This is a genomic window from Serratia montpellierensis (assembly GCF_020858655.1).
GTDB classification, from domain to species: Bacteria; Pseudomonadota; Gammaproteobacteria; order Enterobacterales; family Enterobacteriaceae; genus Serratia; species Serratia montpellierensis.
This window is the reverse complement of record NZ_VOSN01000013.1, coordinates 809,377-867,047: the sequence shown is the minus strand read 5'-3', so window position 1 is coordinate 867,047 and position 57,671 is coordinate 809,377. Positions and strand designations below refer to the sequence as shown.

General features: G+C 56.6%; 46 protein-coding genes (1 of these 46 running past the window's edge). 43 read left to right on the top strand and 3 right to left on the bottom strand.

All coding sequences use genetic code 11. The features are described from left to right. The 4 genes from fhuB to FUU19_RS15865 form a co-directional block, all read left to right on the top strand. A protein-coding gene (gene fhuB / locus FUU19_RS15880; protein WP_230507204.1) for a Fe(3+)-hydroxamate ABC transporter permease FhuB crosses the window boundary here: on the top strand, positions 1-801 show its end. 1,185 nt of this gene lie to the left of the window's left edge; 801 of the gene's 1,986 nt are visible here — the last part of the coding sequence; its start codon lies beyond the left edge, outside the window; its stop codon occupies positions 799-801. Between the two features lie 11 nt (positions 802-812). Next, on the top strand, positions 813-2,447 hold the full coding sequence (locus FUU19_RS15875; protein ID WP_230490764.1) for a cyclic peptide export ABC transporter: 1,635 nt from the start codon (positions 813-815) through the stop codon (positions 2,445-2,447). A 162-nt stretch (positions 2,448-2,609) separates the two neighbouring features. Next, complete coding sequence (locus FUU19_RS15870) at positions 2,610-3,242, top strand: ECs1377 family protein (protein WP_141967904.1); 633 nt, start codon at positions 2,610-2,612, stop codon at positions 3,240-3,242. A 272-nt stretch (positions 3,243-3,514) separates the two neighbouring features. Next, positions 3,515-4,477 carry a hypothetical protein gene (locus FUU19_RS15865; RefSeq protein ID WP_230490765.1) on the top strand — a complete coding sequence of 321 codons (963 nt, stop codon included), beginning with the start codon at positions 3,515-3,517 and terminating at the stop codon, positions 4,475-4,477. A gap of 50 nt (positions 4,478-4,527) precedes the next feature. Here FUU19_RS15865 and FUU19_RS15860 read toward each other — a convergent pair whose 3' ends face one another. Then, a complete protein-coding gene (locus FUU19_RS15860; protein WP_230490766.1) occupies positions 4,528-4,962 on the bottom strand; it encodes a DoxX family protein in 435 nt (144 codons plus the stop codon). Between the two features lie 1,679 nt (positions 4,963-6,641). On the opposite strand from FUU19_RS15860, the gene FUU19_RS15855 reads away from it, so the two are divergent. The 18 genes from FUU19_RS15855 to FUU19_RS15770 all read left to right on the top strand — a co-directional run bounded on the left by FUU19_RS15855 (position 6,642) and on the right by FUU19_RS15770 (position 30,416). After that, entirely contained in the window at positions 6,642-7,607 is a 966-nt protein-coding gene (locus tag FUU19_RS15855) for a type VI secretion system protein TssA (protein WP_197833471.1), read from the top strand. 24 nt (positions 7,608-7,631) lie between these two features. Then, a complete protein-coding gene (tssB, locus tag FUU19_RS15850; RefSeq protein ID WP_230490767.1) occupies positions 7,632-8,189 on the top strand; it encodes a type VI secretion system contractile sheath small subunit in 558 nt (185 codons plus the stop codon). Continuing rightward, positions 8,186-9,712 (top strand): type VI secretion system contractile sheath large subunit, encoded by a 1,527-nt coding sequence (gene tssC, locus FUU19_RS15845; RefSeq protein WP_019456177.1) that lies wholly within the window; start codon positions 8,186-8,188, stop codon positions 9,710-9,712. Before tssB ends, tssC begins: the two co-directional genes overlap by 4 nt. A gap of 231 nt (positions 9,713-9,943) precedes the next feature. Next, positions 9,944-10,468: an Hcp family type VI secretion system effector gene (locus tag FUU19_RS15840; protein WP_004935369.1), complete on the top strand. Its 525-nt coding sequence runs from the start codon at positions 9,944-9,946 to the stop codon at positions 10,466-10,468. 81 nt (positions 10,469-10,549) lie between these two features. Then, positions 10,550-10,996 (top strand): type VI secretion system baseplate subunit TssE, encoded by a 447-nt coding sequence (locus FUU19_RS15835; RefSeq protein WP_141967910.1) that lies wholly within the window; start codon positions 10,550-10,552, stop codon positions 10,994-10,996. A gap of 11 nt (positions 10,997-11,007) precedes the next feature. Further along, positions 11,008-12,849: a type VI secretion system baseplate subunit TssF gene (gene tssF, locus FUU19_RS15830; RefSeq protein WP_197833480.1), complete on the top strand. Its 1,842-nt coding sequence runs from the start codon at positions 11,008-11,010 to the stop codon at positions 12,847-12,849. Next, on the top strand, positions 12,842-13,870 hold the full coding sequence (gene tssG / locus FUU19_RS15825; protein ID WP_230490768.1) for a type VI secretion system baseplate subunit TssG: 1,029 nt from the start codon (positions 12,842-12,844) through the stop codon (positions 13,868-13,870). Before tssF ends, tssG begins: the two co-directional genes overlap by 8 nt. A gap of 16 nt (positions 13,871-13,886) precedes the next feature. Continuing rightward, positions 13,887-16,472 (top strand): type VI secretion system ATPase TssH, encoded by a 2,586-nt coding sequence (gene tssH / locus FUU19_RS15820; RefSeq protein ID WP_141967916.1) that lies wholly within the window; start codon positions 13,887-13,889, stop codon positions 16,470-16,472. Between the two features lie 64 nt (positions 16,473-16,536). Continuing rightward, the gene (gene vgrG / locus FUU19_RS15815) at positions 16,537-18,777 is read left to right on the top strand and encodes a type VI secretion system tip protein VgrG (RefSeq protein ID WP_230507202.1); all 2,241 of its coding nucleotides are present in this window, start codon (positions 16,537-16,539) and stop codon (positions 18,775-18,777) included. A 12-nt stretch (positions 18,778-18,789) separates the two neighbouring features. Next, the gene (locus tag FUU19_RS15810) at positions 18,790-21,015 is read left to right on the top strand and encodes a DUF2169 family type VI secretion system accessory protein (RefSeq protein ID WP_230490770.1); all 2,226 of its coding nucleotides are present in this window, start codon (positions 18,790-18,792) and stop codon (positions 21,013-21,015) included. Then, a complete protein-coding gene (locus FUU19_RS15805) occupies positions 21,005-22,159 on the top strand; it encodes a pentapeptide repeat-containing protein (protein WP_230490771.1) in 1,155 nt (384 codons plus the stop codon). Before FUU19_RS15810 ends, FUU19_RS15805 begins: the two co-directional genes overlap by 11 nt. Then, entirely contained in the window at positions 22,152-22,766 is a 615-nt protein-coding gene (locus tag FUU19_RS15800; protein WP_141967920.1) for a DUF3540 domain-containing protein, read from the top strand. The genes FUU19_RS15805 and FUU19_RS15800 overlap by 8 nt, the downstream gene beginning before the upstream one ends. Before the next feature lie 6 nt (positions 22,767-22,772). Further along, positions 22,773-23,138: a PAAR-like domain-containing protein gene (locus FUU19_RS15795; protein WP_141967922.1), complete on the top strand. Its 366-nt coding sequence runs from the start codon at positions 22,773-22,775 to the stop codon at positions 23,136-23,138. A 9-nt stretch (positions 23,139-23,147) separates the two neighbouring features. Then, entirely contained in the window at positions 23,148-23,654 is a 507-nt protein-coding gene (locus FUU19_RS15790) for a type VI secretion lipoprotein TssJ (RefSeq protein WP_230490772.1), read from the top strand. A gap of 1 nt (position 23,655) precedes the next feature. Next, a complete protein-coding gene (gene tssK, locus FUU19_RS15785; protein ID WP_230490773.1) occupies positions 23,656-25,014 on the top strand; it encodes a type VI secretion system baseplate subunit TssK in 1,359 nt (452 codons plus the stop codon). Continuing rightward, positions 25,011-26,522, top strand: a complete 1,512-nt coding sequence (gene icmH / locus FUU19_RS15780) for a type IVB secretion system protein IcmH/DotU (RefSeq protein WP_230507200.1) — start codon at positions 25,011-25,013, stop codon at positions 26,520-26,522. Before tssK ends, icmH begins: the two co-directional genes overlap by 4 nt. 35 nt (positions 26,523-26,557) lie before the next feature. Beyond that, positions 26,558-30,037 (top strand): type VI secretion system membrane subunit TssM, encoded by a 3,480-nt coding sequence (tssM, locus tag FUU19_RS15775; protein WP_141967930.1) that lies wholly within the window; start codon positions 26,558-26,560, stop codon positions 30,035-30,037. A 25-nt stretch (positions 30,038-30,062) separates the two neighbouring features. After that, positions 30,063-30,416, top strand: coding sequence for a DUF6277 family protein (locus tag FUU19_RS15770; RefSeq protein ID WP_004935323.1), 354 nt, complete (start codon positions 30,063-30,065; stop codon positions 30,414-30,416). 263 nt (positions 30,417-30,679) lie between these two features. Here FUU19_RS15770 and FUU19_RS15765 read toward each other — a convergent pair whose 3' ends face one another. After that, positions 30,680-30,907, bottom strand: coding sequence for a hypothetical protein (locus FUU19_RS15765; protein WP_019453435.1), 228 nt, complete (start codon positions 30,905-30,907; stop codon positions 30,680-30,682). A gap of 237 nt (positions 30,908-31,144) precedes the next feature. Between FUU19_RS15765 and FUU19_RS15760 the strand changes: the two genes are divergently transcribed. The 18 genes from FUU19_RS15760 to FUU19_RS15675 all read left to right on the top strand — a co-directional run bounded on the left by FUU19_RS15760 (position 31,145) and on the right by FUU19_RS15675 (position 54,547). Next, positions 31,145-31,435, top strand: a complete 291-nt coding sequence (locus FUU19_RS15760) for a hypothetical protein (protein ID WP_141967932.1) — start codon at positions 31,145-31,147, stop codon at positions 31,433-31,435. A 704-nt stretch (positions 31,436-32,139) separates the two neighbouring features. Continuing rightward, a complete protein-coding gene (locus FUU19_RS15755) occupies positions 32,140-32,715 on the top strand; it encodes a helix-turn-helix transcriptional regulator (protein ID WP_070914592.1) in 576 nt (191 codons plus the stop codon). 106 nt (positions 32,716-32,821) lie between these two features. Beyond that, the gene (locus FUU19_RS15750; RefSeq protein ID WP_070914593.1) at positions 32,822-33,691 is read left to right on the top strand and encodes a hypothetical protein; all 870 of its coding nucleotides are present in this window, start codon (positions 32,822-32,824) and stop codon (positions 33,689-33,691) included. 34 nt (positions 33,692-33,725) lie between these two features. After that, positions 33,726-39,512: a non-ribosomal peptide synthetase gene (locus FUU19_RS15745; RefSeq protein ID WP_230490775.1), complete on the top strand. Its 5,787-nt coding sequence runs from the start codon at positions 33,726-33,728 to the stop codon at positions 39,510-39,512. A 1-nt stretch (position 39,513) separates the two neighbouring features. Then, on the top strand, positions 39,514-40,341 hold the full coding sequence (locus FUU19_RS15740; protein ID WP_141967940.1) for a Cof-type HAD-IIB family hydrolase: 828 nt from the start codon (positions 39,514-39,516) through the stop codon (positions 40,339-40,341). A 106-nt stretch (positions 40,342-40,447) separates the two neighbouring features. Continuing rightward, positions 40,448-40,681, top strand: a complete 234-nt coding sequence (locus tag FUU19_RS15735; protein ID WP_141967942.1) for a hypothetical protein — start codon at positions 40,448-40,450, stop codon at positions 40,679-40,681. Positions 40,682-40,759: 78 nt separating this feature from the next. Then, positions 40,760-41,158, top strand: coding sequence for a hypothetical protein (locus FUU19_RS15730; RefSeq protein ID WP_141967944.1), 399 nt, complete (start codon positions 40,760-40,762; stop codon positions 41,156-41,158). 71 nt (positions 41,159-41,229) lie between these two features. Beyond that, a complete protein-coding gene (locus tag FUU19_RS15725) occupies positions 41,230-42,708 on the top strand; it encodes a PhoPQ-activated protein PqaA family protein (protein ID WP_230490776.1) in 1,479 nt (492 codons plus the stop codon). A gap of 648 nt (positions 42,709-43,356) precedes the next feature. Next, positions 43,357-43,896 (top strand): fimbrial protein, encoded by a 540-nt coding sequence (locus FUU19_RS15720; protein ID WP_141967948.1) that lies wholly within the window; start codon positions 43,357-43,359, stop codon positions 43,894-43,896. 56 nt (positions 43,897-43,952) lie between these two features. After that, on the top strand, positions 43,953-44,636 hold the full coding sequence (locus tag FUU19_RS15715) for a fimbrial biogenesis chaperone (RefSeq protein ID WP_141967950.1): 684 nt from the start codon (positions 43,953-43,955) through the stop codon (positions 44,634-44,636). Between the two features lie 55 nt (positions 44,637-44,691). After that, positions 44,692-47,274, top strand: coding sequence for a fimbria/pilus outer membrane usher protein (locus FUU19_RS15710; protein ID WP_230490777.1), 2,583 nt, complete (start codon positions 44,692-44,694; stop codon positions 47,272-47,274). A 43-nt stretch (positions 47,275-47,317) separates the two neighbouring features. After that, positions 47,318-48,259, top strand: a complete 942-nt coding sequence (locus FUU19_RS15705) for a fimbrial protein (protein WP_197833501.1) — start codon at positions 47,318-47,320, stop codon at positions 48,257-48,259. Between the two features lie 135 nt (positions 48,260-48,394). Next, on the top strand, positions 48,395-48,754 hold the full coding sequence (locus tag FUU19_RS15700) for a hypothetical protein (protein ID WP_141967957.1): 360 nt from the start codon (positions 48,395-48,397) through the stop codon (positions 48,752-48,754). Positions 48,755-48,828: 74 nt separating this feature from the next. Continuing rightward, positions 48,829-50,124, top strand: a complete 1,296-nt coding sequence (locus FUU19_RS15695; RefSeq protein WP_197833503.1) for an HlyD family secretion protein — start codon at positions 48,829-48,831, stop codon at positions 50,122-50,124. Continuing rightward, a complete protein-coding gene (locus tag FUU19_RS15690; protein WP_141967961.1) occupies positions 50,111-52,228 on the top strand; it encodes a peptidase domain-containing ABC transporter in 2,118 nt (705 codons plus the stop codon). The genes FUU19_RS15695 and FUU19_RS15690 overlap by 14 nt, the downstream gene beginning before the upstream one ends. A 94-nt stretch (positions 52,229-52,322) precedes the next feature. Continuing rightward, the gene (locus FUU19_RS15685) at positions 52,323-52,523 is read left to right on the top strand and encodes a hypothetical protein (RefSeq protein WP_016927170.1); all 201 of its coding nucleotides are present in this window, start codon (positions 52,323-52,325) and stop codon (positions 52,521-52,523) included. A 77-nt stretch (positions 52,524-52,600) separates the two neighbouring features. After that, a complete protein-coding gene (gspS, locus tag FUU19_RS15680; protein WP_141967963.1) occupies positions 52,601-52,999 on the top strand; it encodes a type II secretion system pilot lipoprotein GspS in 399 nt (132 codons plus the stop codon). A gap of 114 nt (positions 53,000-53,113) precedes the next feature. Next, positions 53,114-54,547, top strand: a complete 1,434-nt coding sequence (locus FUU19_RS15675; RefSeq protein ID WP_141967965.1) for an EmmdR/YeeO family multidrug/toxin efflux MATE transporter — start codon at positions 53,114-53,116, stop codon at positions 54,545-54,547. 56 nt (positions 54,548-54,603) lie between these two features. Here the strand turns inward: FUU19_RS15675 and FUU19_RS15670 are convergent, their stop codons facing one another. Beyond that, positions 54,604-54,867 carry a FaeA/PapI family transcriptional regulator gene (locus tag FUU19_RS15670; RefSeq protein WP_141967967.1) on the bottom strand — a complete coding sequence of 88 codons (264 nt, stop codon included), beginning with the start codon at positions 54,865-54,867 and terminating at the stop codon, positions 54,604-54,606. A gap of 775 nt (positions 54,868-55,642) precedes the next feature. On the opposite strand from FUU19_RS15670, the gene FUU19_RS15665 reads away from it, so the two are divergent. The 3 genes from FUU19_RS15665 to FUU19_RS15655 all read left to right on the top strand — a co-directional run. Next, positions 55,643-56,167 (top strand): fimbrial protein, encoded by a 525-nt coding sequence (locus FUU19_RS15665; RefSeq protein ID WP_060420481.1) that lies wholly within the window; start codon positions 55,643-55,645, stop codon positions 56,165-56,167. A 128-nt stretch (positions 56,168-56,295) separates the two neighbouring features. Next, positions 56,296-56,799: a fimbrial protein gene (locus FUU19_RS15660; RefSeq protein ID WP_230490934.1), complete on the top strand. Its 504-nt coding sequence runs from the start codon at positions 56,296-56,298 to the stop codon at positions 56,797-56,799. A 56-nt stretch (positions 56,800-56,855) separates the two neighbouring features. Continuing rightward, positions 56,856-57,671, top strand: an 816-nt coding sequence (locus FUU19_RS15655) for a FimD/PapC N-terminal domain-containing protein (RefSeq protein WP_230507191.1), incomplete at its 3' end; no start/stop codon positions are given.

Below are 57,671 nucleotides of genomic sequence, written 5' to 3'. Positions count from 1 at the left end.
AGCGCCGGTGCGCTGCTGGCGGGGGCCGGCGTGTTGATGCAGCGGGTGAGCGGGAACCCGCTCGCCAGCCCAGAAGTGCTGGGTATTGGCGGTGGCGCGGCCATGGGCGTTACGGCCTTTGTGTTTTTGCTTCCCGCTGGCGGCAGTGGCTGGCTGTTGGTGAGTAGCCTGGGGGGCGCGTTGATAAGCCTGTTGCTGACGTTGTGGAACAGCCGTCGAAGTGACTTTAATCCGCAGCGGGTATTGCTCAATGGTTTGGCGCTGAATGCGCTATGCCAGGCAGCGGTCAGCATCGTGATGCTCAACAATCTTGCCGCAAGTGCGGTGTTGTTGCCGCTGATGACGGGCAGTACCTATTACGTCGGCGCGTCGTTGGCCGAAGGCGTGTTTGTCATCACGCTGGTTCTCCTGGCGCTGATGCCGCTGTTCCGCCGCTGGCTGGTGCTGTTGCCTATGGGCAACGTCGCCGGCGCGCTCGGTGTGCCCTTGCCGCGCGCACGTTTCAGCGTGCTGGCTATGGCGGCCGTCATGACCGGGCTGGCGACGTTACTGGTCGGCCCGGTGTCTTTCATCGGCCTACTGGGGCCGCATCTGGCGCGCAAGATGGGCGCGAAAGGGCCGCTGATGCAGCTCTACACCGCCGCGCTGTTGTCATCCGCCATCATGACCGTTGCCGACTGGCTGGGGCGCAATGCGCTCTACCCGCGCCAGCTGCCGGTCGGGTTGGTGGCGTCGCTGATCGGTGTCCCTCTGCTGGTATGGCCGTTAATTCGTAATAAGACAGCCCGGTCAAAACCATAAAAAGTGTGAGTATGAGCAAGGAATTCGGCATGTCGGTATTAATGATGTTGTTTCGTATGGTGCACGGTTGGCTACTGCTCGCCGTGGTCGCCGGTGTCGTCAGCGGGCTGTGCAATGCCTCTTTGCTGGCGATGATCAATCATGGTCTGACGCAATCCAATGAGGCGTCATGGCTGAGTCCGGGAGGCGATTTTGCGTTACTGACGCTGTTGATGCTGGCGACGCGCGTGGTTTCTCAAACCACGTTTATGGCGCTGGGACAAAAGGTGAAGGCGCGCTTGCGCAGCGAGCTGGTGCAAGACGTCAGCGAAACGCGCTGGCTGCTGTTGGAGAAAGCGGGGATGGCAAGAACGCTGTCGGTGCTGACACAGGATCTCGATACGCTGGTGGTGTTTTTCGTCAATCTGCCCAATCTGCTGATTTTCGGCGCCGTTATCGTTGGCTGCCTGGTTTACCTTGGCAGCCTGTCATTGAGCGTACTGGCGCTGGCATTGGCGGTGATTGTCTGCGGCAGCCTGGGCTACCGCGCCGCGCACGGCCCCGCGATGCGTTTGTTGCGCCGATCGCGTCAGCGCGAAGATACGCTGATTCAGCAATGCAAAAAATTGTTTGACGGTGCGAGGGAGTTTCGGCTGAACGCGGTGCGCCGTCGTCAATTCGTCAGCGGTGAACTGGCGCAGAATATTGACGCGGTTCGCCGAGAGAGAACCCGCGGTTACGTGTTGTACGGTTTGGCGAGCAGTTGGGGAAGCGCGCTGTTTTTCGCTTTCATCGGCCTGGTGTTGTTCAGCTTGCGTGACGGGCTGGCTTTGGACGAACGGGCGCTTACCGGCTATATCATGGTGTTTCTGTATATGATTGTGCCGGTCGAAGGGCTGTTATCCGCGCTGCCCACACTAGCCGGCGCGCGGGTGGCCATGCAGCGGGTACAGTCGCTGCGCGCGCAACTCAGGCCCGAAGTTCCACAGCGCCATTTTACGCCACCCCCTTTTGCTTCGTTGGCGTTGGATAATGTCCGTTACCAATATCAGAACGAAGAAGGGGAGCATTTCACCCTTGGCCCGCTGAATATGCACATTGCGCCCGGTGAACTCATTTTTATCGTCGGTGGCAACGGCAGCGGCAAGACGACGTTGGCGAATCTGCTGGTGGGAATTTACCCGCCTGATAACGGCGCGATTTTGCTTAACGGCGAGCCGGTCAGCGACGATCTTCTGGAAATATACCGTCGGCATTTTTCGGTGGTGTTCAACGACTTCTTTCTTTTTGACGATGTGGCGTTCGTCACTGAGCGCACGCAAAAGCAGGTCGAACATCTGCTGCGCCTGCTGAAGTTAAGCCATAAAGTCAGTTTTGCCCACGGCCGTTTTTCAACAATCGCGCTCTCTCAGGGGCAGCGAAAACGGCTGGCTTTACTGCAGGCGTGGTTGGAAGAGCGCCCGGTTTATCTGTTTGATGAGTGGGCCGCCGATCAGGATCCTGAGTTTAAGGCGGTGTTTTACCTTGAACTCTTGCCGATGCTGAAGGCCGAAGGCAAAACGGTCATCGCGATTACTCACGACGATCGCTATTTCTACCTGGCGGATCGCATCATCAAGCTGGAATCGGGGCAGGTGGTCCCATCGACGCGCGGCGTGCCGTCATGATGCTCATCGTTTTCACCCAGCACGATATTTGGCTTTTTTCCCTCATGCTTGATGATTCGCCCCGGCTTTCCTCAGGAAAGTGAATGCGGTGATAGTGTACTGTTGCCCGCAGGTAAGGTAATTTGCTGATGGCAATGATGACTGACGCGGGGGCCAACGGGCATGAACGAAAAAATCGACTATCACATCGAGAAATACCATTTCGCGCCGCTGGATGAGGCCCCGCGGCTCGCGCACCAGTGGAGCGAGGTGCTGAACGAGTGCCGCGAGACGCAGGCCGGGGCGGAGGAGCGTCTGCGCATTGCGCTGCTCAACGTGGACTACGTAACCAGTTTCGAATTGCCTTTCCGGTTATTGCTGGTCAGGGCGCCGCAGCTGATCGCCGGAATTCGGGATGAGCTGCCGCTCAGCCAGAAGAATGTGGTGTTCAACGGCAAGCGTTTCGGCTGCGTCTACAGCTTGAAAAGCGATTTGAGCGGCGTGCCGGAGGCCTTTCAGTACAGCATGTCGACCCGTATTCACCGAACATCTGCGTCGGGCGTGGATGCGCTGCCTTACCGGGAAATCGCCAAAACGCTCAAGGCACCGCGGGAGCGGCTTAAGCTGGCGCTGGAGCAAGGGCTGCGGATCACGGCGCTGGACGGTCTGTTCTGGTTCGGCATCCAGCGCATTGCCGCCGAGGTGCGCAGGCTAAGAAAATCCGGCATGGCGATCGTGACGGCGGAAACGGAGATCTTCGACACCCTGACCGGCACGACGCGCAAGGTTCCTGTGTACCGCCTGGCCGAGAGCTAATGATCGATAGCCGGCGGTTCAGACTATGAAGCTTGATTCCCGCCGGGCTTTGCCGGGCCCTTCTACGGTTCTTTTTTACCCACATCTTCTCGCCGCTCGGCAAGCAAACCGACGTGACATATTCCTCAAACCTGAACCGTGTTCGTTCTGTCGCAGCACAACGCAAACGACGGGCCTCCGCCGATAGCCGGTGCCACGATGGTGTTTCCGGTCGGCGGCACCTTTGCCGCCCGCCTTTGGCTAACATCGATGAGGGTTTGAAGGAGAAGAGTATGTTGAAACGTTTTGCACTGCTGTGCTGGTGCCTGATCGGCGCCAACGCGTTGGCAGCGGGCCCCAACGCCAATATCAAGTATTACGGCTATGACTGGCTGGATTTTTATGAAACCGCCACGCCGTCTTTCAGCGCCACAGAAGCGCTTAAGGCGATTACCGACACCGGCTTCAGTATGACCAATCTGAATGTGGTGCACACGATGGCAAGCCTTAATCTGCCCGTTTGTGCCGGGGAGACCTGCGCCGTGAATATTCAGGCTGGATCGGGGGCGGTATCGGGATCGCCGTTTATCGATATCTGCCCTGGGGCGGTCTCGAACAGCAGCTGTCAGGCAGCAGGTTCCTGGAACGCTATCTGGACGGTGGTCAAGAAGATCGCCGAAGCTAAATATAAGCCCGGCGCCATTTATTTTATCGATGAACCGTTCGACGTTCCTGCCCTACAGACCGCAGGGAAATATGACGCTTACCAATACTCCAGCTATGTTTGCACCCTGCGGCAGGCCATGCAGCAGTATGGGATCGCGATCCCTGTCTACACCATCTTGTCCTACCGGCATGCCAACAACCCCGAATGGATCCGTGAAATACAGCAGGGCGCACCCGCGACCGCGTGCCCGACCAACGTAAAAAGCACGCCCGATTGGGTTGGGGTGGATAACTACAACTGGTCGGTGGCGGATATGTGGAGTACCTACAATCGCCTGGCGCCAATAAGCGCAGCCGGACAAAAGTGGGTGTTGGTACCGCCTTCTACGGCGTCGTTAGGAATGAACGACCAGCAATTGCATGCGCAAATTCAACTGTATTGGGATTTCATTAATCAATATCCGACTGCGCCCGTGGTTTATATCATGAACTGGCGGTTTGATCGCGAGGTCACCGAGAACCGCGCGGCCTTCCCCGAATCGACCGCCTTATTGTCTTTCATGGGGAACACGCTGCTCACCAAACCTTAAGCGTGCAAAAAGGAGGTTCAAACCAAGAACCTCCTTATTAATGCTACCGCTTATCGATAGGCTTCATTGCGCGCAATCGCGTATTTCCCGCTGCCCAGCAGCAGGATAGCGAGCCCGCCCATAAAGAACACCAGTTCGTTTTCAATGCCCCAGGCGCCGACGTCGGTGACGGTGAATACCTTGCCGGTGCCCACCATCAGGAATGCCACCACCAGCGTAATGGCGTAAACCAGTGCGGCGGGGCGGGTGAACAGCCCCAAAATGATCAGTATCGGCGCCAGGATCTCGCCCACATACACGCCATAGGCGATAAAGGCGGGCAGCCCCTGTTCCTGCAGCGCGCCGGCGATCCAGCCGACGCCATGCTGAATTTTCGCTACGCCGTGAAACAGCATCAGCCCGCCGAAGGTCAATCTGAGCGCCAACTTGCCGGCGTCCGGGCGATCAAAAAGACGAATGAATGCCGCATTCAGTGACTTAACCATGGCCTTTTCTCCTGAATAGGAATGATTTTCAATCAATGTACCAGCCAGGTGAATGCGAAAGATGTCCTGGATCAGTAAAACGGTGGGCTTCGCACCGACTTTTCGCGTGAGGTGGAGGCATAGCTGAAAGGCGGCGGCTCTCTCAGGGAACGCACGTTCAAGGAGGGAGGGGAGGTTGCGTTCAGCTTTTTCACCCGGAATAACATTCTCACACCGGCTGAACGTAGGGTAAAAAAAGTCTCTGGGCCGTTTTCATGCGTTACCTGGTTATGCTGCGGCACATTCCTTTTATGTCTGTTTTTTGCCCCCGGAGTTGCGGCTGCATCACTGTGTGAGGATGGCGGCAACATAAAGATCAATAAGGTTTTTTTCCTTAATAAAAATCGACGACGCGCGTGTGGTGTAACTCTATAGGGTTAATGTTGTTTTTATTTTGAACCGCTAACTAATTAGCGGTTCTTTTTCGCCATCTTATTGGGAATTATCTTGCTTATTTTGTTTTGCGAAAGTTGATCCTGTGGGAAGGAATGTCGCATGCTGCTTTTATTTCCGGTTTTTCCCTTTTTTTTTGATGTGAATTCAACGGTGAAGAGATTCCGACTGATTTTATGAGTGGCATTATGATCGGCTGTAAACTTTGGTGAACTATTTTTACCAGACCAAAAATAATAGAATTACTGATTTTTCAAGTTACTGAATTGTTTGGTATTTGTATATTAATTTGTTAATTTTTTATTAAAAAAATAATAATTTCCCTTGATATTGGTTTTGGCTTTGCTAGTATCAAATTAGTGGTCTTATCAGTTAGGAAAACATCCTTTGAGCATGGAGTGGATCGCTGGCCATAACGGGGTTATCGCTGCCGTAAGGTTGAAGTGGTTATTTTGCCGGCAGGTGAAGTGATATTATTTATACCACTTTATCGAACCCAGCGATTTTTTAGATGCTGACTCAGTGCTGGCCGGACGTAAAAGAATACGTCGGTGAATGGGAGGGGTGAATCTTAAGTTAATCTGATCATTACCCTGGGTTAACTATAAAAAATGTGCTTTATCAACCCAGCTGTTTGCGCGTCAATACCGCGTTAGGTGCGCCACGGCGGAATGTTAACTCAGAACCTAAGCTTTAAAATTAATAATCAAAACTCTCGCCAAATTGTTTATTTTCACACCAGGTTTCGCATTTGTAAGTACTGAGTGCTGGAAATGAAAGTCACACTGTCATCGTGTTCTCATGATCATTGCGTGCTGCCCGCTCGCAAGAAACGAATGACTGTCATGGTTTTATGAAAAAATTTCACTATTTACTGTAGTTATCATTTGTTTAATAAATTATTTATATTCAGGTGTTTTATTGGAATTGTCCTACCAACAGAGAAACGTTGTTTTTACGGCATTTTTTGATTTTTTTCCTATTATTAGCTTGCATAATTATTGTTTGCAAGTTATTGATTTTAAAATGAAAAAATAAATACGTAAATGTAAAATAGTTTAAACCGATCACTGGGTTTTTATTGATAGGTTTAATCTATTATTGTTGTTAATATTAATACATCTAAACAATTTGCGGGCTTGGTGACGACTAATTACGCTAAAAGGACTCTGGGAAAGACTGGCGAATGTAAAAGCCCATGTTTATAGGCTTTATGTTTGTAGTGCTGATGAAAAGGATATCAGGCCATGAATGAAGTCATCTCAACAGCAGTTAACGGCGTCGAATTTGACCCTCGATACAGTGAAATTGAATTCACGTTATCGGAATTCGATAGCCAAACCGATCCGCTGAATGCCGTGGACAATGCACGCGATATCAATTGGCATGCTATTCGCGAGCAATCTGCCGCCTTGCTTGAACAGTGCTTCGATTTGCATGTCGTGCTGTGGTTTATGCGCGCTAATCTTCATATCGATGGTTTTTCGGCTGTCTATCAAGGCATCACGACTATCGACGGCAAATATGCCGAAGAGGGGAGCACTATATTCCCTCAGGCCGATATGGAGCCGGCGGCGGACAGTTTTCACGCTGCCGCATTAGGCTGGCTCGCCACCTCGTCCTGCCTGCACGAAATCAAAAACAGTAAGATCTTCCCCGACACGCCGTTAACCACCGATGAACTGCTCAATATGCGAATTGACGAGCAGGAAGGCAAAAGCCTGCACTTTTCGGAAGTGGTGAAGGTGTTGGGGCAGGCTGACAGCTATTTTGCCGGCAGAAATATGCCGTCATTAAAAGAACAGCTGTCGCAGGGAATCGACGCCCTGGAGCGCGTGGAAAACTACGCCAACCTGCAGGCTGAAGATTACCGGCTGGACTGCCGCCAGGTACGCGACTATTTAGCGCTCTTCAGCCGCCAATTGCTCTCTCTCGAACAGCAGGAATTGCCGGAGGAGATCGGCGCTGCGCCGGCCGACGCGGAAGCGGCGGAGGCGCCGGCCACGCTGCCTGGCAAATATATCCGTTCCCGGCAGGATGTCATCTTGCTGTTGGACCAGGTTTTGGACTACTTCCAAAACTATGAGCCCAGCCATCCGGCCCCCATTCTTATTCGACGTTCGCAAAAAATGATCGGTATGGACTTCGCGACGATTGTTGAGGAGCTTTTGCCGGAATCTCTGGCCTCGTTAAATCAATTGTCCGGGAAGTAATTTTTCTCACAAAGGAGTTTTCCAATGGCTAAGGACTCAAGCTCTCAGAAATTTATCGGTAAAAATAACGCGCCCCGCGTGCAAATTGAATATGACGTAGAGCTCTACGGTTCACAAAAGAAAGTAGAGTTACCTTTCGTCACGGGGGTCATGTCCGATCTCTCTGGGCATCGGAAAAAGCCTTTGCTGCCGATCGAAGAGCGGAAATTCCTGACGTTTGATCAGGACAATTTCAACGACCGCATGCGCGCCATTAAACCTCGTCTTCAATTTTACGTGGAGAATACGCTGAGTGAGGACGATGCGCTGTTGGATGTGGAATTAGAGTTTGAATCGATGGAGGATTTTTCGCCCGGCGCCATCGCCAAACGGGTTCCGCAGATGCAACGCCTGCTGGAGGCCCGGGAACATCTCACGGAACTCATCACGTATATGGACGGTAAATCCAGCGCGGAAGAGGTGGTGAAGAATCTGCTGGAGAAGCCCGATTTTCTGCATCGTTTGGTGACGGATGCACGTAAAACGGTCGCGGATGCGGAACAGGATGCGCAGGATTCGGGCAATAAAGGAGATGAGGAATGAGAGCGAGGCAACGACGCTATTCAGCTAAACAGCAGGCAACGGCAGTCGCTGAAGTTGAAACGCAGGAAACGGAAAACGAGCTTGACGGTCTGCTCAAGCGTTCGTTCCGGCCCAGAACGAACGAGGCCTCAGAAGCGGTTCGTCGGGCCATCGGCACGCTGTCCGAATATGCCAACCAGGGCAAGGTCAAGGTCAGCCAGGATGTCGTATTGACCATTGAATCGCTGATCGCCCAGATCGATGAGCAGCTTTCGCAGCAGATGAACAATATCTTGCACCATAAGGAGTTCCAGAAGCTGGAGTCCGCCTGGCAAGGTCTGAGTTATCTGGTCGACAATACCAACGTCAGCGAAACGCTGAAGATTCGGGTATTGAACATCAGTCAGGATGAGCTGACGCGCAATTTGCGACGCTATCGAGGATCGGCCTGGGATCAAAGCCCGGTGTTCAAACAAATTTATGAACAAGAGTATGGCCAGTTTGGTGGCGAGCCGTTCGGCTGCATCATCGGCGATTTTGAGTTTGATCACAGCCCGATGAGCGTGACGCTGCTGACGGAGCTAGCGAAAATTTCCGCCGCCTCGCACTGTCCGTTCATCTCCGCCGCTTCGCCGTCGCTGCTGCAAATGAGCAAGTGGAACGAACTGGGCAACCCGCGGGATATCGGCAAGATTTTCACCACGCCGGAATACGCTTCCTGGCGCCGCCTGCGCGAAAGCAACGATTCGCGTTATCTGGTGCTGACCATGCCGCGTTTCCTGTCGCGTTTGCCTTACGGCGCAAAGACCAACCCGATCGAAGAGTTCGCTTTCGAGGAGGCCGTCAGGCCGGATATGGATGATGATTTCTCCTGGGCCAACTCGGCGTATGCGATGGGCGTCAACATCAACCGCGCCTTCCATGAGTACGGCTGGTGTTCGAAAATCCGCGGCATCGAATCCGGCGGCTCGGTGGAGGAACTGCCCGCCTATGCGTTCCCTTCCGATGAGGGCGGTTATGAGCTGACGTGCCCGACGGAGGTCGCCATTTCCGATCGGCGCGAGCAAGAGCTGTCAGACGCCGGGTTCTTGCCTTTGGTGTATCGCAAACATTCTGATTTCGCTGCCTTTATCGGTTCTTGCACCATGCATGCCCCGGCGAAATATGAAGATCCGGATGCGACGGCCAACGCCAAGCTTTCCTCCCGGTTGCCGTATATTTTCGCCACGTGCCGCTTTGCGCACTATTTGAAATGTATCGTACGCGACAAAATCGGTTCTTTCCGTTCCAGAGACGATATGCAGCTGTGGCTGAATGACTGGCTGATGAATTACGTGGATGGCGATCCTTCCGTGTCGACGGAAGCGACGAAAGCGCGCCGCCCATTGGCCGCCGCCGAAGTTCGCGTTGAGGATGTTGAAGACGATCCGGGTTATTACCGCGCACATTTCTATTTGCGCCCGCATTACCAATTGGAAGGCATGACCGTGTCCTTGCGATTGGTATCAAAACTTCCGTCAGCCAAAAAAGATGGGAGCAGATAAGTCACGGCTGGTCATTGGTTTGGATATTGCCGACGTTAATTATTAAATGGCGTGGGTGAGAATTGATATTTCATTGAAATTTAGCGGCGTTATTCTCTGCGTCATGGCTATTGATTAATGGCTAACGGGTTCCCATTGTCGCTATTTCAATGATTGCGTAGGCAATATAACGACTTATCTGAGTAGACATTTCAATTAACGTAGTAGGACCTATCAGTCAAGGAGACAAAAATGAGCACTAAAGCTTTAGTAGACTATTTTTTGAAGATTGAAGGTGTTGACGGTGAATCCCCTGACCAAACTTATCCGGGATGGATTCAGCTGCAAGCCTGGCAATGGGCGGAGGAAAATGCCGGGCGCTGGGGATTCGGCAGCGGCGGTGGTTCCGGCAAAGTCGAAATGAAAGACTTTGAATTCCGTATGGTAAGCAATAAGGCTTCGCCGAAGCTGTTTCTGATGTGCGCCACCGGCGAGCATATTCCTCAGGCAAAACTTGTTTGCCGTAAATCAGGCCAGGGTCAGCAAGATTTTATTGCCGTGACCTTCAGTAACTGCCTGGTTTCCTCATTCAAGACCGTGGGTAATATGCCGCTGAACTCCACCATCGGTACTGAAATCGATACCGTGCTGCCCACCGATGTTATCAAGCTGAATTTCGCACGTATCGAAGTTGAGTACAAAGAGCAAAACAACGATGGCTCCATGGGTGCGGTGATTAAGACGGGGTATGACCTCAAGCTTAACGCCCGCATCTGATCATTGATGTCGTAACACTTATTGCAGGCCGTCTGCCCGCAGATCTTGCGGGCAGACACAATCATTACCGCGAGGTGTTAAATGAAAACGTCATTACCCATGTTATTCGATAAGCTCAGCGTGAGAAATCAAAGCGGCAGCGCCGATAATTGGCGGCGCGTCCTGGTGCGCGATATCGAATTTTTATTGAATGACGCATCGCGCAGCGCAGATTTAAAACTTCACGATTATGCGCACAGCGAAAGCTCGGTATTGAATTATGGCCTGCCGTCGCTGAGCCAACGAATACCGATTAATACCGATCCGCTAACGCTGGCGAGACATATACAAAGAATTATTACGTCTTTTGAGCCGCGGCTGGATCCGAAAACGATTCGCGTGGTGCCGGTAGTGAATGAGCGTCAATCGTATGTATTGGCGATCTTATTCGATATCTATGGCACCTGCTCATTACCGGGTGACGAAATGCTGGTGAATTTGCGCATAGCTCTTGATTATTCCTGTGGCGCCGTACACGTATTTGATTAATAGAGGTGACTATGTTCAGTGAGCGTTTTCTCCAATTATATAATGATGAGCTACGTTATTTTCGCGAGGCCGGCCGCCAGTTCGCCTCTTCGCATCCCCAGGTCGCTCAGCATTTAGGCATGCATATCGACGGCGTGCTGGATCCTTTCGTCGAGCGCCTGTTGGAGGGCTCTGCTTTTCTTTGCACCCGCATCCAGGAAAAGCTGAACAACGAGCAGCCGGAATTCGCCTTGCAAATGCTTTCGCGCCTGGCGCCCTTGTGGTACACGCCGGTTCCCGCGATCGCCACCGTCGCGATTAAGCCCGATCTCTCTTTCCCTCAGTGGCACAGCCAGGTCGATCTGCCGCGCGGGAGCCGCATGACCCTCAACGATATCTCGCTGAACAACAAACCCGCCACCTTCACCACGGCGCGGCATATTAAAGTGCAGCCCGTTGAGATTGCACTGGCGGAATGCGAAATTTTGCCGCCACATCATTTGCCCGACGGCGCTGCCAGGCATATGCAAGACTGTTCGGCCTACGTCAGAATCGGCCTGACCACGCACGGCGTGTTGCCCGTCTCGGAACTGGATCTCGAGCCGCTGCACCTGACGTTGGCGGAAGATACGGTGCGGGCCAATCAGCTGATGGCCGCGCTGCTTAATCGCACCTTGCGCATCGTGCTATGGGCGAAAAACGACGACCGGCCGATCGTCAAAGTCTTGCAACCGAACAGCCTGCGTCTGGGCGGCGTCGGCGATGAAGAGGCGTTGTTGCCCACCGCGGTGGGGGAATTGCCCGGCAACCGGCTGATGCGCGAGTACTTTGCGGCACCGAGCCGCTTCTTCAGCCTCGAGCTGCATGGCGTGCAGGATTTTCTACGTCAATGCGAACGCGTCCATGAGTTCGAAATCTTGTTCGCGCTTGAGCAACGCCCGCTAACGCTGATCGGTCGCGTCAACGCCAGGGATTTTCATCTTTTCGCGACCCCGGTCATCAACCTGTATCGCCGCCATTGCTCACCGGTGCTGCTGACGGGAGAGCGCACGGAGCATCAGCTGGTGGTCGATCGTTTGAACACCTCGCTGTATGAGATTCATAGCGTCAAACAGGTGAAGGGCATGCTGCCGGACGGCAACCCGGTGATTTTCTCTTCGCTGCAGGCCGACGTGCATTACGACTGCGAGCGGGAGCCGGCGGGTTATACGCTGCACCGTCGTCGCGAGCCGTCGCCATCCAAATACAACAACCCGCACCTGCCCAACGAAGATACCTTTATCGCCATCTCGCCGGGCAAAAGCGGCATCGACATCGACGACATCACCTCACTCAGCGTCGAGGCGCTGGTCTGCGAACGGCATCTGGTGCCTGCGCACCTGCAGCAACCGCATTTCCAGCTGGAAACGGCGATGCCGATCCACCAGGTGGAGATCGTCCGCTACCCGAGCAACCCCGTCGCGGTGCCGAACATCAGCCAGGCGTGGCAAGCGATCCAGATGCTGGCCTCCAATCCTTTGCGCCATGCGCGCCCTGACGTGCAGGATTGCTCGGCGCTGTTGCGCGACTGGCTGTCGTTGTTCTGCCATCAGGACGACTCCAGCCAGCGCAAACGCATCGCCAGCATCAAAAATGCCTGGGTGGAGCACCACTTCGAACGCAATCAGGGGCCGGGGCCGCTCGCCTGGATCCGTGGGGCCGAGATCGCCGTCAACTTAAGCGCCAACCATCATGCCGACCACGGCGCCTATCTGTTCGGCAAAATCTTGCACCACGCGCTGAGCCAATACGGCGATTTGAACCAAACGTTGAGCATGAAGCTGTTGCTGGATGGGGAAACCCACGCCGACTGGGGGGCGCTCTACTATGGCTGATATGTCGCTGATGCGCGAAACGGCGCTGTCATTGGAGCAGGCGCCAGCGCCGGGGGCCCAAGGCGAAAGCGTGGGCCAGGCCGAAATTCGCGGGCTGTCCAATCGACAGGATTTCTTTGAGCTGTTGCGGCGCATCGAACGCGCGCAGCCGGATGCGCCGCGGCTCGGCGTCTCCAACGATCGCAGCCGCGAAAGGCTTTGCATCACCCAGCCGGCGGATATGGGCTTCGCCTCGCGTGAAATCGCCTCCATCGTACAACGCCCTACGCAGGTGCTGATTCAGGCGCGGCATTTCGGCATGTTTGCCCCTTACGGCCCGCTGCCGATCCATGTGACCGAGCACGCGCGCACCGAAGTCATCGCCAGGCGCAATCAGGCGTTCCAGCAGTTCGTCGGCATCGTCAGCCAGCGCTTCGCCGTACTGCATTACCGGGCCTGGGCGCAGCTGAAGGCGATGATCGGGCATGACCATGACGATGACAAAAACCCGTTTTTGCATCATTTGCGTCAGACGGTGGGCGTCGACACGACGTTGGCCGTGAACCCGCATATCCAGCGCCTGCGCGAAGCCTACCCCGGCATTTATCTGCCGGGCCGCCGCTCGCTGCGCCAGCTTAACAAGATGCTGGCGGCGTACTTCGCCGTTCCCATCGAAATTACGCCGCGCTACGCCAAATGGATCGACGACGGCAAAAAAAACGGCAGCCAAAAGCTGGGCAAGCTGGGGAGCACGCGCATCGGTAGCCGCTTTTTCGATGCCCAGTACGGCGCGCATATTCAAATCGGGCCGCTGAGGGCCCCGCATTATCAGCAGTATCAGCGCGGCAGCCGGCGGCTGCAGGCGTTGGTGAGTATCTGCCATGACTTCACGAGCCATCAGCTGATGCTGGACGTCAGCCTGCTGATCGCCACGGAGCCGGGCATGGCGGCGCAGCTGGGCGGCAAGTCGCTGAGTAAAGACAGCTGGCTGAAACCTAAGACAGGGACGTTTAGGCAGCTGGTTTATCAATCAACAACTTAATATAAGGAAATTTAAGGTGTATCAACGAGAACGTCTTTTTTCGCGATTGGGCCACTTTGCTTATCAGTCCTTCGTTGAAGCGACCAAGCTGTGCCGGACCTTCAGGCACGAATACGTGGAGCTTGAACACTGGCTGAAAGTTCTGGTGGACAAGGAACGCGGCGACTTGCCGCTGATCCTGGCGCACTACGCCATCAATAGCCAGCGCATCAGCGATGCGTTGGATCGCATTCTGCATACCTTGCCAAACCGCACGAATGCGGTGGTGGATCTGTCGACGCAGCTGGAAACGGTGGTGGAAAGGGGGCTGCTGATGAGCCAGCTCGCCGAAACGCCGTCCGGCGGCGTGCGCACCATCCATATTCTGGTCGGCATTCTGCAGGATCCCACGCTGCAGCGCAGCCTGTACCGGCTGAGCGACGAGTTCAAAAAGCTGCCGATCCCGCAGCTGTTCGACGATTACCCGGCGATTCTGGCGGAGTCCGTCGAGCATGAGGAAGAGGAAGAGGAAGTCTACAGCGTCCACGGCGAGGCGCCGGATGCGTCCGAGACGGTCGAAATACTCGATAAATGGTGCGCGGACCTGACCCGCCAGGCGCGCGACGGTGAAATCGACCCGGTGATTGGCCGCGAAGCGGAGCTGCGCCAGGTGATCGACATTTTGCTGCGCCGTCGGCAGAACAACCCGATTTTGGTGGGTGAAGCCGGGGTCGGCAAAACGGCCGTGGCGGAAGCGCTGGCCTGCAAGATAGCGCAAGGACAGGTGCCGCCGCTGCTGCAGGGCGCCCGGCTGCTGTCTTTGGATCTGGGGCGCATGCAGGCCGGGGCGAGCATGAGAGGGGAGTTCGAATCGCGCCTGAAAGCGCTGATCGACGCCATTGCGCATTCGTCTGTGCCGGTGATCCTATTCTGCGATGAAGCGCATACGCTGGTGGGCGCCGGCGGGCAGGCCGGCACCGGCGACGCCGTCAACCTGTTGAAGCCGATGCTGGCCAGGGGCGCGCTGCGCATGGTGGCGGCGACCACCTGGTCGGAATACAAACAGTTCATCGAGCCGGATGCCGCGCTGACGCGCCGTTTCCAGTACGTGCTGGTTTCAGAGCCGGACGAAGAGAATGCGGTGAACATGATGCGCGCCATCGCCCCGCATTTTGCGCAGCACCACAGCGTCAAGATCCGCGAATCGGCGCTGCAGGCGTCGGTGCATTTGTCGCTGCGCCATCTGCCGTCGCGGCAGCTGCCGGACAAGGCCATCAGCCTGCTGGACACCGCCTGCGCGCGGGTGGCGCTGAGCCAGCATGCGCAGCCTGAAAAAATCGAGTCGCTCGAGGCCGGGCTGGCGGTGAAGCGTACCGAAATGAGCGGCCTGCAGGAAGAAAGCAAATTCGACGATCTGGCGCTCACCCGCATCAGCGAATTGCAGCAGACGCTCAGCGAGATGGAAGGGGAGCTGGATGCGCTGCGTCGGCGACAAGAACAGGAACAGCAGGCGGTCACCACCTTGCTCGATGCGGAGCGGCAGTCGCCGGAGCGTTTGCCGCAGCTGGCCACCGAGTTGGGCGAGCTGCAAGACGGCGGCCTGCCGCTGGTCTATCCGTGGGTGGACGACCGCGTCGTGGCGGAGGTGCTGTCGGATTGGACCGGCATCCCCACCGGCCGCATGCTGCAAAGCGATCTGGACAATGCGCTCAACCTCAACCAGCTGCTGAGTCGCCAGATTTTCGGCCAGCAGACGGCGATCGATGAAATCGCGCAGGCGGTGAGGATCTCCCGCGCCGGCATTCAGGCGCACGATCGGCCGTTGGGCGTTTTCATGCTGTCCGGTCCGAGCGGCGTCGGTAAAACGGAAACCGCGTTCGCCCTGGCGGAGGCGATGTACGGCGGCGCGCATAACCTGATCGTCTTCAATATGAGCGAGTTCCAGGAGTCGCACACCGTCTCCACGCTGAAGGGAGCGCCGCCGGGTTATGTCGGCTATGGCAAGGGCGGCAAATTGACGGAGGCGGTGCGGCGCAAACCCTATTCCATCGTGCTGCTCGACGAATTCGACAAGGCGCATCCCGACATCCATGAGGCGTTTTATCAAGTCTTTGACAAGGGCGTGATGGAAGACGGCGAAGGCCGCATGATCAGCTTCCGCCAGTGCTTTATTTTGATGACCAGCAACATCGGCGCCGGCGAAATAGAAGCGACGCTGGCGGAAACGCCGGAGCTGAAAACCGAGGCGCTGCGCCCGATGCTGCACGACGTCTTGGCGCGCTTTTTCCCGGCGGCGCTGTTGGCGCGCATGAACGTCATTCCTTACGTGCCGCTTTCCACCGAAGCGATAACCCATATCGCCACCAAACAGATTTCACGTTTACAGCAACGTTTGCACAAAGAAGTGGGCGTGTCGCTGGTGCTGGAAGGCGACATCCCAGGCTGGATCGCCAAACGCATCAGCGCTCATCCATCGCGCGGAAGAGCGGTCGAGTCGCTGCTGCAGCAGGCGATCCTGCCGCCTATCAGCAATGAAGTGCTGCAGCGCAAACGGACGGGACAGGAACTGCAGAATATCCAACTCATGGTCGAGAACGATAGCTTAAGTGTTTATTTCGACTGATTTTTAATTTACCGCCGGCCCGCAAACGCGGGGCGGGGTTCGATATCGGATCAGAGAGGTTGTTATGCCTTTAATCGAAATTGATAACCCGGTGTTAGCCGAATTAAATGCGTTTCCACTCAGCTTCACCACCCAAGAAGGGTTGTCGAGCAACTCGCAATATTCGCTCGAATTTGAATGCGAACAGGCGGACGTGGATTATGAATCCTTGCTGGGTGAAGGGGTCCGCATCCAGATAGAAAGGCCGGATTTCGGCTCGCGGCCTTTCTACGCTTACGTGATCGGCGCGTCCGATGCGGGGCAGCATCAGGATAAGTTCGTGTACAAACTGGAGCTGAGCACCTGGCTGTGGTTTTTGATGCAGAACCGCAACAGCCGTATTTTCCAGGATCTGAACGTGCTCGACATCATCGAGCAAATCTTCTCTCGCTATGGCTTTGCCGACTACCGTCTGGATATTCAAGGCACCTATCCGACGCGTGAGTATTGCGTGCAATTTTCCGAAACGGATTTCGCGTTTATCAGCCGCCTGCTGGAAGACGAAGGCATCTGGTATTACTTCGATCACGCCGAGGATAAACACACGCTGGTGATCACCGACCGGCAGGATTTCGACGATCTGGATTTCGGTTACGCCGTGTTGCCGTTCATGCCGGACAGCGAAGAAAACCGCGCCATCCGCGAAGGGATCCAGCGCATCCAGCGTTCCCGCAAAGTGCGTCCGAATGAAATCGTGCTGCGCGACTTCGACTTCCAGAACCCGCGCAAGAACCTGCAAACCAAGGTGGAAGAGAGCCGCCTCGGCCTGCAGAACACGCCGCTGGAGTGGTACGACTACGCTGCGGGCTATGTGGATACCGAACGCGGCGAGAATCTGGCGCGTTTGCGCCTGGAAGAAATGCAAAGCGACGGCCACCTGCTGTTTGGCGAGAGCAACGCCGTCGGGTTGATGGCCGGCAAGGATTTCTCCTTGATTTTGCACCCGGACGCCAACCGCAACCGCCGCTTCAAACTGACCCGCTGCGACTATGTGTTCGTGCAAGATGGCCCCGACAGCAGCAGCGACGGCCGCAACGTGACCTGCCGTTTCAACGCCTTGAACGACGACGTGGCGTTCCGCCCGCTGCGCGAGACGCCCAAGCCGCAGATGCCGGGCATCCAGAGCGCCACCGTGGTCGGCGCGCCCAATTCCGAAGTGCATACCGACAAGTTTGCGCGCATTCGCGTGCACTTCCACTGGGATCGCTACAAAACCACCGAGGAAGACAGCTCGTGCTGGATCCGCGTGGTGCAGGCCTGGGCGGGGAAAGGTTGGGGCGTGATCGCCATGCCGCGCGTTGGCCAGGAAGTGTTGGTGACCTATGTCGACGGCGATCTCGATCGTCCGATGGTCACGGGTATTGTCTACAACGGTGATAACCCGCCGCCTTATCAGTTGCCTGAATACATCAACTACTCGGGGATGGTGTCGCGTTCGCTGCGGCTTGCCGAAGCGCAGCACGCCAGCCAGCTGACCTTCGATGACAACCGTAACAACGAACGCGTCATGCTGCACGCCGAGCGCGATCTGCAAACCACGGTGGAGCGTAACCAGGCCACCGAGGTGGGGATGGACAAGTTCGACATCATTCGCCGCACCTTTACGGACTGGTTCACCAACCACGTCTCTTACAAAGATTACGTTTTCAGCATTACCGGGTTTGACGCGTCGATTAAAGGCGTCAGCGCCTCGATGACCGGCGTCAGCCTTACCGCTACCGGCGTCAGCACCTCGTTTACCGGCGTCAGCACCTCGTTCACCGGCGTGAGCACCTCGTTTACCGGCGTGAGCACCTCGTTCACCGGGTTGAGTACCTCGTTTACCGGGCAAAGCACCAGCTGCACCGGCGTCTCGAACTCGATGACCGGCGAAAGCAACTCCTTTACCAGCATCAGCAACAGCATGACCGGCGAAAGCAACAGCTACACCACGGTCAGCACCAGCCAGACCGGCAGCAGCACCAGCTTTACCGGCGTAAGCGTGAGCACCACCGGCTCATCGACCAGCACCACCGGCTGCAGTATCAGCACCACCGGTTCGTCGACCAGCACCACCGGTTGCAGCATCAGCACCACCGGCAGCAGCGTGAGCACCACCGGCAGCAGCGTCGGCACTACCGGCAGCAGCGTCAGCAGCACCGGCAGCAGCGTCAGCAATACCGGCAGCAGCACCAGCACGACGGGGGTGTCCATCAGCTACACCGGCGCCTCACTGTCCGAGACCGGCGTCGATTTGAAAAAAGTCGGGATGCAAAGCAAAAACTAACGAGGCGCGGCAATGAGAATCATACGGCCACAGCAATTGGTGGCGATTAAAGGAAGTTACCAGATCGGTACAGACAGCCGGCTCGGCATCAGCGCCGTGGCCGGATGCTACCTGTCCCGACCGGAACACTTCGTGAACGAAGCCGAAATCTGGGAGGCGTGGAAGCGCGCGCCGCTCAGCCTGCCGGTGCTGGATGTGGCCGAGCCGAAGCCGTTCGCCGAATACCTGATCGCCGGCCATGCCGGCGTCGGTCAGCCGGTAAAAACGCTGGACGTCAGCGCCGACATCGGCGGGCTTAAGCGCCGTTGGCGGGTCGAGGGCGAGGGCCGACGCGGCGCGATGGGGGCGGAACCTTTCCTCAGCGTGCCGCTGGATCACACCTCGGCCTGGGGCGGGAAAGACAACAAGGAGAATCCGCTGGGGCGCGGCTGTAATGATGGGCTGCGACCGCTGCTGATGACCTTGTCCGCCGAGGGCTCCGCACAGGAGCGCTCCCCGCTGGCGGCGCCGGCGCCGGTGCCGCACGAGTTTTTGCTGCGTAAGGCGCACATCGACAAGGTGGCGGGCCAGATCGCGAGCAAAGCGTATCTGGAAACGGCTTTCCCCGGGCTGCCGGCCGATATCGATCGACGCTACTACCAGATGGCGCCGCCGGCGCAGTGGCTGCCGGAAGCGGCGTGGCCGGATAGGGTGCCCTTCGAACTGCAGGGCGTCGGCGCGCAGAGCCAGGCGATTCGCGGCGAGCTGCCGGCGGTGCGCGGGCGGGCATTCATCCGCCGCCACGATAGCGAAGGCCTCGAGGAAATCGAACTGCAGCGCAAAACGCTGTGGTTCCTGCCCGACAGCGACATCGCGCTGATTATTTTCACCGGCGATGCGCCGTTGACGCATCTGCTGGATGAGTCCATCGAGTCCCTGATGCTGGCGTTGGATCGCTGCGATGCGCCGCGCTCGTTCGATTATTTTCGGCAGGTGCACCATAAACGCAGCGACGACGACGCTTCCCCCTTTGAGTTTCTGTTCGACCCGGATCTGATGCCGGCGGAGATGGGCCTGAACGTCATCCAGGCGGTGTCGGATCACCCCAGCGATTTGCGCTATGACCCGTCGCCGACCTCGTTGGGCGACTCCGCCGTGTTCTATCAACGCATCCGCGAGGCGATTGCCTTGCACCAGCAACAGACGACGGCGGAGCCTGCTGCCGTGACGTTGCCCGATTTGCCGGATCTGCCCGCCGAAGACGGCAATGACGCGTTTTTTCCCGCTAGCGCGACCGTGGAAGGGAAGACGTTCAGCGGATTGCGCAGCCCTGCGCTGTCAGACCAGCATTTTCTGCAATGCCGCTTTGAGCGCTGCGATTTTTCCCAAGCGATCCTGGAGAACTGCACCTTCGAAAACTGCGTTTTTGATGCGGTTGACCTGACGCAGGCGGCGCTGCGCCGGATCCGCATGGTGTCGTGCACCCTGCAAAAGCCACTGATGGCGGAAAGCGTATGGCAGGAGGCGGTTCTCGAAAAAGTGACGCTGGAAGAGCCGCAGGGGCAAGGCATGCGCGCCGAGGGCGTGAAGCTGGATTACTGCGTCTTTGAGCGGGGGGATTTCACGGCGATGCGCTTTGAACGCGGGGCGATCGGCAACGGCATGTTCAACGGCTCGACGCTGATTCGCGCGCAATTGCTGCAAGGGGAACTGGATGCCTGCGTGTTCAACCGCTGTCTGGCCGAAGGCGCGGTGGTGTTGGATATGACGTTAACCAAAAACTCGTTCCTCGGCGGCAATTGGCGCGGCGTGCGCTTCGAGCGTTGCCGTGTCGAGAGCATGACGGCGGGGATGCAGGTGAATTTTTCGCACGGCGTGTTCAGCGATTGCTGCTTCACCAAAGTGGGGCTGAAAGCGGCGCGTATGGAGAGGTGCCAACTGCTGTACAGCGTTTTCACCGAATGCAATTTCGACGAGGCCGATTTGACGGCTTGCACGGTAGCCGGCTGCGACATGGCCGGCGTGCGGTTCAAAGACAGCGTGCTGACGCACGCTCGCTGGCAAAACAGCAGCGCCCAGCAAGGCCTGTTTTATAACGCCGATTTGCGCGACGCGGGATTTGACCAGTGCAACCTGGCGGCGGCGAATCTGGCGATGAGCTGGCAGGACGCCGGTACCCGTTTCAGCGGGTGTTTGCTTGAACGGGCGTGCTGGGTGCCGCGCAGAATTATTCAGGGGGACTATGCGCATGAAAACTGAGAGCCGCGTGATTCAGCAGGCCCTGCCTGACACGGAGGTGATTGAGCTGGAGGTCGCTCAGGCGGTGGCGCAGACGCCGCCCATGCCGCGCACCTTCAAAAAGCGGCGCTTCCACAATCGCGAGCTGAAAGGGTTGACGCTGAGCGACTGTTTTTTCATCGACTGCCATTTCGAACGCGTCACGTTTGAAGGGTGCGATTTGCGAGCGGTGCGCTTTGAGGGCTGCACCCTGAACCAGGTCAACGTGGTCGGCGGCAGCTTGATGCGCCTGGCGTTCAACGAATGCCGGTTTGACAACCTGACGTTGCAGCAGGGGCTGCTGTGCAATGTGGCGTGCAACGACACCACGCTGCAGGGGGGCTACGTCGGCGATTGTCTGCTGGATGACTGCAGTTTGATCCGGTGCGAGGTCAACGGGGCGGAAGTTGAACGCAGCAGCCTGGGGCATCTGGCCGTGCAGGCCAGCACCCTGACCAACCTGATGTTTCACCAGGACGTGATACAGGACGCCAACTGGTATGCCTGCCAACTCACGCAGTGCCTGTGGCAGGCGTCAACCCTCGAGCGCCACATCATGGGGGGCTGTCAGTTGGAGAAGTGCAGCTGGCAAACGATCGCCGGACAGGCGCGCATCTGGTTCACCTGCCGCCTGTCGGGCTGCAATTTGGCGCAGCTGCAGCTACAGGGCGCCAGTTTTCACCGCAGCGAGCTGGAGGGGTGTTCGTTCGCCGACAGCGATCTGACCTCGGCGATCTTCGCCGAAGCGCAGGCGCTGCGCTGCGATTTCGAACGCGCGACGCTGACCCTGGTGCAGGGGCAGAAGGCCCGGTTCAGCGAATGCGCGATGAACGGCGCCCACTGGGGGCGCGCCATGCTGGCGCAGGCGGAGTTCAGGGCGTGCGATCTGGCGTTGGCCAACCTTGAACAGGCCGAGCTGCGGGAGGCGAACCTGATCGAACAGCCGTTGACCGCCGCCCAGCAACAGAGCGCCCGCCTGCATGGGGCGCAGCGTCATCGCGCCGAAAACGTGCCGCTTACCGCCGATCCGTTCTTGAATGCGATCGACGCCTGGTATGCGCATCAACAACCGGGACCGCGGCAACCGTCGTATCAACGGCCAACAGGAGTAAGCAGATATGTATAAGTCCAGAAGAGAGCATCAGAAGGTCTATGCCAACGCCAAGGTGACGCCTTTGCAGTTGGTGCGCAGCGCTCCGCTTGCCGAACAAGGGGGGCGCAAGGTGGTGACGCTGGCGGCCGACGCCAATGGCGGCCTGTATGTCGACGGCATGCGCGCCCATTGTCTGGCAGTCGCCACCAGCTGCCTGGTTCAGCCGCTGGCGGGCGATCGCGTTTGCGTCATCGTCGACGGAGACAAATTGGTCATTACCGAGATCCTGTCGCGGCAACAGGCGCACGCCGTCATGACGCTGGACAGCCGCAGCGCCAACTTGCGCATCGTGGCGCCGGAGATCGAACTGCAGGGCGGCAAGCGGCTGACGTTGCGCAGCCCGCACTTCACGCTGCTGACGCGCAGCAGCCGCTGGGTGGCCGAAACGCTGCACCAAATCTCTCAACGCCTGTTTGTGCGCAGCAAGCACGCAAGCCGACGGGTGGAGGAAACCGACGAGGTACTGGCGAAGCACATTATTCAGGATGCCCGGCAATCTCTCGTCATCAACAGTGAAATTGGTTCCCTGAAGTCTTCGGCGGTGCTGAAGATCGACGGCGGCCAGATACATATGGGGTAAGTCATCATGACCGCAGCCAACAACAACACGGCCGGGATCAGCTTCGCCGGCTGTGACCCGATGATCCCGGCGCCGGGCCCGAATACCGCGCCTAACAATACCGGCATACCGAACGTGCCTAACTATTTCCTTTGCGGCGGCAATGAACAGAACCTCGGCAGCATTCGCGCGGCCACCGTCGATTCGGGCGGGGTGATCGGCGCCGCCTCGGGGACGCATTCGGCGCAGATGCAGCCGATGCAGGGGTCGGGGAAGTATTTCACCGGCGGCATGCCGGTCACGCGGTTAGGTGATTCCAGCACGACGAACAACAACAACATGGTCGCCACTCAGGTCGCGCCGAGCCAGACCAAATGTTTCGTTAATGCATAGGAGTTCAGCATGGTGAAAACGCTCCGGGGGATCGCAGCAGGGGGACTGTTGGCGGTGGGGATGCTCGGCGGGTGCAGCTGGTTCTCTCACGATGAGGCTGCGGATGCGGGGCGTCGGTTGCGGTTTATCGACGTCGAGGTGACCGCCAACGACAACGTGAACCCGAATGCCGCCGGGGAAGCGCAGCCGGTCAAGGTGTGCGTGATAGAAACCAATCGCTCGGGGTGGATGCCTGAGGGGATTGGCGATGGCGCCCCTTGCCGCGAGACGGCGCCGTCGGAAGGGGCGCTGAGCCGGCACCAGAGCATTTTGCAACCGAGGGAGACGTTGCGTTATCGCTTTGAGGTGCCGGCGGGGCAAGAGCGATGGGTCGTCGTCGGGGCGGAGTTTCAGCAAATCAGCGGCGTGTTGCCGCTCGCCGAGCAAAAGTCCCCTGCACAGGCTGATTCGCAAATGAAGGTGATGGTGGGGATGACGTCACTCAGCATAGTGACTAACGACAAAATGGATGAATGACATGTTACCTAAACAACGCGTCGCCTGGGTAGAAGGCATGTTGATGGAACCGCAGCACTTCCAGCAGCAGGAACGTTTTTTCGAGCACTTGATTGAAGCGCGCTTGCGCAGCGTCGAAACCTTCACCTGGGGGTTCCTGACGCTGGAGATCGACAATGGGCTATTGGAACAGGGCAAGTTTGCGCTGAAGAAAGCCAAGGGCGTTTTCCCCGACGGCACGGCGTTCAGCATGCCTGAGGATATTCCGCTGCCGCCGCCGCTGATGCTGGGAGAAGGCTGCCAGGGGAAAGTGGTGTGCCTGTCCGTGCTGATGGACATCGCCGGCAATGCCCAGATCGATCTTATCCAGGATGCGCGGAAAAGCAGCCGTTTTCGCACCATGGACGCCGAGGTGCCGGATCGCAACCACGGCGTCAGCCTGGAAGGGACCCCGCGCGTGTGCACGATGCAGCTGGGGAGCCTGGTGACGCGGCTAAGCCTGGAGGATGCGGTCAGCAGCGCGGAAAGCGTGCTGCCGGTCGGTTTCGTGCGCGAGCTCACCAGCGATCGTCGGGTGCTGCTGGATGAGCGCGCCTTGCCGCCGATGCTGGATTTCCGCGCCATCGGCTGGCTGCCCGCGTTCACCACCGAGTTGCTTGGGCTGATCAGCCAACGTCTGGAGTCGGTGTTCCGCCCGGACGTGCACATGACGATCGGCGGGCTGTCCGAGCTGCTGGAGTTGCTGCTGCTGCAAACCCTGAGCGAATTCAATTTACGCATCAGCCAACTGTTGGCCAGCCCGCAGGTGCATCCTGAAACCCTGTTCGACACGCTGCTGAGCCTGTTGGGGCGGCTCAGCATCATTCCCGGTGGCGAGCGGCTCTGGGACCGGGCCGACTTGGTGTATCTGCACGATGAACCGCACAACTGCTATTTCCAGCTGTTCGCCTCGATTCGCCGCGCGCTGTCACTGGTGATCGAAGCGCCGGCGGTGGCGCTGCCGTTTATCGATCGCGGCGACAGCATCTACCTGTGCCCGAACGACTCGCAGCTGCGGCTGGAAAAACTGGTGTTTGCCGTCAGCTGCGGTTTATCCATCGAGCATCTGCGCTCGTATTTCCCCGCGCAGGTCAAACTGGGGCCGGTCGAGAAAATCATTCAGCTGATCGATCTTCAATTACCGGGCGCTCGCTTGTTGCCTATGGCTTCGCCGCCGCGGCACATACCGTATTACCCGAACAGCATCTATTTCGAGGTTGATCATGCCGACCCGATTTACAAGGAAATGATGGGCGGCTCGGCGATGGCGCTCAGCATCGTGGGTGATTTCCCGGACCTGCGTTTTGACGTCTGGGGATTAAGGCAAGGGAGGGTGGGATGAACGAATTCGAGAGAAAAATACGCGAGGCGATGGCGGTAACGCGCAACAACGCGAACCCGCGTCTCCCCACGTCCGGCTCGGTGGGCAAAACGACGGCGGAAATCGCCGCGCTGTCCTTCGGCGCGCGGGCGTTGGCCGCCAAGCTGCGGCCGGGCAGCGCCGGGGTGGCGGCGCCCACTGAACCCAAACCTTATGAAGCGGAAAGCGCCGCGCCGGAAAACGTCGAACCCGCGCCTGGCGACCGCCCGGCAGATGCGGCGTCGACCTCGAGCGGGTTGTTTGGCCGCGCCGCGCTGAGCAAGCCCGGCGTGATGATGGGCCACTGGGACAACCCGCTGATCGCCGCCGCCATTCCGGTATTGCTGCAGGTGGAGCGGGTGCGCGATCAGAAGCAGCTGAACCCGGCGGCGGTACGTGCGCAGATCGTGCGCGAGATCCAACAATTCCAACAGACGTTGCTGGCGGATCACATTGCGCCGGGCGATGTGGACAAGCTGGCCTATCTGCTGTGTTCCTATGTGGACGAGTGCTGCATGAGCACGCTGGAGTCCGGCGAACTGAACCTCAGCCTGCTGGTGGAGTTTTATCGCGATGCCTGGGGCGGGGAAAAATGCTTCGAGCACCTGCAAGACTATCTGGCCGCCTCGCCGCGCAACAAGGAGATCCTGGCGTTTTACGATCTGATCCTGTCGCTGGGGTTTGAGGGGCAGTTCCACGTGATGGAGCGCGGCGCGGTGCTGTTGGCCGACGTGCGCAATCGTCTCGACGGTTATCTGTACAGCCAAAATCCGACGCAGACGCTGGCCGATGCCGAACCGAGCAACGTGGTGCGCAAGCCAGGCCGCATCACGCCGCTCAAACTGCTGTGCTACGGCCTGGCGATAGCGCTGCTGGCGTATGCCTCGGCCGCCTGGTATCTGCATGACCAGTCCCGCGCGCTGCGCAATGCCATTCTGGCCTGGACGCCGCCGCAGCCGCGCAAAATCAACATCATGGAGACGCTGCCGCAGCCGTTGCCGCAAATCCTCAGCGAGGGCTGGTTGGAAGTACGCGCCGATCCGCGCGGCTGGCTGCTGATCTTCACCTCCGACGGCGCTTTCGCCACCGGGCAGTCGAAGCTGTCGGAAGAGTTTAAAAAGAAACGCAACATTGAGCGTTTGGGGGAAGCGCTGGCGCCGTGGCCGGGCGATCTGGAGGTGATCGGGCATACCGACAACAAACCGTATCGCAACACCTCCAGCAATTCCAACCTGAAACTCTCGGAAGCCCGCGCGCAGACGGTGGCCGACAAGCTGCGCGAATCGTTGGCCAACAGTAAATACAACCGCACCGTGACGTCGGTCGGTAAGGGCGATCAGGAGCCGCTGGACGACAATGCGACGGAAGAAGGGCGCCGCCGCAACCGCCGGGTGGACATCCTTTGGAAAATCGGCGAGAGGGAGATGGCTTCACCGTCTGCCACGTTGAATCAGGCAGGGGTAGCCGCCGAGGTCCCCGAGGATAACTAAGACATCCGTCGGCGTAGAGATAATAAGGAAATTATATGATACGTAGATCATTCATATTGGTGATTGCCTTGCTGCTGTGTGCGGTGGTGTGGTGGATTGGGCCGTTGATCGCCATCGGTACCTACCGCCCGCTGCTGTCGGTCTGGGTCAGAGGCATCATCATCGCCCTGATCCTGTGCTGGGCGCTGTGGCCGTTCGTGGCGACGTTTTTGTCCTGGGTGTTCCGCCACGCGCGGGCACCGGCCCCGGCTAAAAGAAAAACCGCCCAGCGAGATCGCGTGACTTCGCGTTTTCACGACGCCTTGCGCACCTTGCAATACGTCGGCACGTCGAAGCAGCGTACCCCCTGGCAGCGCTTCAAGTACCGCCTGACGCGTCGTTACATCAGCGAAAAACCCTGGTTTCTGGTCATCGGGCCGCCGGGCAGCGGCAAAACCTCGCTGATCGGCGAAAGCGGCGAACGTTTCTTGCTGGCCGAACACTACGGCCTGCAGCAGACGGTGGATATCGGGCCAACCCAGGATTGCAACTGGTGGCTGGCGGAGAATTCGGTGTATGTGGACACCTCCGGTGAATGGCTGCAGCTGAACGGCCTCGGCGAAGAAGGCGCCAGGGCGCGCGATACCCTGTTCAAACTGATCCGGCGCCATCGCCGCCATCCGGGTATCGACGGCATCATGCTGTGTCTGGATGCACGCTGGCTGCTGCACGCTTCGCTGACGGAAAGAAAGTCGGTCGCCGACGCGCTGCGCGTGCGTCTGCTGGAAATGGCCTCATGGTTCCGCAGCGAGCTGCCGGTCTATCTCACCATCAGCCACCTCGATCAGCTGGTCGGCGGCGAGACCTTCCTGTCCATGCTGGGCGACGACCTGTTGCAAAAAGGGATGGGGTTCAGCCTGAACCGGGCCGAACAGGGAGAAACCCCGTTCGAGCAGTATGAGGCCCTCTACCGGGAGATGGTGGCGCGCGTCAGCCATCATGTGCTCGAACTGCTGCACGATGCGCCGGACGGGCAAAACCGCCAACAGTTGCTGTTCTTCACCGAGTCGCTGGGATCGCTGGGCAACCCGCTGTATTCCCTCTTAGAGCAGATCTTCCCGCAAACGCCGGTGGGCTACGCCTGCCATTTGCAGCAGGTATGGCTGGGCAGCACCACCGCCTTGCCGCCGCAGGGCGCGATTTATAACGCGGAAGCGGCGGATATCTACGAAGCTCGCCCCACCGGGCGTATTTATCACCCTGAGCTGAATTACGCCAGACAGGAACGCGGGGTGCTGCAGCAGTCCTCTCACGCCAGGCCGCTCGGCAGCCGCATGAGCTCCCTGGGCCGCTATGTGCTGGTGCTCATTCTGCTGGCGGTCTCTTTTAACCTGCTGGCGATGCGTTACCTGTGGGAGAGCGATTACATCTCCTACATTGCGGCGCGCTTTGACGAAACGAAGCGCATCGTGCGCGAAATACCGGTCACTAACCGCGTCAGCGACGACGTCATTTCCGCGTACGAACAGCTGGGCTACATGAACGCGCAGCTGGGCGGCGAGGTTTCGCCGGTGCCGAATCCCTATTTCGAGCACAAGCTGATCAACAGCGCGGCGCAAAAGACCTATCAGCGCCATTTGCTGCAGATCTTCTGGCCGGCGGTGGAAAACTATATCGCGGACGAACTCAAGAATGACGTTTCGGCGTCCAACAAGGACGTCTACGGCACGCTGAAAGTGTATCTGATGATGGGCGAGCCCTCGCACCGCTCCGCCGAGGCGCTGGTCGACTGGTTCATGACGCGCTGGGATAGCTTCATGCCGCAAGGCTACACCGATATGAACAAAGGCATTTTCGCTTACCACCTGCGGGAAATGTTCTCTCTGCCGAATGCGCCGGTCATGAAAATGAACGGTGACTTGCTGCGCCTGGCGCGGGTGAAAGCGATGAATATTCCGATGCAGGTTAGGGTGGTGCGCCGCATCGAAGAGAAACCGCTGCCGGCGGCGATCAACGATATTTCGCTGGCCGATGCCGCAGGGCCGAACGTGTCATTGATGCTGCGCCGCAAGAGCCAGGCGACGGTCACCGATACCGCCGTGCCGGGGTTCTATACCCGCGCCAGCTATCGCGATGTTTTCCTGGCACAGCTCGATGACGCCGCCAAAGACATGATCGAAGAAGAGTCCTGGGTGCTGCGCGACAGCGCGGAAGGGAAAAACGCGGTGAATTCGTTGGCCTCGGCGCAGAAGCTGGCCGACGAGGCGAGAAAGCTTTACCTCATCGAGTATGCCGATAAATGGGATGCCTTTATGCGCGACGTGCGCGCCCGGCCGGTCAACGGGCTGGAGGATGCGGCGATATTGGCGCGCCAGCTGTCCGATCCTTCTTCTCCGCTGGCCAACCTGGTGCGTTTCGCCGCGCGTGAAACCAGCATGACCGGCACCAACCAGGGCGATGCGGCGAGCTGGTTCGATCGCCAGCGCAATCGTATTGAACAGCAACGGCGTGACATCCTCGGCGAGATTTCCGGCGAGCGCGCGCGTTTTCGTCTCACGCCGGAACGCGCGGTGGAAGACCGTTTTGAGCTGCTTCGCCGCCTGGGGTATCAGCTGTTGCAGACCACCAACGCCAGCAACGATCCGCTGAGCCGCAGTTTCGAAGCGCTGTACAGCCAGCTGACCACGCTCTCCACCTCATTGCGCGGTGGCCAGGTGGTGCCCGCCGGCGGCACGCTGAAGCGGCTGCAGCTGGATGCGGCGCGTCAGCCGGAACCGGTGCGCAGCGTCATGATGGATCTGTTGCAGGTCGGAGACAGCCAAACGATCCAGCAGAGCCAGAAGAACCTGAGCAAAGGGGCTTCGTCGCTGGCTTCCGGATTATGCAAAGGCAGCATCAGCGGACGCTATCCGTTCTCGCGCAACGCCAGAGCGGAGGTCGGCATCGAGGACTTCTCGCGCATGTTTGGGCAGAACGGCGCCATGCAGCAGTTCTTCGATGAAAACCTGGCCGCTTACGTGGATGTCAATGCGCAGAAATGGAATGCCAAACCGGGGTCTGAAGGGATCGTCAATGCGAGCACGCTGGGCGCGTTTGAGAATGCCCGCTTGATTCGCGACACCTTCTTCACCGCTGGCGACAAACTCTCGTTTTCCATGTTCATCAGGCCGCTGTCCCTGACGCCGACCATCACGGAAGCGACCCTGGACATCGATGGGCAGGTGATTAACTACAGCCATGGTTTTAGTCAGCCCACGCGTATCGATTGGCCCGGCCCGAAAGGCGGCAGCTATGTTCGGCTGACCTTCCGCACCGGCACCGGCCAGATCCAGGTCGCCAGTTTCGACGGGCCTTGGGCCTTATTCCGGATGTTCGATGCCAGCAATCCCGTGCCGCTTTCCAGCGACAGGCGAGAGCTGACGATGTCGATGTCGTCGGTGGTGGGCGTACTCAAACTGGAATTGCGCTCGACGATGAAAGATTTCCCACTTTGGTCACGGGCGTTGCGAGGATTCTCATGCCCGAAAGCGATGTAAACACAACCGTAAAGAGGTGATAAACATGTTAGATCCAGCCAAAATTTTAGAAACCATGAAGGCCGGCGGCAATTTGGGCACCAACTCCCAATCGTCGCTGAGCCAGCCGTTTATGCAAGGCGTCAGCAATATTCAAATGTCGGGGCCGGATGCGGCCAAGTCGGTCATGAGTAACGTGACAAAATCTTGCGATGATATGTTCGGCAATATGAAGGGCATTTTTAATGGGCTGCAGTCGAATGTGAACGCACACCAAAAAATGCAAACGGGCGAACAGCCGAAAGATTTTAATGTTTCTATGGACGATCTTCGCCCGGCGATTGCGAAAGGGTTCCCGCATGAAATGGCGGACTTCTTTTCCAAAGTGCCGAAACTGTAATCTGCGACTCGGTGGGTAATTTACCGGGGGGCCGAAATGCCCCCTGGTATTCACAAGGAGAAGTGAGATGATCAACGAATGGATGTTAAAAAATGCCAATAAACGCATGGGCTTTTTTATTGTGGTGATCCCCAGCCTGTTTTTTTGGATGATGGTTTTTCTGACCTTTTATCTTTTTTGATTCTTTGAGGTAAAAAAAAGCACCCGCTAAGGTGCTTAAAGTGAAACGAATTAAAAAAATAGGAAGGGATGAAAATGCGTTATTACAGTTTTGAAATGATCTGCAATCCGCTGGAGATCAGCGCATCGACGGCCAGACCAATACCTTTACCGATGGTGCCGACAACGGTTTTGGCATCCGGGTTAACACCGGCAATCGCGGAAATGGTATCAATACCGGTTCCCACTGCACTGCCAATCAGTGTCCCTACGTCACCAAAAAAACCAGCACCGTTCACTTGTTCAATTTCAATTGCGGATAATTCTTTCATGATTGAAACTCCTTTTTCAGTTAGCCATTTACTTCAGGCAATTTCATTATTGCAAATCAGGTCTTTTTTTCAACAGAAGTATTACTGTTTTTTATACTATTCTGTTGTTTGTTATTTTAATTTTGTATCGTTAGAGTATATATTGCCGAAGCCTGATTTTCGTCTCCCCGTTCGTGCTGAATGAGGGATGCCGGTTTTAATTTTCAATCTGAATGACCTATATTCTAAGGGGAATTTATGAAGGTTTTGACGACACCGGAAAGGCCTTTCCGCTATGAAGATCTGGCGGAAAAAATTGTCACCGAGGCCAGAAGCCGCTTGGGCTGCGCTGCCCTGCGGTTTTTAGACTGCCTGATCCAGGGGTATGGCCCGCCGGTGATTGTCTTTGATATCTATAATAATCACGGTAAGTTGCAAACGGTCAAACTGATTCTCCCCATCGGAAGTCATAAGCAGTTAAAAAAAGATCACCTCGGGCTGATCGCCTGCCTGGAGGCTAAAAAACTGGAGAGGTTAAAAAAGATATAAACCATGTTCCGCGTCGGCAAGGCCGATTGCGTTCCTCTTGTTTTTCGCCACACCGCTGAATAATCTCTGTCCCTGCCTGGATTCTCTTATATCCGCGGACGATGCGTTCGCCTTTTTCAACCCATCAACGCATTTTTTTTGGAATCACTTATCGTCATAAAGTGTAGCTTTTCTTTATGCATTTTTTTTACAATAGGATTAATATGGTTATAGAGGGTTTTTTAATATGGCCTGCCAGGATGACGGCGCATCTCGAGATAAAGCATTATCCCGCCTTTCTTCTAAGTAAAGTCCTAATACATAATCGGATGCTCTTAACAATCAATACAGAGCCGTGTTATGTTCTATATTATGTTTTTTTTCGATATTTATCTGGATATATTGCGCTCTTGGAGTAAAATTAACTTATCAGAGAAAATTCTTGGCACCGTATCACGGATGGCAATGATGTACTATAAATATAACTTACGGTAACCCATTACCTTGTAAAACGCGGTACTTCCCCGCGTCTTGCTTTTGTGTGCTCTCCAGGGCTGATAAGTTTATATCACTATATATAAAATATACTTTTTGCGAGGCGAAGACGTTTCCGCATCGCATATAACGCTTTTTTATTAAAAAGCATCTCAAAACTAAAAAATAATCACAGCAATCATATTGCAGTAAGGAGAGTGGGCAAGCGTAGTCAAAAGGGAGGTTTGTTAATGGAGCGCGTCAATATTGCTATCGTCGATCAAAATCAATTTTTCAAGCTTGGGTTGGGGCTCGCCTTGCAAGAGGGTTTTCTCCAGAATGGAGTCAAGGCCAAGATCACGGGAGAAGAACGGGCCAACATTATATTCCGGGCGCCGGATAAGCGGGTGTCCATCAATTTTTGCCATACCCAGCTTTTGCAGGGCAATTTTTCTTCTATTCCGCTCTATTTTTCAATACTGGAGCATAAAACGATTTTTCCAAAAATCCATTGCAATCTAGAGGCCGGAAGCATTACGCGCAAAGACGGCGTGGCGGCGATCGTGGATAAGGTCATGTTTTGCTATCGCAAGAAAAACAGTTTGGTTTCAAGCTATTGCCCGCGTTGCCGCACCCAGTTGACCTTTAGCGAAGGGAAGGTGTGCCGTCTGATTCATCTGGGATACTCGCAAAATCAAACTGCGATGCTGCTCGGCATCAGCCCGAAAACGGTCAGCATTCATAAACGCTCTGCGATGAGAAAACTGAATATCGATAACAATATTGAATTCTTGCGCTGGTTAAAAATGCACAGCGACTCTTGTTAATGGAGAGGGGGAAAGTGACGATCTGATTCGGTATTTTTACCGGCGCAGGCGGCGATCGTTCATGGTTGCCGCCTGGCATGGAATAGGTTTTATAGGGAGATAAAACATGGCTGATTTTGTAAGGGAAACGGTTTCCAAAAATCATTTCAAATTATTGCAGGACCTTTATGGCAGAGATCTGGGCGGGGAGCGTTTCCTGCACTGGAAGCATCTGCTCGATCCGCATTGTGGCGCGCCAAGGGAGAAGACGGGCATATTCTACAAGGATCGCGAGCGTTATCTCGGGATGTTCGTGTCAAGCTTTTATCCCTTTAAGATCAACGGGGTTAATGTCAATGTCAATATGCTTGGCGATCTTGGCATCCATCGTCAGGTAAAGTCCGCCACCGTATTGAAAGACTTTTTCCTGCAGGCCAGACGGTCGGACGTGGCGGCGGATATCTGCTTTTCCGATGACAGGAAGATCCGGGTTTACGAAAAAATATTTAGAAAGTATTTAACAACCAATACCCAAATCTATCCTTATGTCGAATTAACCTTAAAGCCTGACAAGTTTATGGCATTTCGTTTTGCTGAAAGTGGGCTCGCACAGCAGGCAAGCTTCATCAATAATTTAGGGCGGGAAAAAGATCGCCGCGCCTTTGAGTATATTGAAAAACACCCCCTGTACCATAAAATTCATTATATCAACAAAGGCAGCCACTACGCCGTGATTGGTTGTTCCCATGAATGTGCCGAACTTTTGGATATTTCCAACCCTTCCAGGGAGTGTTTTTCCTGGGCCATCGGTGTGTGTCGGCATCTGCATAGCCGTTGCAAGGTAATGATCCCCCTCGCTTTTTATAAGTCGGTTTGCGCTCAGGCGGCGGAGGTCATTTCAGAAAAACGCATCAACATGCTTATCGGCTATTACTCACAAAAGATAAGCGATCTGATGCCGAAAGAGGTTTGGGTATGCCGCATGGATCGCCGTTAAGCAGGGCTTGTGTATTCTAAATGGAGTGTTTGTCATGGAAGAAATTCCTGTATCACCCTACTCAAAAGTTTTTATCGATGAATATGATCGCCATCCTGAAGGCTGCAATTACAACGTATTGGTGCTGCAGCGAATTGAGGGCGCGCTGGATCCCATCCGGTTGCAAGCCGCGCTGAATGCGCTGGTGCAAGATCATGTTCTGCTGAACAGCCATATTCATGAACAGGATGGCGAGCTGTATTGGCGCCGCAATGACGCAATCCATCCGTTGCAGCATTACACGGACCGCACGCTGCTGACGCAAGTGATTCGCCGGCCCTTCGATATTTACAGCGGGCCGCTTTATCGCTGGGCGCTATTCACCGAGGGGGAGCGGCGTTATACCTTGGCGTTGGTCGGCCACCATCTGGTGATTGACGGCGCCTCTTCCGACGAGTTTTTCTCCCTGGTGAGCCAGTACTATCGCCAACAACGGCTGGCGATGCGCGTCGAGGCGGCCGAGATCGCCGCCGTTAACCGGCAACTGCAGCAGGAGGTGAAGCAACTGGCCGCCGATGGGGCGCTGGCGCATTGGCGCGCCGAAGCGGAAAGTTTGGGCGCGCTCGAGGTGCCGTTTGAGCGAAGCGGCGCCGGCCGTGAAGACGAAGCGGGCGAGCTGCGCTTCCACTTTCCCAAAGCGCAATGGAAAGCGCTGAAACAGGCCTCGGGGATTCGGCGAGTGAATGATTTCCTGGCGTTGCTGGTGCTGTGGGGCATCTTGATGGCGCGCAGTGGCAATCAGGAAACGGTCTACATCAGCTATCCGGTGTCGATAAAGAAGGGGCAAAAATTTGCGCTCGGCGGCCATGTGAACACCAGCGTGTTGCCCCTCTCTTTGCGTGACGGCGCGAGTTTTTCCGACGTGTATCGACGGGCGCTGGCATTTATTACCGCCGCGCCGCCGCAGTCGCGCCAACGTTTTAACCAACTGCCCACGCAAGAGGTGGTGCGGGCGTTGGGGATCCGCGCGTTACCGATCTCCTTTGCCCAAACCAACTTGCGCGATGCGGCATTGCCGCTGGCCGATTGCGCCACCTGGCCGCTATTCGAAGCCAATCACGATATGGCCAGCGCGGCGCTCTCGCTGGAATACGAAGACCGGGCCGATATTGATGCGTTGCAGTTCCGGTTGCGCTTTCGCCAGGGCATGTTTGACGAGGAAGACATGCGCGACTGCGCGGCGCATTTTACTCGCCTGATGCAACAGGCGATGAGCGCGCCTGACGCCCCGTTAAGCCACATGGCCTTCTATCCCGCCGCCGACAGGTCGCCGCCGGATAATGAAAGTCTCCCGCTGCCAGGGGAGACCCTCAGCGCCCGCTTTGAAGCGATCGCGCAACGCTATCCGGAAAACATCGCGCTGGAGTATGAGGGGCTGCGCGTCAGCTACCGTGAGTTGAACGGCATGGCGAACAGCCTGGCGCGCGAGATCGTGCTTCGCTATGCGTCGCTGACCGGGACCGAGCCCCAGGCCGACACGCCGATCGCGCTGTACAGCGAGAAAAGTCTGGAAATGGTCGTAGCGCTGCTGGCGGTGCTGAAAACCGGCGCGGCCTATGTGCCAATCTCCTGCCATTATCCCCAGGCGCGCATTCAACATATTCTTGAGGAAACGCGGGCGGCCTTGGTGATTGCCGGGCCGTCTATGCAGACGGCGGCGGAAGCGTTGGCGGCGATGATGCCGCATCCCCAGGCCGTGCTGACATTGGGCGACCTGAGCCGCCTGCCGCATGAACGGCATAATCTGCCGGTGGTCACCGCCGCCGAACGGCTTGGCGCGATCATTTATACCTCGGGATCGACGGGAGTGCCGAAAGGCGTGATGCTCGAGCAACAGGCGATGTGCGGGTTGGCGACCGCGTCCGGCATCGCGATTACGCCCGAAGATGTCTTGTTGTTCCTGTCCAGCCCGGCGTTCGACGCGGCGACGTTCGAAGTATGGGGCGCCTTGCTCAACGGCGCCAAACTGGTGGTTATCCGCGACACGGAAGATATCGCCGGCGATGTGCCGCAGCTGGAAGCGCTGCTGCGTCGGCAGCAGGTGTCGATTCTCTGGGCCACGCGCAGCCTGTTCGATCACCTTTATCTCAGCAATGCGGAGCTGTTTGCCGGGCTGCGCTGTCTGCTGGTGGGCGGAGAGGCGCTGACCGCCACGCTGATGCAGCGCCTGGTGCGACAAGCTCGCCGTCCGCAACAGGTGATCAATGGCTATGGCCCCACCGAATGCACCACGTTCACCACGATGTACGCTATCGCTCCAGACGAAGCGCGCAGCAGCATCCCCATCGGCAGAGCGATACCGGGGCGCGAGCTCTATGTGCTGGATCGCTGGCTGCAGCCGCTGCCGCCGGGTTTGGCCGGCGAATTGTATATCGGCGGTTCAGCGCTGGCGCGCGGCTATCTCAACCAGCCGCAGCAAACCCAGGCGAGTTTTATCGAATTGAATGGCCGGCGCTTATATAAAACCGGCGATCGGGTGCGTTGGCTGCGCGACGGCAACCTGGAATATCTCGGCAGAAATGATTGCCAGGTGAAAATTCGCGGATTCAGGATTGAACTCAGCGAGATAGAAAATGCGATCAATGCCCTGGATGGCGTCGAAAAATGTGTCGTGGTGGATGTCGCCCATCGCGACAGCAAGCGCCTTGCCGCTTATTTGCTGATGGCGCGGGGCGTGGCCTTGGATCCTGCCGAGCTGCGCGCCCGACTTGAGCGCGGTTTGCCGGATTATATGGTGCCGTCCAGCTATGTCGAGATCGAGGAGATCCCGCTGACGGTTAACGGCAAGTTGGATCGCTCGGCCTTGCCTGCGCCGCAATTCGCGCAAAACGAGCGTTATGCCGCGCCGGAGAACCCGCTGGAGGCGCTGATTTGCTCCCTGTGGTCGAGCATTCTTGGCGTGGAGACCGTGGGTATCGACGACGACTTTTTCCGATTGGGCGGCGATTCGATCCAAAGCATTGTGTTCACCAGCGAATTGAGCAAGTCGGGTTACCACAGCAACTCGCGTGCGGTGTTCGAAACCAGAAATGCGCGGGCTCTGGCCCAGCGCATTCTGCGGCAGCAAGACGCGGTTACCGCGCTCAATGAACAGGGCGAGCTGCAGGGCGAATTCGAGCTGCTGCCGATTCAGCGCTGGTACCGTGAGCTGGCGCCGAACCGCGGCGCCTTCTTCAACCAGACTTTTTTGGTGCGGGTACCGCCGATGTCCGCCGAACAGGTCGCCGATCTGGTGGCCGCGCTGGCGGATCAGCATGACATGCTGCGCGCGCGTTTTAGCGTCGACGACGCCGGCGCCATCGTGGCGCAGCGCTACCTGTCAGCGGCCGACGGCGGCCCTTCATGGGGCTACTATGACCTGGCGCTTTGTCGCCAAAGCCGCGCCGAGCTGCTGCGTCAATGGCAATCGGGGTTTGATCCGGCGGCAGGGCCGATGTGCCGCTTCGTTTATATCTTTGACAGCCGCGCCCCCGGCTACGCGCTGATGTTCTGCGCGTTTCATCATCTGATCGTCGATGTGGTTTCCTGGCGCATCATCGTCAGCGACCTGCAGCGGTTGCATCAGGGGGGATCGCTGCCGGCAAAAGGCACCAGTTACCGTCAATGGGGAGAACGGTTAAGGCAATACGCGGCAACCCGGCAAGACCAATGCGCTTACTGGCTGGCGATGGTCGCCGGGCAGCCCGATTACGCCCGGCTTGGCGGCGAGGTGCCGGCCCCCGAATTTTGCCGCTTCGAGTGCGATGTGGCGTTGACCGCGCTGCTGATGGACGGTTGTCATCAGGCCTACAACACCTCGGTGCGCGAAGTGCTGTTAGCGGCCCTGGCGCCGGCGCTGCAGGCATGGCACGGCAGTGCGGACAGTTACCTCACGCTGGAGCACCATGGCCGCGATATCAATGACGATAAGATCCGGCTTGAGGGCACCGTCGGCTGGTTCACCGCCTTGATGCCTTTGCGCATTACCGCGCACGAGTGCCAAAAAACCACGCTGCGCGCCATCAAGGACAGGCTGAGAAAGATGCCTGACCACGGTATCGGTTATTCGGCGCTGAAATACGCTTCAGCGCCGGGCGATGAGGTGACGGCTTGTCTGCGGCGCCACCGCCTGCCGGCCATTTCGTTCAATTATCTCGGGGTGTTCAACGAGCAGGCCGACGACGCGTTATGGGCCTTGATCGACCAAACGGCAGATTTGGAAAATGGCGCGATGCCGGTCAGCGGCAACGTATTGGATCTGGTGCTTTATGTTCACGACGATCGCTTGAGCATCGTCATGTCAGGTTTGCTGCCGCATGAAACGCTGTCGCGGATCGGTTCGCATTATGTCGACAGCCTGTCGGCGCTGGTCGAGCACTGTTGCCACGAGGCCAGCAACGGCGTTTGTCTCGCCAGCCCGGGGGACTTCCCCCATGCCGACGTTAGCCTCGCCGAATTGGATCGCTGGCAGCAAAAGCATCGCCTCGCCGCCGTTTTCGAAGCTACGGTTACCCAGCGAGAGTTGATGTATTTCAACCGACTTAACCGCGAATATCAGATTGATCAGGCGGTTTATGAGATCGCGGGGCCGTTGCAGCCCGAGGTGTTGGATCGGACGTGGGCGCTGGCGCTGCAGCGGTTTGAAATGCTGCGCGCCGGATTCGACGATCAAACCCGCCGCGGCCGGCCCAACGTCTTTGTCTGCGAGACGCTGCAGGCGCCGATCGCGATGGACGATTGGTCGGATGCCGCGCCAGGCTCTCTGGAGGAACGGATGGAGGCACTGCTGGCCCGGGAGCGGGAAACCGCGTTTGAGCTGGATGCGCCGCCGTTGATTCGCTGGCGCCTCATCAGGTTGCATGCGGACGAGCACTATCTGGTGCAGACCTTTAACCATATTTTGTTTGATGGTTGGTCGCTGGGGGTGTTGTTCGGCCAGTGGTTCAACGATTACCTCGCCCTGTCGGCGGGCAGGGTGCCGACGCCGGAGATTAACCGATTCGAACCTTTCGCCGCCCATGTGCGCACGCACGGCAATGACCCCGAGGCGCGGGCCTTCTGGGCAGACTATCTGCGGGATGCGCCGGTCAATCAACGCTTGCCGCTGTCTGCCGCACCGCCGCTCGTACCGCAGGGGCGCCGGATGCGTCAGCATGGCGACGAATTCTCCAGCGCGCAGATGGCGCGCCTCACCGCGTTTTGTCGGCGGCAGGGGATCACGGTCAACCAACTGACGCAGCTGGCCTGGATGCTGGCGCTGGCCGAGGCGCTGGCTTGCGATGATATCGCCATCGGCACGACCATGAGCGAGCGCCCGGCCGACATTGAGCAGGTGCAGACGCTGTTTGGCCTGTGTGTCGCAAGCCCGGTGCTGCGGCTGCAGGCGATTCGCCGCCGCCCCCTGTATGACCTGCTGGATGACATCGCGGATTCACAAACCTCCAGGCAGAAATACGCCTTTTCCGAACTGAATCGATACGACGAGAATTGGGTGCCCACCTCGCCGTTCGGCAGCCTGTTCGTGTTTGAAAATATGCCGAAACCGGCGGTGGATCCGCGGCTGCCGTTTCAGTGCCGCGTGATGGATATCGTCAGCGGCAGCAATCACCAAACGGTGCTGTGCCTGTTCCCCGAGGCGGAACGGCTCGCCATTTCACTGTTTTATGATTCTCACGAGATCGCTCGGGAAAACATCGTCGAATTGGGCCGACGTTTTCTGATTATTGCGCTCGCGATCGCCAATCTCCCGCCCGACAGCGACATCTGCGCTGAGGACGGGATTATCCAGGCTGAGGAGGCATGATATGTGGCTGGCCATCGACGGCAAAATAAAGTACCGGGCGATCGTGAGCGATCTTGACGGCACCTTGCTCGATCCGTCCGGGAATCTATCCGATGTGACGGTGGAAACGCTCAACATTTTACAGCGTCGTGGGCTGGAAATCGTCATTGCAACGGGGCGCTGCGACGCGGATGCGCGCGGGATCGTGGACGGGCTGGGGTTCTCGCCGGTGATCGTTTCTTGCAACGGCGCGATGGTCAACATCGAAGGGCAGGCCGTGGCGGATAGAAGCTATTTTTTGCCCGCAGAGCTGCAAACCGGGCTGATCGATTTTTTATTCGCCAGCCCGTTCCACGTGACCCTGTTCACCCGAGAGGGCTGGATGATGGCCGAAGAGAACCCGCATTTTTCTGACTACGTCAAAACGTCGGGCGTGGCCTGCCGCTATGTCGAGCCTGAGGCCATGAAGCGGCAGCGGATATTGAAAGTGCTGGTGCATGGCGACGCGGCGCCGATCGAGACGCTCTTTGACCAGGTCAACCAGGCCTTCGGCAAAACGCTGTCCATCTGTAAGTCCTCCACGGAAACGATAGACATCATGGATAAGCATATTTCCAAGGCCAGAAGCGTGGCCGACTATTTGAATTCCAAACAGATAGCGATGCGCGATTGCCTCTCTTTCGGCGATGCGATGAACGATCTGGACATGCTGCGCTGGGCCGGCACGGGCGTGGTCATGGGCAATGCCATGAGTGAATTGAAACGCGCGCTGCCGTTGAATCCGGTGGCGTTGCCCAACAGCCGCAATGGCGTCGCCGACTATCTCTGTCGTGAATTCGGTCTGTTCTGACGTTTTCACCGGGCGAGGTTTATTGGCAGACAAAAGGAGGTGAACGAAGAGTGAGGGTTTCATTTTCTCAATACGGAACACTTTAGATTAATGCAAAGGAGCGAGTATGAAAGAACTGACTGAAGTAGAAGTTATGGCGGTATCCGGCGCGGGCATCGCTTCCGACGCCGGCAAAATCCTGGGTACGGGCATTGGCGCCATCGTGGATGCCGGCACCGGTCTTTTCGGTATCCATGCGGATGCGTCAAACGCCGGCGCAAAACTCGGTGAAGGCATTGGCGCCGTCATCGATGCCGGGATTAGCGCGTTCTCGCAGTTGTTTGGCCGCAAATCCTCTTGAGCCTCTAAGGAAAAGTGCCCGCAAGGGCACTTTTAAGTCAACCGTGAGCGCGGTACAGGGAACGGGGCGGGAGGATGAATGGCAAATAAAATCATGCTGATTATGGTTATCAATCTTTTTGTGGCGCTGGCATTGGCGGTGTTTAACGTCATCTATATCCAAAAGAAGATGGATATCCGCTACCCCAGCGACGCCACCCCCTTTCAGGTTGCGGAGAAAGCGCAGGCCAGAATCCTGTCCATGAGACAGACCGCGGTGTTTTTAAACAACAATCCCGTGGTGGCGTTTACGTTGGAAATTACTGCCAAGCGCAGACAGTTCACCCTGACGGATCATCGCGAGGTCGTGCTCTACGTCGCCATGAGTCGTTATAAGGAGAACAACATTTATAGCGTGCTGGTGGGGGAAAACGAGAAAGAGGTGATGTTCGAAAAAGACAGCTTCGGCTACCCGATATTATTTCATCACGCCTCGTGAGGCTGTTGATGCCCGTTTGCCGCCGCGCCGGCCTGAGAGGGCGGGGCAACGTCAACTATCGTGGGGGAAAAATGTTAAAGATCTCCGCTTATATTACCTTGATTTGGCTGGCTTTGGCCGTCTGCCGGTACGCCGCGGCCAAGGAGGAAGACACCTGCTTCGCCGATGAGCACCCAGCATTACAGACGGTGATCCCTTGCTATAACCAGCAACTGGCCACGCTGCCCCTGTCATTTTCATTAAAAAGCGTGGAGAGCGGTCAAGACACGGAAATTCGTCATTATCGGCTGATGTCGCAATCCTGGTCGCCGCAAGACGCGATCCGGCCGACGCAGTGGTGGCACGACGTGGACATTTATATTCCCAACGGGGCATTCACCGGTAAAGCGTTGCTGGTGATGAGCGAAGACTGCGCGTGCAGCGCCGCCGGCCCGGGAACGTCGGGCAATCAAAAACCGGCCTTTTCCGCCGAGGCGCTGGCGGCGCAGAGCAAAACGGTGGTGGTGGTGGTCAATCGGCTGCCTTACCCGTACCTGGAATACCAAAATGAGGGACGGCGCCGCTCAGGGGCGGAAAGCCGGGCCAGAGGATGGCGATTGTTCCTGGATGATGCCGATGAATATTTGATGATGCCGCTCCATATCCCGATGACGGCGGCGTTGTCGCAAACCATGACGTTGGCGCAGCGCGAATTGCGCCAGTGGGGGATAGACAAATTTATCGTCGCGGGCGTGTCTGAAGGAGGAACCACGGCCATGTTGACGGCGCTTTCAGATGAGCGCATCGATGCCGTGGCCGCCATTTTCCCTGACGGGATCGCGGCGCGGCAGGTGATGAAGCATACCTATCGCACGTATGGCGGGCGTTGGCCTTTGGCATTTCACCCTTATTACCAACTGGGCATCGATCGGCGCATAGAGACCCCGGCGTTTGACAAGCTGATGCAGATTGAAGATCCCATCGAATACCCCCCTCTGGCCGAGCGCGGGCGGCCTCCGGCGCCGAAGTATTTCATCGTCGCCGGCGGCGACGAACGTTATCCACCCGACAGCACGCGGTTTTATTTGAATAAGCTGCCGGGGGAGGTCTCGATGCGAGCCATAGCCGGCGACGAACGTACGGTACCCGAACGCGCGGTTCTGGCCCTGGTCAACCGTCGTCAGCGTGATATTGCGCTACCGACGATCGAGGTGCAGAGCAACGGCTCAGAGACGGCGCAGCGCACGCTGCGCTTTTCCGAGCCGCCGATCAGGGTGTTGCGCTGGACTGCGCATAACCGCACGGCCCGAGATTTTCGCTACTCGTGCGGCGTGCGTTATACCTCGGTGCCGCTGGAGGCGAACCGCGGCGAATTTCGGCTGAACGCCCCTGCACAGGGTTGGGAGGCCACCTTTATCGAAGCCGAGTTTAGCGACGGGTATGTCGCGACCTCGCCGGTATTTATCACCCCTGACGATCGCTACCCGATCGTCGCACCGGCGGGCGATGGCCTGGCGTGTGAAACCTTACCGGGCCGAGGGCTGGGGGAGGATTATCGCCATGACGATTAATCCCGCTGAAAATAAGACGGAGAAGCGTTTGTTATGAATTGAGCATCAAGAGAACGCGGCCACATCGCTGAATTAACCTGCGCCGGAAGGGAATCGCTGATGATCGAGGGCGGTTCCCTTCCCGCAGCATGATTACGCTGATTTTATTGTCGGCGTTTTCTTATTTAAGAGAAAGCACGCCCCCATGTTTTACCGCTTCTGAACGCCTAACTTTCGCTGCATCCTCTGGTTTCTCCGTCGGCTCGTCATTTCCCCTTGCAAGAATAAAAAACCTCTCCGGTTATTCGCGCTCGAGCGGTGTCTTTCATATTTTTGACGATTAATCCTTGCGCGCATTCATTGAAGGGGGAATGAGTGGATTATCTTGTGGGTGGTGTGTGAAGTACGCTGATAAACCTTTCCTTTTCGGCCAGATGAATGAATCAAGAAACGCCTTTTTTTTGGTTTTTTTAAAATAAAAATAAGAATGATGCCAATTCAATTCGGGGTAATTATCTTTTCTCATCTTTACATTGATTTTATGTATTGCTAAAGAGGGAAAGCCAAGCATAATTAACTGTGAAAGGGGCGGAGCTCCTATTCGCCTTATCACGGATTAGCCGTGGTAGGGATATTTTAAAGTTTGTCCAATCAAAAGGAGAAGTACCCATGATGGAAAAAAAAGTGATTATGTTGGCATTGGTTGCGGCGAGTTTTTCGAGTGCTTTGCCGGCCCTGGCGGCGGACGGGCAGGTTAATTTTACCGGGAATATTGTTGATGCCGCGTGCAAGGTCACAAATGACTTGAGTAATCCATTAAATGTTGTTCTGGGCGATGTGGCCCGAACGGCATTTGCGGGTGGCAAGGGATCCACGTCCTCGGCGACTAAATTTACGCTGGAAGTGACGGATTGTCCGGATACGGTAAAAAGCGCCACCGTTAAGTTCGACGGCGCGGCCGATAATGGTGACAGCAACGTATTGCAGCTGACCCAGGAAACGGATGTCGCCACGGGCGTAGGCATCCAGCTGTCTGATATTTCTAACAATGTTCTTCCGCTTTACACGGCCTCAACGGCCTATCCGCTGGCTTCCGGCAGCGGCGTGAAAAACAATCTTGATTTTACCGCGCGTTATATTTCCACGCTTGCAGATGTGACTGCCGGTAAAGCCAATAGCGTCGCGACCTTCACGCTGAATTACAACTGATAATATTTTCTTGCCCGCTGGTTTCCAGCGGGCCGTATTGCCTCGGAGATAATATTATGCGGTTTAATCGCTGCAGTGCCCTAATGGGATTAATTTTATTATTATTTTTTTCTACGGCGCAGGCCGGTGTGGTTGTCGGCGGAACGCGAGTAATTTTTAACGGTGAAAAAAAAGAAGCTTCAATCAGCGTCGACAACCCGGACAACGAACCCTATTTAATTCAGTCCTGGCTGGATAATCAACAGAGCGGCGTGGATAAGATAGCCTTTATCATTACGCCGCCTTTATTTCGGCTGGATGGGCATCAGGAGAATATGCTGCGTATCGTCCGCGTCGGCGATGACTTGCCGCAGGATAAAGAGAGTTTGTATTGGATGAATATAAAGTCCATTCCCTCGACAGAACACATGGGTAAGTCGAACACCTTGCAAATTGCGGTAAAAACGCGCCTCAAACTGATTTATCGTCCTGCGGCGCTGCTCAAACAGGTTCCCGAGGATGTGACCCAACGGTTGACGTGGCAGCGCGTCGGCAAGGAATTAAAACTCACCAATCCCACGCCGTATTATATGAATTTTCATTATGTTCGCATTGGCGGGCGCGAAATGAAAGAGGTGACTTATATCGCGCCGATGAGCAGTGAAATGTTTTCATTACCGGTTTCAGGCGCGTCGTCGGTCAGTTGGAAATTAATTAACGACTACGGCGGCACCGGCAAGGAGCATCAGTCAGGTATTTAACCGCCAGGGGATGGGCGGCGGAAGGGAATAACGAATTCAATAATGGAGCTAATGAATGATAACTCGTCAGCGTAGAGCAGCGAAGCGGGATGCTTGGCTGAAGCGCATCGTCTTATTCACGGCAACCACGGCGGTATGCGGCAACATGCCCAACCCCGCCTTTTCCCGTGACTATTTCAATCCAGCGTTGCTGGAAACGGGGCGGTCGGGCCAACAGCATATTGACCTGTCGATGTTTGAAAACGGCAACCAGGTGCCCGGCAAGTATCGGGTGGATATTTGGGTGAATGACATGCTGATGGAAACGCGTGAGGTGCGGTTTGTCATCAAGCCCGGCGGCGGCGATAAAGCCGGCCTGCAGCCCTGCCTGACGGGAGAAGATTTACAACGGCTCGGCGTGAAGATCGAGCGGTTTCCCGCATTGAACCGCGCAGAAGAGTGCGCGAATTTGGCCGCCATCCCGCAGGCCTCGGCGCAATTTCAATTTAACCGCCAGCGGTTGGTGCTGAGCATCCCTCAGGCGGCGTTGGAAAATCGGGTACGCGGCTATGTGCCGCCCGAACTGTGGGATGAAGGGATGCCGGCGATGCTGCTCAACTACGGTTTCACCGGCAGCAACAGCAAGGGGCGCGACCGTTTTACCCAGAGCGCGAGCAGCTACTACCTCAACCTGCGGCCGGGTTTCAATCTGGGCGCCTGGCGGGTGCGGAATTACACCACCTGGAGTTACAACAGCGGCGGCGGCGGGCGTCAGTCTGAAGATCGCTGGGATACCGTCTATACCTACGCCCAGCGCAATATCATCAGCCTGAAGAGCTTGCTCACGCTGGGTGAAAGCAGCACTCCGTCCGATGTGTTTGACAGCGTGTCGTTTCGCGGCGCGCAGCTGGCCTCCGATGACGATATGTTGCCGGAAAGCCTGCGCGGCTATGCGCCGGTGGTGCGCGGCATCGCACGCAGCAACGCGCAGGTGGTCATTCGCCAAAACGGTTATGTCATCTACCAGAGTTACGTCGCGCCGGGCGCGTTCGAGATTTCTGACATGTATCCGACCGGCGGCAGCGGCGATTTGGACGTGACCATCAAAGAGGCGGACGGCAGCGAACAGCATATGACCGTGCCTTTTGCCAGCTTGCCGGTATTGCAACGCGAAGGACGCCTGAAATACGCGCTGACGTCCGGTCAATACCGCACCTACGATCACAGCGTGGAGAAAAAGGTTTTCTCGCAGGGCAGCCTGATTTATGGCTTGCCGGCCGGCTTTACCCTCTATGGCGGCGGACAATTCGCCGGCCCGTATCAATCCTTGGCCTTGGGGGTGGGTAAAAACCTGGGCGAGTTCGGTGCCCTGTCGGTGGACGCGACTCAGGCCTGGGCGAAACAGGAACATCAGCCGAAAAGCGACGGCCAGTCATGGCGGGTGCGCTACAGCAAAAACATCGTAGCGACCGGCACGAACTTTGCCATTGCCGGCTACCGCTATTCGACCAGCGGCTATTATGGGCTGCAGGAAGTGCTGGACACCTACCGCAGCGGCAATCGCTATGCCCTGACTGACCGCCGTAAGAATCGCGCCGAGATCACGCTCAACCAGAATTTATGGGAGGGAGCCGGTTCGCTTTCCCTCAGCGCGGTCAGCGAAGATTACTGGAATTCCGAGCGCAACATGCAATCGCTGAGCGCGGGTTACAACAATAGCTGGAATGGCATCAGTTACGGTTTTAACTACAGCTATAACCGTAATTCACAGGCGATTTACGGTGACTCAGACCGGGGGCAACGGCGTATTTACGATCGTGACCAACTGTTTGCCTTCAATATCAGCGTGCCATTGGAAAAATGGCTGAGCAACACCTACGCCACCTATAGCCTCAATACCAGCCAAAAAGGCAATACCAGCCATACGGCGGGGCTTAACGGCACGGCGCTGGCCGGCAACAACCTTAACTGGAGCGTACAGGAAGGGTATGGCAATCAGGGCCAGGGTAACAGCGGCAATGCCAACCTTGACTGGCGCGCCACCTACGGCGAACTCGTCGCGGGATACGCTTACGATCGCAGCCAACAGCGCGTCAACTATGGCGTGAAAGGGGGGGTGATTGCCCACGAAGACGGCGTCACCTTCGGCCAGCCCTTTGGCGAGACGGCCGCGCTGGTGACGGCGGCCGGCGCCAGCGATGTGGCGGTCGGCAACCAGGTCGGGGTGAAAACCGACTGGCGCGGCTATGCCATCGTTCCTTACGCCACGCCTTATCGCAACAACTCGATTCGTCTTGATGTGGAAAGTTTGCCGGATGATGTCGATCTCGCGCTGACCAACCAGTCGGTCACGCCCACCCGCGGCGCGGTAAGCCGGGCGAATTTCAAGGCGCACGTCGGCAAAAGGATCCTGATGAGAGTCACGGATCCACATGGGGTGCCTCTCCCTCTGGGGGCCAGCGTCCGCGATGCGGATCATTCGGCGCAGCCGTTCCTGATTGGTGGTGATGGGTTGGTTTATCTGTCCGGTATGGCGGAACAAGGCCGGCTCATCGTGCAGTGGGGGATAAATACCGAGCATCAGTGCCGCATCAGCTATCAACTGCCGGCGGAGAAACCCGCCGCAGGGATCCAAACCCTCAATGGCGTTTGCCAATAGATCTCGCTCCGTATCCATCATGACTTGTTAAGTGAGAGTGAAAATGAACGTTTTTATCAGGATATTCGGTTACGGCGCTCTGCTATGGCTGGCGACGCTAACGACGGTGGCGTACGCCGGCACCTGTACCACCAACGCGAAAACCATCCGCATGGGGTTGCTGACGCTGGCCGTGGATCCGCGTATTGAAATCGGCGAACAGTTGGCTGTCCGTACGGAAAACAGCATCAGCGGCACCACGTTTTCTTTTCTTTGCTCGGGCTCGGTGGCCTATCGCTCCATGTCGCCGCTGACGCCGAGTGCGCTGCCCGGCGTATTTGAAACGGGCATAGACGGCGTAGGGGTGACGATTTCGGACCTGTGGCAGAGCAATAAGAACGTGCCTTTCAATACGGCGATTTCGCCCAACCTGCTGACGCCGTGGATCAACCGCAATGATGTCAGGCTGACGTTTATCAAAACCGGCCCGATTAAAACCGGCGGAGATATGGGGGGGAAGATTATCGCCAGATATTATCTGGACTCGACCTCGGTATTGGACTTGAGTATTTCCGGCATGAAGGTCATTCAGAAAAGCTGCCTGGTGGATTTGAATTATAAAAATCAAACGGTGGACTTAGGCAGCCCAAAACGCAGTGAGTTTAATGGAGTCGGCAGCAGCGCCGTGTCTTCCGAACGTAACTTCTTCGTGGTCTTGCAATGCCAGGAGGACAATATTCCGGTACAGGTGACGTTTGAAGCGGCCGGAAGTTCGCCGGGCGTAGGCATGATCGCTATTGCCGACGGTTCTGATGCGGCAAAGGGCGTTGCCGTGGAGGTCTTGGACGCGAACCGTAATCCGATCGCTTTTTCCCGGCCGATTAACTATCACACCGCTGCGGAAAAAGAGATCAGAATTCCCTTAATGGCGCGATATAAGCAAACGGGAGACATTAGCCCTGGACAGGCTGATGCGGTGATGACATTCACCATTACGCAGAATTAAGGGAGCCTCATCAAAATATAATGTCGTCTTTTCCCGCGACATTATTGGTGGTATCCGGCGCTGCAGGCCGGTGCCAATGTAATGACAACACGCATGTATGGCTGTGTTTGTCCGTTTAAATATGGAGATTAACCAATGAAAGAACTGTCTGTTATCGAAATGAATGAAGTGTCAGGCGCCTATTCCTGGGATATGAGCAATGGGCTGGCCGGTCTGATTGGCAGTGCCGTCACGAATGCCGCAGAAGCCGTGTCGTCCGTTGCTCTGGGCGCCTCCGTTGGCAGCATGGCGGGCGCCGTTATCGGCGGTAAGCACGGCGGCGACGGTGGTGGCCTGTTGGGCATCGGCTCCATTGGCCAGGGCGTCGGCATGGTTGCCGGCGGCATCCTGGGCGGGGTGGCCAGCGGCGTAGCCGCAGCTGTTATCGGCTGGGACACCACCCTGGAATACTCCAAAAAAGGCCTCGATGGGCTGATTAACGGCACCATCAGCTAAATCAATATCGTTGTCCAAGGCCGCAGCGCTCTTGCTGCGGCTGTCTTTCGGTCAGGCATGCGCAGGCTCTCCCTATGAGTGAGAATAAGAGCAGAAATATTTTCCGCCAGGAGGCGGTCAATTATCAACGTCAACGATGGACCGGCAGAGCGCTGTTAATTTCCGGCGCGTCGAGCTCTGTGATTGGCGTTACGTGCTTTATTTTTATTCTTATTTTAGCGGGCGCACTCTATTTTTGTGAGTATACGCGCAGGGTTGATGTCGAGGGCGAAGTGATCAGCATTCCGCATTCGACGAACGTATTTTCCTCCCAATATGGTTACGTGAATCGATCTTTTCACCAGGCCGGTGACGTGGTGGAAAAAGACGAGCCGCTCTATATCATTGATGTTTCCAGAAGTACGGCATCAGGTAATGTCAGCCATATTGCCGCGAGTGAAATCAACAAACAGATTGGCAATCTGGATTCGATCATCAGCAAGCTGAAAAAAAACAAAGACGCGATGCTGGAGAACCTGAGAAAACAGATCGATAGCTATGAGATAGCGTATAAAGAAACGGAAAAACTGAACCTCAGTGCCAGAGACGGCATGGAAAAAATGAGGGAGAGTTTGAAAAACTACGAGCATTACCTGACGAAAGGGCTGATTACCAAAGATCAGCTGAATTATCAGCGTTCGCTCTTTCAGCAACAGCAGAGCTCCTATCAGGCGCTCAACAGCCAAAAGATTCAGCAAAATATCCAGCTGTCGCAGCTGCGTAGCGATCTGCTGATTCGCGCCGCCGATTACGACAATCAAATATCGCAAAGCGAATCGCAACGCAGCGAGCTGCAACGCCAATTGGCGGAATCCAACGCCGGCGACCAGGTGATTATCAAAGCGCCGCTGAAGGGGAAAATCGAGTCGCTGAGCGTGACCGCCGGGCAGGTGGTCGAGAGCGGCAGCAGTCTGGCGCAGATCAAGCCGATTGAAAACATCAAATATTACCTGGTGCTGTGGCTGCCGAATAACAGTTTGCCCTACGTGAAAATCGGCGATGGCATCAACATTCGCTACGAGGCTTTTCCCTCGGACAAGTTCGGCCAGTTTCCGGGGCGCATTGAATCCATCTCTTCGGTTCCGGCTTCTCCGCAGGAGATGGCGGAATACAGCAGCGGCAATAAAAGGGAGCGGAACGCCTACTACAAAGTGTTGGCGTCCATCAGCGATACGCAATTCAGCGACAAAGGAAAATATCTGGAGATCAGCAGTGGGCTGCAGGCCAGGGTGATTGTTTTCCTGGATAAGAAACCGCTTTATCAATGGGCGGTCGCGCCTTTGTATGACATAAAAAACAGCGTGGTGGGGAGAGTCGATGAAGGATCATAATCTTTTTGAGCGGATCAACGAAAAGTTAACGTTCTCTCTGCGTAAACGGGTGCCGAGCATCTTGCAGTCGGAGTCATCGGAGTGCGGCCTGGCCTGCCTCGCGATGATCTCTTCTTATTACGGATTTAATGTGGATATGCTGAGCCTGCGGCAGCGGTTCGGCATTTCCACCCAGGGCGCGACCCTGGGCACCCTGTCACAAATCGCGGCGCAAATTCAGCTGAAGACGCGGGCCTTGTCGCTGGACATCGATGAAATCAATCAGCTGAAAACGCCCTGCGTATTGCATTGGAACATGAACCATTTCGTGGTGCTGGTTAAGGTTCAGCGCGCGGGCTTTGTGATTCACGATCCTGCCTTCGGGCGCCGAGTGATTGGCCTGCAAGAGATGTCGAACCATTTTACCGGCATTGCGCTGGAGCTGTGGCCCGACAAGGCTTTTCAGCAAGAGACCTTAAAGACCCGTTTACGCCTGCTGGATTTGATGAAAAACATCGAGGGGCTGCCGGGGACGCTGCTCAAGATTTTTGCGTTATCGCTCGTCATTGAGTCGGTCAACCTGCTGTTGCCCGTGGGGACCCAGCTCGTGACCGACCATGTCATTCAGGCGCATGACTACAGCTTGCTGACGGTCATCTGTTTGGGGCTGATCTTCTTCACCCTGTTCCGCGCCGTGGTCAGCATCGCCAGGGCCTGGATTTCCATCGTGCTGGGGACGCTGACCGATATCCAGTGGAAGACGACGCTGTTCGAACATCTGCTGAAGCTGCCGCTGGACTTTTTCGAGAAACGGCACCTGGGGGATATCCAATCGCGGTTTTCCTCATTGGATGCGATCAGAACCACCTTTACCAATAATATCGTCGGCGGGATCATCGACGGCATCATGACAGTCGGCTTGTTCGTGATGATGATGGTCTATGGCGGCTGGCTGGTCTGGGTGGTGTCAGGCTTCACCCTGGTCTACATCCTCATCAGGATGATGACCTACCGCACCTACCGCCAATTTTCGGAGGAACAAATCGTCAAGGCGGCCAAGGCCAACTCGCATTTCATGGAGACGCTGTACGGTATTTCCACGGTCAAAGCGCTGGGCATCAAGGAAACGCGCTCCAGCTATTGGCTCAATTTGAATGTCGATGCCGCCAATACCAATATCAAAATTACCCGTTTCAATATGATGTTCGGCGGGATCAATACCTTTATCACCACGCTCGATCAGGTGGCGATACTTTGGCTCGGCGCCATGATGGTCATCGACAATTCTATGACGCTCGGCATGTTCATGGCGTTCAACGCCTATCGCGGCCAGTTCTCGCAGCGGGCTTCCAGCCTGATCGATCTGGCGATCGGCCTGCGCATGCTGTCGCTGCACAATGAGAGGATATCCGACATCGTCTTTACCGATGCGGAGGCGGAGTCCGCGCCGCGGCGGGTATTCGAACCGGGCAAGGGGGTTGCCGTGGAGGTTAAAAACCTCACCTATCAATATGACGCGCTGTCCCGGCCGATCTTTAAAGACCTGGATATCCGCATCGCCGCCGGCGAGAGCGTCGCCATCGTCGGGGCGTCAGGCGTGGGGAAAACCACCTTGCTGAAGGTCATGTGCGGCTTGCTCAACCCGACCTCGGGAGAGATCCTGGCCGACATGATGGATATCCATAAAATCGGCGTGAATAACTACCGCAATGCGATCGCCTGCGTGTTGCAGGACGACCGGTTATTCTCCGGCTCAATCGCGGAAAACATCAGCGGCTTCGAGGTCAACGCCAATAAAGAGTGGATTGTGGCCTGTGCGATGCACAGCAACATTCACGAAGAAATCATGCAGATGCCGATGGGTTACGAAACCCTGATCGGAGAGCTGGGGAACGGCATCTCCGGCGGGCAAAAGCAACGTTTGTTTATTGCACGCGCCCTCTACCGGCGACCAAGCGTGCTGTTTATGGATGAAGCGACCAGCCATCTGGACGTTGAGAATGAATTGGCGATCAACCGGGCGATATCTTCGCTGAATATCACGCGGGTGATTGTCGCCCACAGAAAATCGACGATCGACTCGGCGGATAGGGTGGTGGCGCTGGGGGCCGCGAGCGGCGGGTAACGCTCGCCGGCAACCCAGGCTGTCCCCGCAGCCCAAATCGCGGTAAAATGCAGCAGTTGACCTTATCGCACGCCATCAGGCCGCCGTACTCGCTATGAAAATGCGCAAACCGCGCCGTCCGCCCGGGCGGTGGATCTATTACATCCTGCATGAAGACATGCTGTGGCCCTGCCCGGTCAAATGGGAGTGGGAGAGCGGCTATAACGCCTGGCTGCCGTTTTACTATTCCCCCACGCTGGAATTTGTCGCCGGCAACCCCGCCCGCGCCACCAAGGTCAGCAGCGGTCGCCGTTAAGCGTGCTGCCCGCCTTGCCGCCCGGCATTCGCTCACCTAAGATCATCTCATCACCCACAGGTTTTCCGGGAGCTCCCATGTCTACTCTGTTTCGCACGTCTCTTTGCGGCGCGGTGGCGTTGCTGTTGCTTGCGGGTTGTCAGCAGACGGCGCATAAACCGACGCCGCCGCTGCAGGCACAGTTGGATCACATCGCTTCGATGCTGGCCGGCGGGCACTTCCTGCGCGTGGATTGCGGGCGCAGTGAGGTACCGGACGATGTCAAATTGCAACGCACCGCGATGCGAGCGGCGCAGCATCGCGGCTGGAATACGCAGGCGGCGGGGTATCGGCAGTTGCCGGCGCTCACCCAGGCGCGCTACCTGACTCTGCAGCAGGACAATCAGCTGCTGACGGATAAGTGCACCACGCTCAGCCGCAGCACCGCGCGCTTTATCGCGGCGGCACAGGCCGATCAGGAAGATTACATGGAGTAGCGCGACGGTGTGCCTTTCAGGCGCTCGTCGCGGGCGCCCAAAAATTCTTTGCAGGATAACGATTTATCGCTCATCATTTGAAATGATGTTTCACTTTTATCCATCGAGCCCACCTTGAACCTGTATGCCGCCCTGCGTCAGCGCGTGGAAAATACGCCCTGGTACGCCAAACGGAAAAGCTACCGCGTGCTGTTCTGGCGCGAAATCACGCCGCTGGCGGTGCCCATTTTTCTGGAGAACGCCTGCGTTCTGTTGATGGGGGTGCTGAGCACCTTTCTGGTGAGCTGGCTCGGTAAAGAGGCGATGGCCGGGGTGGGGCTGGCGGACAGCTTCAACATGGTGATCATCGCCTTTTTTGCCGCGGTGGATCTCGGCACCACCGTGGTGGTGGCCTTCAGCCTCGGCAAGCGCGATCGCCGGCGAGCGCGGGCGGCAGCGCGTCAGTCCCTGGTCTTGATGACCGGCGTGGCGCTGCTGTTGGCGGCAGGCATTCATCTGGCGGGTGAACCGATCATCGATGTGATCGCCGGGGCGGCCTCGCCGGAGGTGAAGGCGCTGGCGCTTTCTTACTTGCAGACCACGGTGTGGAGCTACCCGGCGGCGGCGATTGCGCTGATTGGCAGCGGCGCCCTGCGTGGCGCGGGCAACACCAAGATCCCGCTGCTGATCAACGGCGGCATGAATATCCTCAATATCATCATCAGCAGTATCCTGATTTACGGCATGCTGGGTTGGCACGGACTGGGTTTTGTCGGCGCCGGGCTGGGGCTGACGATTTCCCGCTATATCGGCGCCATCGCCATTCTCTATGTGCTGGCGATCGGTTTTAACCCGGCGCTGCACATCACGCTGAAAAGCTATTTCACGCCGCTGAAGATGAGCATCCTGTGGGAAGTGTTGGGGATCGGCATTCCCGCCAGCGTCGAATCGGTGCTGTTCAACGGCGGCAAGCTGTTGACGCAGATGTTCGTCGCCGGCATGGGCACCAACGTGATCGCCGGTAACTTCATCGCCTTCTCCATCGCTTCGTTGATCAACTTGCCGGGCAACGCGCTGGGCTCGGCCTCGACCATCATCGTGGGCCGGCGGCTCGGCAAAGGTGAGATCGGCCAGGCGGAGCGGCAGCTGCGCCATATTTTTTGGCTGTCGACCCTTGGGCTCACCGCCATCGCCTGGGGCACGGCGCCACTGGCCGGGGTGTTCGCCGCGTTTTATACCTCGCAGGATGATGTGAAAACGGTGGTGAAAACCCTGATTTGGCTCAATGCTGCCTTTATGCCGATCTGGGCCGCTTCCTGGGTATTGCCCGCCGGGCTGAAAGGCGCGCGCGACGCCCGCTTCGCCATGTGGGTGACGATGCTCGGCATGTGGGGCTGTCGCGTGGTGGCCGGCTATGTGCTCGGCATCGAACTCGGCATGGGCGTAGTGGGCGTCTGGTTGGGGATGTTCTTCGATTGGGCGGTGCGCGGCGCCCTGTTCTACTGGCGCATGGTCAGCGGGCGTTGGCTATGGAAATATCCGCGCGTCAGGCGCACGGACGCCGGATAGTCTCGCTTGCGCGAAGCCTGCCGGTAACCTGGGGGACACCGGCAGAAAAAATGCGTTCAGAGGGAAGGGTACCAGCGCAACGATTTATTGACCGGCCCCGGTGTGACCAAAACTTTGCCCCTGCCGGCCAGATTCAACAGCAGGTTGCGCGCCTGATAGATCGTGATGTCGTTAGACTCCGCCAGCTGGCGGGTAGTGGGCCACTCGCCGGGGGGCGGGGGCGCCGCGCCGTTGGACACAGGGCAGAGGCGGTGCAGCGTGGTTAATAAATGCTGCTGCAGGTTTTGTAATTCTTGTTGTTTTGGCGTGTGTTTTATCATGTCAGCCTTCCTTAAGCTTCCGCCGAGTTTTGATATAACGGTAAGCGTCCCCCGGGAAATAATGCCCTGTTCCGGCAATACCCTTCTTGAACCGGTCGCGAACGCCTGCCTGAACCCGATATTTCCGCTGCAATAATCCCGCGGCGTTCACCTATCGGAAGCGGTAACGGGGGGGCTAAATGCTCAGTATGCTGTATGTAATGGCTGCAATTCATATCTTTTCTCCATTGTTTACTGCCCGGTGCCGGTTTTTACCAGACCGAATTGATAAGCCTCCCTTTCCTTTTCCGAATCATTATAACGCAAATAGAAAAAAGGCGATCAATAATGTCGCATGATATATATTTTACGAGATAATTGACTGATGTTGTTAATTTTACGATCTGTTGTTTCGCAAAAATATATTTGCTATGCGGTTTTTGGGCTTATATCTCGTATTTATTGCTTTTGCCGGAAATGACTTTTCAAATTGTCGCGGTTTTTGTAACAATATTTGGGCCAAGACAAGCGAATAAGTTAAATCTTAGTGTAATTTCCATGATGGGTAGTAAATTTTTGTGGAAATTTGCAGGTTTGATTTTTTTCTTTCTCGTCAGCGTGAGTTTTGCTGAATACCTAAAATGGGTAATGATGAAATAAAATACGCGATTTAATTATCGTGAGGGTTTGCTTTGTCTGCGGATAATACCGTTTTCATTCTGGATTATATAAATAACTGTTAAAGGAACGGGAGCGATCCTGCGCTTTTTACATAAATTAAAGGAATAAGTGAATTATGAAACTGAACAAAATCATGCTGGCAGCGGCTCTGGCGTTTGGCGTTTCTTCTCTGGCGCATGCCGGCGATCAGGGGCATGGCAAAGTGACGTTTACCGGTTCCATTATTGATGCGCCTTGCTCCATTTCTCCTGAGACCGTGGATCAGACCGTGGATATGGGCCAGGTTTCCAACGTTGCGTTGAAAAATGGCGGCAAATCAGCGCCACGCCAGTTCGATATCAAACTGGAGCAGTGTGACAACTCGACGCTGAAAACCGTCACGACCACTTTCGAAGGCAAAGCCTCTGCCGCCAACAAGGATCTGCTGGGCATCGTCGGCACCGCCAGCGGCGCCAGCATCGCCATCACCGACACCGCCAGCAATCCGATCAAGCTGGGTACCGCCACGGCTCCGCATAACCTGGGCGCCGGCACCAACACGCTGCGCTTTGCGGCTTACCTGCAGGGCGACGGCGCTTCCGCCAGCGTGGTTCCGGGCGATTTCACCGCCGTAGCCGACTTCAAGCTGGCTTACCAGTAAGCCTGCGCCATTGGCGTGACTTTTTGCATGCGGGGGCTCCCCGCATGCATTTTTCCAAGATGGAAGGGCAGTTGTCAGGAGGTTCAGTGCGCCGATTTATTCACCCTTTAGTGTCTCCTTGCATATTGATGGCCATGCTGATGAGCCCGGCGGTGCCGGCGGCGCCCAGCTCTCAAGGATGGGGACGCGTAAATATGCAAGGAGCCATTATTGATACCGCTTGCGCGATCGCCGCCGGCAGCCGCGAACAAACTATCGATATGGCCGTGATGCCGACGGGAAATATGATGCGCGACGGCTTAGGCAATACACATGCCTTCACCATTGAATTAATCAACTGCACGCTTGAACGCCCGAAGCCGAATTTACCGGACTGGCGGCAGTTTCAGGTGGTTTTCGACGGTGATGCCGAGGGCGATTTATTCGGCGTGCACGGCGAAGCGAAAGGCATCGCGTTGCAAATATCCGATGGCCTGGGGAATATTGCCGCGCCAGGTCGGCCGTTGCCGCTTGGCGATATAACGCCAGGCAGTATGTCGCTTAATTATTCCATAAAGCTGGTTGCCAATAATCAACCGATGCGTGCCGGGAATTATTTTTCCGCCGTGCGTTTTAAGCTGGATTATTACTGAGCGCTGCGATTGCGGCGAGCCGCAACGCCAGAATTATACGATATAAGGTTAGGGATATGATGTTGTCGCCTGCTGGGAAGCTATTTCGTTTTCAGGTGCTGGGGTTATGTATCACGCTGGCGCTGGGAAGTTCATCAACGTGGGTATATGCCGAAGGCGGCATTCAGTTTAATGCCGACATTTTGGACGTGAACGATCGAAAAAATATCGACCTAAGCCAATTTTCCCGCAGTGGATACATTATGCCGGGAAGTTACAGCATGGTGGTTCATCTCAATAGAAGTGAGTTACCCGAGCAGAAAATCCCTTTTTATCCGCCGGACAACGAACCTGACGGCAGCCGCGCCTGCGTCGGCAAAGCGCTGGTCGATCAGCTGGGGCTGAAATCGGCGGCGATGCAAACGCTCACCTGGTGGCATCAGGGAGAGTGTCTGGATGAGTCCAGCCTGAAAGGCATGGTGTCGCGCGGCGATCTGGCGACGGGCGCGCTGTATTTAAGCGTGCCGCAGGCCTACCTGGAATACAGCTCGGAAGACTGGGATCCGCCGTCGCGTTGGGATGAAGGCATTCCGGGCCTGCTGTTCGATTACAACGTCAACGCCCAGAGCCGGCAGCAGCAGCAGGGCGGCTCGCGGGGGTACAGCGTCAGCGGTAACGGCACCGCCGGCGCCAACCTCGGCGCCTGGCGCCTGCGCGCCGACTGGCAGGGGCAGGTCAATCACCAGACCGGCAGCGGGCAATCCACCGACAAACGGTTGGACTGGAGCCGTTACTACGCCTATCGGGCCGTTTCTGCGCTGCGCTCGCGCCTGACGCTGGGTGAAGATTATCTGGATTCGGGCATTTTCGACAGCTTCCGCTTCTCCGGCGCG

Coding starts and splice junctions, on each gene's coding strand:
- tssB (WP_230490767.1), top strand. CDS start 7,632: ATGGCTAAGGACTCAAGCTCTCAGAAATTTATCGGTAAAAATAACGCG.
- tssM (WP_141967930.1), top strand. CDS start 26,558: ATGATACGTAGATCATTCATATTGGTGATTGCCTTGCTGCTGTGTGCG.
- FUU19_RS15870 (WP_141967904.1), top strand. CDS start 2,610: ATGAACGAAAAAATCGACTATCACATCGAGAAATACCATTTCGCGCCG.
- gspS (WP_141967963.1), top strand. CDS start 52,601: ATGTCTACTCTGTTTCGCACGTCTCTTTGCGGCGCGGTGGCGTTGCTG.
- FUU19_RS15755 (WP_070914592.1), top strand. CDS start 32,140: ATGGAGCGCGTCAATATTGCTATCGTCGATCAAAATCAATTTTTCAAG.
- FUU19_RS15705 (WP_197833501.1), top strand. CDS start 47,318: ATGAACGTTTTTATCAGGATATTCGGTTACGGCGCTCTGCTATGGCTG.
- vgrG (WP_230507202.1), top strand. CDS start 16,537: ATGCCTTTAATCGAAATTGATAACCCGGTGTTAGCCGAATTAAATGCG.
- FUU19_RS15750 (WP_070914593.1), top strand. CDS start 32,822: ATGGCTGATTTTGTAAGGGAAACGGTTTCCAAAAATCATTTCAAATTA.
- tssK (WP_230490773.1), top strand. CDS start 23,656: ATGTTACCTAAACAACGCGTCGCCTGGGTAGAAGGCATGTTGATGGAA.
- FUU19_RS15855 (WP_197833471.1), top strand. CDS start 6,642: ATGAATGAAGTCATCTCAACAGCAGTTAACGGCGTCGAATTTGACCCT.
- FUU19_RS15690 (WP_141967961.1), top strand. CDS start 50,111: ATGAAGGATCATAATCTTTTTGAGCGGATCAACGAAAAGTTAACGTTC.
- FUU19_RS15725 (WP_230490776.1), top strand. CDS start 41,230: ATGTTAAAGATCTCCGCTTATATTACCTTGATTTGGCTGGCTTTGGCC.
- FUU19_RS15670 (WP_141967967.1), bottom strand. CDS start 54,867: ATGATAAAACACACGCCAAAACAACAAGAATTACAAAACCTGCAGCAG.
- FUU19_RS15700 (WP_141967957.1), top strand. CDS start 48,395: ATGAAAGAACTGTCTGTTATCGAAATGAATGAAGTGTCAGGCGCCTAT.
- FUU19_RS15875 (WP_230490764.1), top strand. CDS start 813: ATGAGCAAGGAATTCGGCATGTCGGTATTAATGATGTTGTTTCGTATG.
- FUU19_RS15790 (WP_230490772.1), top strand. CDS start 23,148: ATGGTGAAAACGCTCCGGGGGATCGCAGCAGGGGGACTGTTGGCGGTG.
- FUU19_RS15665 (WP_060420481.1), top strand. CDS start 55,643: ATGAAACTGAACAAAATCATGCTGGCAGCGGCTCTGGCGTTTGGCGTT.
- tssC (WP_019456177.1), top strand. CDS start 8,186: ATGAGAGCGAGGCAACGACGCTATTCAGCTAAACAGCAGGCAACGGCA.
- FUU19_RS15805 (WP_230490771.1), top strand. CDS start 21,005: ATGAAAACTGAGAGCCGCGTGATTCAGCAGGCCCTGCCTGACACGGAG.
- FUU19_RS15710 (WP_230490777.1), top strand. CDS start 44,692: ATGATAACTCGTCAGCGTAGAGCAGCGAAGCGGGATGCTTGGCTGAAG.
- tssG (WP_230490768.1), top strand. CDS start 12,842: ATGGCTGATATGTCGCTGATGCGCGAAACGGCGCTGTCATTGGAGCAG.
- tssF (WP_197833480.1), top strand. CDS start 11,008: ATGTTCAGTGAGCGTTTTCTCCAATTATATAATGATGAGCTACGTTAT.
- FUU19_RS15685 (WP_016927170.1), top strand. CDS start 52,323: ATGAAAATGCGCAAACCGCGCCGTCCGCCCGGGCGGTGGATCTATTAC.
- FUU19_RS15735 (WP_141967942.1), top strand. CDS start 40,448: ATGAAAGAACTGACTGAAGTAGAAGTTATGGCGGTATCCGGCGCGGGC.
- FUU19_RS15840 (WP_004935369.1), top strand. CDS start 9,944: ATGAGCACTAAAGCTTTAGTAGACTATTTTTTGAAGATTGAAGGTGTT.
- FUU19_RS15695 (WP_197833503.1), top strand. CDS start 48,829: ATGAGTGAGAATAAGAGCAGAAATATTTTCCGCCAGGAGGCGGTCAAT.
- FUU19_RS15795 (WP_141967922.1), top strand. CDS start 22,773: ATGACCGCAGCCAACAACAACACGGCCGGGATCAGCTTCGCCGGCTGT.
- FUU19_RS15835 (WP_141967910.1), top strand. CDS start 10,550: ATGAAAACGTCATTACCCATGTTATTCGATAAGCTCAGCGTGAGAAAT.
- FUU19_RS15760 (WP_141967932.1), top strand. CDS start 31,145: ATGAAGGTTTTGACGACACCGGAAAGGCCTTTCCGCTATGAAGATCTG.
- icmH (WP_230507200.1), top strand. CDS start 25,011: ATGAACGAATTCGAGAGAAAAATACGCGAGGCGATGGCGGTAACGCGC.
- FUU19_RS15745 (WP_230490775.1), top strand. CDS start 33,726: ATGGAAGAAATTCCTGTATCACCCTACTCAAAAGTTTTTATCGATGAA.
- FUU19_RS15765 (WP_019453435.1), bottom strand. CDS start 30,907: ATGAAAGAATTATCCGCAATTGAAATTGAACAAGTGAACGGTGCTGGT.
- FUU19_RS15865 (WP_230490765.1), top strand. CDS start 3,515: ATGTTGAAACGTTTTGCACTGCTGTGCTGGTGCCTGATCGGCGCCAAC.
- FUU19_RS15860 (WP_230490766.1), bottom strand. CDS start 4,962: ATGGTTAAGTCACTGAATGCGGCATTCATTCGTCTTTTTGATCGCCCG.
- FUU19_RS15810 (WP_230490770.1), top strand. CDS start 18,790: ATGAGAATCATACGGCCACAGCAATTGGTGGCGATTAAAGGAAGTTAC.
- FUU19_RS15770 (WP_004935323.1), top strand. CDS start 30,063: ATGTTAGATCCAGCCAAAATTTTAGAAACCATGAAGGCCGGCGGCAAT.
- FUU19_RS15720 (WP_141967948.1), top strand. CDS start 43,357: ATGATGGAAAAAAAAGTGATTATGTTGGCATTGGTTGCGGCGAGTTTT.
- FUU19_RS15660 (WP_230490934.1), top strand. CDS start 56,296: ATGGCCATGCTGATGAGCCCGGCGGTGCCGGCGGCGCCCAGCTCTCAA.
- FUU19_RS15800 (WP_141967920.1), top strand. CDS start 22,152: ATGTATAAGTCCAGAAGAGAGCATCAGAAGGTCTATGCCAACGCCAAG.
- FUU19_RS15715 (WP_141967950.1), top strand. CDS start 43,953: ATGCGGTTTAATCGCTGCAGTGCCCTAATGGGATTAATTTTATTATTA.
- FUU19_RS15730 (WP_141967944.1), top strand. CDS start 40,760: ATGGCAAATAAAATCATGCTGATTATGGTTATCAATCTTTTTGTGGCG.
- FUU19_RS15740 (WP_141967940.1), top strand. CDS start 39,514: ATGTGGCTGGCCATCGACGGCAAAATAAAGTACCGGGCGATCGTGAGC.